The following is a 46210-nucleotide window of genomic DNA, read 5'->3' as shown; positions in this document are numbered from 1 at the left end:
CCCCGCGCCACCCTGCCCCAGCCCAGGTCCGCCTCCAGTCCCGGAGGCGCCTCGGCGGCCCGCAGCAGCACCAGCGAGCCTCCATAGGACCCGGGCACGAAGGCCCGAGCGGCCCGCCGGTTTCGCGCGAACACGCGCCACAGCCCGCGCAGCTCCTCGCACGCCTCCTCCTCGAGGCCCGGGATGACGGGGGCCGGCCCCTCCAGTAGGGAGCGCAGCTCCACCGCGTCCACCTGCTGGAGCACTTCGGCCGCGCGCGGGTGCACGCCCGACAGCTTCGACAGGTGGTCCGCGAACTCGAGCACGCCCTGCCACTCCTCCTCGGCCGGGCCCTCGTCCTGGCTGCTCGCGTCGATGACGACCAGCATCCCCACCTGCTCGCCCAGGACCTCCAGCTGCCGCGCCATCTCGTACGCGACGCGTCCGCCCAGCGACCAGCCACCCAGCAGGTACGGCCCTTCCGGCTGCACCTCGCGCACGGACTCCAGGTAGCGGGTGGCCATCTCCTCCACCGTCTCGCCGCCTCCGCTCGCCGGCACCTGCAACCCGTAGACGGGCTGCTCCGGCGGCAGGCGCCGCGCCAGCTCCAGATAGCCGAGCACGCTGCCACCCACCGGGTGCACGCAGAAGAAGGGACGGGCCTCGCCGCCCTTGCGCAGCGTCACCAGCGGCGAGTCCGACGACGTGCCCGCCTCGATGCGCGCCGCCAGTCCTTCCAGCGTCGGTGCCTCGAAGAGGTCGATGACCGCGAGCTGGACTTCGAACAGCGCCCGCACGCGCGCCACCACCTGCGTGGCCAGCAGGGAGTGGCCTCCCAGGTCGAAGAAGTCATCGTGCACGCCCACGCGCGGCACGTTGAGCAGCTCCCGCCAGAGCACCGCCAGCCGTTCCTCCGTCTGCGTGCGCGGGGCGGTGTAGGACGTCTCCGTCCGCACGCGCGACGGCGCAGGGAGCGCCTTGCGGTCCACCTTGCCGTTGGACGTCAGCGGCAGCGCTTCCAGCACCACGAAGGCCGACGGCACCATGTAGTCCGGCAGCCGGGCCGCCAGGTGGTCGCGCAGCCCCGCTTCCTCCAGGGTGACGCCCGGCTTCGCCACCGCGTACGCCACCAGCTGCTTTCCGCCGGCCTCGTCGCGCGCCACCACCACGCACTCGCCCACGCCGGCTTGCTGCGCCAGCACCGCCTCCACCTCACCCAGCTCCACGCGGTAGCCGCGAATCTTGAGCTGGTGGTCCACGCGGCCGAGGAACTCGATGCGGCCATCCTCCAGCCACCGCACCCGGTCTCCGGTGCGGTACAGCCTGGCGCCGGCCACGCCGCTGAAGCCGTCCGGCAGGAAGCGCTCCGCCGTCAGGTCCGGCCGGCCCAGGTAGCCGCGGCCCACGCTCTCGCCGCCGACGAACAGCTCGCCCGGCACGCCCGGAGGCACCGGCTGGCCATACCCGTCCAGCACGTACACCCGCACGTTGCCAAGGGGCTTGCCCAGCGGCACCGTCTGCGCCCCGGGCACGCGCACGCCGCGCTCCACCTTCTGCGCGAGCACGCCCACCGTCGTCTCCGTGGGGCCGTAGTGGTTGAACACCTCGCACTCCGGCGCGAGCGCGTGCACCCGCTCCACCAGGGCCCACTCCGACTTGTCGCCGCCCAGCACCAGCCGCTTGCGAGGCAGCAGCGCCTGGGCGGCCTCGTCCGCCAGCAGCGCCTCCAGGTGCGTCGGGACGATCTTCAAGCCCTCCACCTGGTGCTCGCGCCCATACGCCGTCATCAGCGCCGAGTCGGAGACGGTCCGCCGGTCCACCAGGTGCACCGCCCCGCCCGCGCAGAGCGTGGGGAAGAGCGCGGTGTGCCCCAGGTCCGCCGCCAGCGTGGACACCGACGCGAAGCTCATCTCTCGCGGCAGGTCCAGCCTGCGGCTCACGCCCGCCACGTAGCAGGCGAGCTGGCCGTGTTCGATGCACACGCCCTTGGGCTGCCCCGTGCTTCCCGATGTGTAGATGACGTAGGCCACGTTGCCCGGCACCGCGCCGCTGTCCGGCGCCTCCTCCGGCTGGGACTCCAAGAGCCCGTCCCCGGCGTCCAGGCTGACCAGGAACTCACCCTGCGACGGCAGCTCGTTGGCCAGCGCCTCCTCGGTGACGATGACCTGCACCCGCGCGTCGTTGAGGACGTGCCGCACGCGCTCGCTCATGTGCGCGTGCGCCGGGTCCAGGGCCACGTAGGCGCCGCCGGCCTTGAGGATGCCCAGCATGCCCACCAGCGCGTGCGCCCGCCGCTCCACGAACAGGCCCACCCGCGTCTCCGGCCCCACGCCCAGCGCCTTCAGCCAGTGCGCCAGCTGGTTGGCCTTGAGCTCCAGCTCCGCGTAGGTGAGCCGCTCGTCGCCAGCCACCACCGCCACCGCGTCCGGCACCCGCGCCGCCTGCTCGGAGATGAGTTCGTGGATGCACCGCCGCTCGTACGGCGCCGCGGTGTCGTTCCAATCCACCAGCACGCGCTTGCGCTCCTCCTCGGACAGCAGGGGGAGCTGGGACAGCCGCAGGGCGCCGCCCTTCTGGGCCACCACGCCCTCCAGCAGCCGCTGGAAGCGCCGCGCCAGGAGCGCGATGGTCGGCTCGTCGAAGAGGTCCATGCTGTACATCCAGGTGATGACCAGCCCGTCGGGCCGGGGGTTCACCAGCACCGTCAGGTCCAGCTTCGCGGTGGCCGGGTCGCCACCCTCCGCGCTCACCTTGAGCCCGGGCAGCTCCAGCGCCGACACGGGCATGTTCTGGAGCACGAACTTCACCTGGAACAGCGGCGCGTGCGCCGTGGTGCGGTCCGGGTTGATGGCGCGCACCACCTCCTCGAAGGGAAGGTCCTGGTGCGCGTACGCGTCCATCGACACCTGCTTCGCCTGCGCCAGCAGTTCAGTGAAGGTCGGGTCCCCCTCCATCCGCAGGCGCAGCACGAGCTGGTTGATGAAGAAGCCGATGAGCGACTCCGTCTCCGCGTGGTTGCGGTTGGCCACGTCCGTGCCCACCACCAGGTCGGTCTGCCCGCTGTAGCGGTGCAGCAGGGACTGGAAGCCCGCCATCAGGACCATGAAGAGGGTGGCGCCCTCGCGCTGGCCCAGCGCCTCCAGGTTGCCGGCGAGGCGCGCGTCCATCATCGACACGTGCGTCCCGCCCCGGTAGCTGCGCACCGCGGGCCGCGGACGGTCCGCCGGAAGCTCCAGCGAGGAGGGCGCGCCCTCCAGCTGCTTCCGCCAGTAGCCGAGCTGCGTCTCCAGGGTTTCTTCCCGCAGCCACTGCCGCTGCCACGCCGCGTAGTCCGCGTACTGCAGCGTCAGCTCCGGCAGGGGCGAGGGCTGGCCGTCGCGGTAGGCCCCGTAGAGCGACACCACCTCGCGCACCAGCACGCCCATGGACCAGCCGTCCGAGACGATGTGGTGCATCGTCAGGAGCAGCAGGTGCGACTCCTCGCTCAGCCACAGCAGCGTGGCGCGTACCAGCGGGCCGCGCGCCAGGTCGAACGGCCGGCGCGCCTCCTCCTCCTGGAGCCGCTGCGCCTGCGCGTCGCGCTGCGCTTCCGGAAGCTCGCGCAGGTCCATCCGGGACAGCGGCGGCATCGCCTGGGGCCACACCACCTGGGCCGGACCGTCCTCGCCGTCGTGGAACGTGGTGCGCAGGGACTCATGGCGGCGCACCACCTCCTGGAAGGCGCGATCCAGCGCGTCGGCGTTCAGCGCGCCCTCGACCCGGACCGCGATGGGGATGTTGTAGAAGGGCATCCCCGGCTCCAGCTGATCCAGGAACCAGAGCCGCTGCTGCGCGAAGGACATGGGCATGCGCTCCCGCCGCGGCATGGGCCGCAGGGGGAAGGCGTCCGCCCCGCTCGCGTGTCCGGCGAGGGCGTCCACGCGCGCGGCCTGCTCGGCCAGGGTGCGGGCCTCGAAGACGACGCGCAGGGGCAGCTCCACCTGGAAGCCGTTGCGGATGCGCGACAGCAGCTGGGTGGCCACCAGCGAGTGGCCGCCCAGGTCGAAGAAGCTGTCGTGCACGCTGACGCGCTCCACGCCGAGCAGCTCGCTCCAGATGGCGGCGAGCCGCCGCTCCGTGTCGGTGGACGGACCGACGAAGTCCTCCTCGGCGCGCAGCGTCTCCGGCACCGGCAGCGCCTGCTTGTCCACCTTGCCGCTGGAGCTCAGCGGCAGCGTGGGCAGCGCGACGAACGCGGAGGGGACCATGTACTCGGGCAGCCGCGCCTGGAGGAAGCTCCGCAGCTCGGCCGCGGTGAGCGCGTCCTCCCCGACGTGGTAGGCCACCATCCGCATCAGGCCCGGCGAGTCCTCGCGCACCAGCACCACTGCTTCGCGCACCCCGGGGTGCTTGAGCAGCACGGCCTCCACTTCGCCCAGCTCCACGCGGTAGCCGCGCAGCTTCACCTGGTTGTCGAGCCGTCCCAGGAACTCGATGGAGCCCTCGGGCAGCCAGCGCACCAGGTCACCGGTGCGGTACAGCCGGGCGCCGGGGGCACCGCGGAACGGATCCGGCACGAAGCGGTCCGCCGTCAGCTCGGGACGGCCGAGGTAGCCGCGGCCCACGCCCGCGCCGCCGATGTACAGCTCGCCGGGCAGCCCCGTGGGGACGGGCTCCAGGTGCGCATCCAGCACGTACACCTGGGCGTTGGTGATGGGCTGGCCGATGGTGGGACGGGCCGCGTCCACGTCCGCGCTGAAGGTGGCGCAGATGGTGGTCTCCGTGGGGCCGTAGGCGTTGAGGAACCGCCGGCCGGGCTTCCAGCGCGCCACCACTTCCGGCGTGCAGGCCTCGCCCGCCGCGGCCACCACCTTCAGGGCCGGCAGCTCGTCGGGCGACAGCTGGGCCAGCACCGACGGGGTGAGCGTCACGGAGGTGATGGCCTGCTCGGCGAGCAGCGTCTTCAGGGACGTGCCGGGCATCAGGTCATCCCGGCGCGCCAGGGTCAGCCGGGCGCCGGACACCAGCGTCGGGAAGATTTCCCAGACGGACGCGTCGAAGCCGGAGGAGAAGAACTGCAGCACCCGCTTCCCGGGGCCCAGCTCCAGGGCCTCGATGCAGGCCAGGGTGGTGTTGGTCAGCCCGCGGTGCTCCAGCAGCACGCCCTTGGGGGTGCCCGTGGAGCCGGAGGTGAAGATGACATAGGCGAGATGGCTGTCCTTGGCGCCTCCCTCCAGGTCATGGTCCGGGTAGCGCTCCACGCGATCCCAATCCAGGTCCAGGCACAGGGTGTGGGCGGCACGGTGGCTGAGCTGATCCGCCAGCGACTCCTGCGTCAGCAGCAGCGGCGTGCGGGCCTCGTCGGCGATGAGCTCGAGCCGGTCCTCGGGCAGGGCGGGATCCAGCGGGACGTAGGCGGCGCCGGACTTGAGGATGCCGAGCACGCCCACCAGCAGCTCCAGCGAGCGGTCGACGTAGAGACCCACGAGGACGTCGGGCAGCACGCCGCGCGCGCGCAGGTAGCGTGCGAGCTGGTTCGCGCGACCGTTGAGCTCCGCGTAGGTGAGCTCCTGGCCGTCGAAGGTGACGGCGATGGCGTCCGGGGTGCGGCGCACCTGGGCCTCGAAGAGGCGGTGGACGGGCTCGGCCGCGACGGGACGGGCGGTGTCGTTCCACGCGCGCAGTAGCTGATGCCGCTCGGCCGGAGCGAGCATCGGCAGCGTGGCCAGGGGCCGCGTGGGCGACTCCACCAGCGCCTCCACGAGCGCCCGCAGGTGGCTGCTCATGCGGGCGATGGTGGCCGGTTCGAACAGGTCGGTGGCGTACGAGATGGCGCCGGAGAAGCCGTCGGGCGAGTCGACGAGCGACAGCGTCAGGTCGAACTGGGTGGTGGAGTCCTCCAGCGCCAGCGGCCGCAGGGTGAGGCCCGGCAGGACGTGGGCCAGGGACTCCTCGGGGTTGAGGACGAACCACGCCTGGAACAGCGGATTGCGGCTGAGGTCGCGCTCGGGACGCAGCTCGTCCACGAGCCGCTCGAAGGGCACGTCCTGGTGGGCGTGGGCGCCGAGCGTCACCTCGCGCACGCGGGCGAGCAGCTCCTGGAACGTGAGCGGGCCCGGCATGCGGGTGCGCAGCACCAGGGTGTTGATGAAGAAGCCGATGACGCCCTCCAGCTCGAGCTGGCCACGGCCGGCGCCGGGCGAGCCCACGCTGATGTCGTCCTGGCCCGAGTAGCGGTACAGCAGGGCCTGGAAGGCGGCGAGCATCACCATGAAGGGCGTGGCTCCCTCGCGCTGACCGAGTGCCTTGAGCCGTTCCACCAGCTCGCGCGGCAGCGACACCGGGTGGCTGGCGCCACGGGAGGACTGCGCGGCCGGGCGGGGCTTGTCCGTGGGCAGCTCCAGGGCGGGAGGAGCGCCGTCGAGCTGGGCCCTCCACCACGCGAGCTGCGACTCCAGGGCCTCGCCCTGGAGCCACGCGCGCTGCCACACCGCGTAGTCGGCGTACTGCATGGACAGCGGAGGCAGCGGGGCCTCGTGGCCCCGGCGATGGGCGTCGTACAGCGCGGTGAGGTCGCGGACGAGGACCTGCGTGGACCAGCCGTCGAAGACGATGTGGTGCACGGTGAGCACCAGCACGTGGGTGTGCTCACCCAGCCGCAGCAGGAGGGTGCGCAGCAGCGGGCTCCGGCCCAGGTCGAAGGGCCGCTGGGCCTCCCGCGTGGCCTGGCGCAGGGCCTCGGCCTCGCGCTCGGCGTCGGGGATGGGGCGCAGGTCGACGAGCTCCAGGACCGGCTCCACCTCCGAGGCGATGACCTGCCAGACCTGCCCGGCCTCTCCCCGGAAGGAGGTGCGCAGGGATTCGTGGCGCTGCTGCAGCGCGTGGAGCGCGTGCCGCAGGGCGGCCACGTCGAGCGCCCCTTCCAGTTGGAAGACGGCCGGGATGTTGTAGCGCGAGCCGCCCGGAGCGAGCTGCTCCAGGAACCACAGCCGCTGCTGGGCGAAGGACAGGGGCAGCGGGCCCGAGCGATCCGCGCGGACCAGCGGTGGCGCCTGCGTCGTCGGCGCCATCGCGCTGCGCTGGAGGAGCGAGGCCAGCTCCGCCACCGTGGGCGCATCGAAGAGGGCCTTGAGGGGCAACTCCACCTTCAGTGCCTCTCGGATGCGTGAGATGGCACGGGTGGCGAGGAGTGAGTGCCCGCCCAGCTCGAAGAAGCTGTCGTGCACGCCCACGCGCTCCGCGCCCAGCACCTGCGTCCACACGTCCGCCAGCGACTTCTCCGCGTCCGTGCGCGGCGCCACGTACTCGCGCGCCCGTTCCAGCAGCGCGCCGTCCGGCTCCGGCAGGGCCTTGCGATCCACCTTGCCGTTGGACGTCAGCGGCAGCGCCTCCAGCGTCACGAACGCCGACGGCACCATGTACTCGGGCAGTCGGGCACCGAGCGCCTGGCGCAGGGGGCTCACGTCGAGGGGCTCGGGGCCATGGCCGACGACGTAGGCGACGAGGCGCTTGTCGCCCGCGCCCTGGCCCTTGGCCACCACCACTGCTTCCTTCACCGCCGGGTGCGCTCGCAGCGCTCCTTCCACTTCACCCAGCTCGATGCGGAAGCCCCTCACCTTCACCTGCGTGTCCGCACGACCCAGGAACTCCAGCGTCCCGTCCGCGCGCCACCGCGCCAGGTCTCCCGTCCGGTACATCCGCTCTCCGGCCACGCCACCGTGCGCGTCCGGAATGAAGCGCTCCGCCGTCAGCTCCGCGCTTCCCAGGTAGCCTCGTGCCACGCCCTCTCCGGCTGCGTACAGCTCTCCGGCCACTCCCACCGGTACCGGATTCAGCGCCGCGTCCAGCACGTACACGCGCGTGTTGCCAATCGGATGGCCGATGGCCACCACCTCACCCACCTGGCTGCCTTCCGTCATCCGGTGGCAGCTGGTGAAGAGCGTGTTCTCCGTCGGGCCGTAGCACGCCGTCACCGGCACCTTCAGCTCCTCCACCACCCGACGCACGTGCGGCGCGGACACCACGTCTCCGCCCGTCAGCAACTGCTTGAGGCCGCGCAGCACCTCCACGTCCGCGTCCACCACCTGCGCAAAGAGGCCCGCCGTCAGGTGCAGTGTCGTGACGCCCTTCCCCTTCACCACCCGCTTCAACTCCTCCACGTCTCCCACCGGCCCCGGCGGGTACACCACCAGCCGCGCCCCATTCAGCAGGCTGCCCCATACCTCCAGCGTCGAAGCGTCAAACGACACCGGGGCAATCAGCAGCAGCGTCTCTTCAGGCCCCAGGTGCGCGTACTTCGTCCCCTTCACCGTGCGCAGCACGCCCCGCTGCTCCGTGCACACGCCCTTCGGCTTGCCCGTGCTGCCTGAGGTGAAGTCGATGTACGCCAGGTTGCGTCCACCCACTCCACTCCTCGGCGCGTGCTTCGGCTGCTGCGCCAGTTGCGCCTGCACTTCCTCCAGCAGCACGCACTCCACGCCCTGCACCGGCAGCTTCTCCGCCAGCGCTCGCCGCGTCACAACCACCCGCGGCTTCACCTCGCCCACCATCTGCTCCAGCCGCGCCTGGGGGTAGTCCGCTTCCAAAGGCACGTACGCGCCTCCGGACTTCGCGATGCCCACCAGCGCCACCACCAACTCCACCGAGCGCTCCAGGCACAGCCCCACCCGCTCCTCGGCTCCCACTCCCTTGCTTCTCAGCAAGTGCGCCAGCTGGTTGGCTCGCTCATCCAACTGCCGGTACGTCAGCTTCTCTTCTCCGCACTCCACCGCCACCGCGTCCGGCCGCTGCGCCACCTGACGCTCGAACTCCTCCGCGATGCTGCTTTCGCGCGCGTACTCCTGCTCCGTCGCGTTCCACCCCTTCAGCACCTGCTGACGCTCCGCATCCGTCAGCAGCGTCACCTCGGAGAGCTGCTTGCCGGCGCTCGCCACCAGCTCCAGCAGCGCCACCTTCCACTGCTTCAGCAGCGCATCCATCCCGCGCTGCTCGAAGCGCGGGGTCTCGTAGACCAGCTTCAGACGTAGCTGGGAGCCGGGCATCGCGGACAACGTGAGCGCGTAGTTCGTCCGCTCCTTCGAGCGGACATCCCGCACGTCCCAACGGCTCGCACGGCCCTTCAGCGACTCATCGACAGGGTAGTTCTCGAAGATCAACAAGCTGTCGAAGAGCTGCTGGCCGCGAGGCACGTTGCTCCAGCCCTGCACCTGCACCAGCGGGCTCTGCTCGAACTGCTGCTGCTCGGCCTGCTGCTTCTGGAGCCCCTTCAGCCACTCCGCCACTCCGCCGTCACCGGGCAACTGCACCCGGACCGGGAGGGTGTTGATGAAGAGGCCGACCATGCCTTCGACACCGTCGAGTTCGGCCGGGCGGCCCGCCACCGTGGCGCCGAAAACGACTTCGCCTTCGCCCGCGTGGCGTCCCAGCACCAGCGCCCATGCGCCCTGTGCCAGCGTGTTCACTGTCACCTGCTGCCGCTGCGCGAAGCCCTGCACCGCCGACGTCTCCTCCTCCGTCAGCTGCAGCGTCACCTCGTCCTGGTTGCTCGTGCCGCCCTTCGCCCCACGTGCTTCCAGCGGCAGCCGCGTCGGCGCGCTCACGCCCTTCAGCGCCTCACGCCAGTACGCCTCCGCCTTCTTCGTGTCCTGCTTCCCGAGCCACCCGAGGTACTCGCGGTACGCAGGGCGCGTCCTGCCCCGCACGTCGCCACCCGTGACGAGCGCCTCGTACGTCGTGAAGACTTCCTCCAGCACCAGACCGAGGCTCCACCCGTCCAGCAGCAGGTGGTGGTGGCTCCACACGCACCTCCAGCCGTCTTCGCCCAGCTTCATCACCGCCATGCGCATCAGCGGCGCCTGGCCCAGCTCGAAGCCCTGGCGGCTGTCCGCCTTCAGGTACTCGTCCAGCGCGTGCTGCTGCGCTTCGCGGCCCAGGCTGCTCCAGTCACGCTCTTCCCACGGCAACTGCACCGTGCGCTGCACCACCTGCAGCGGCTCCTCCAGACCCTCCCAGAGGAAGCGCGTGCGCAGGATGGACAGCCGCTCCACCACCGTCTGCCACGCCTGCTTCAGTGCCTCCACCTTCAGCCCGCCGCGCACCTCCCACGCGAGCTGCTCCACGTACACACCGCTGCCGCCTTCCAGCAACGAGTGGAAGAGCAGGCCCTGCTGCAACGGAGAGAGTGGATAGACGTCCTCCACGCCCTCGCCCCGGCCCAGCACCTTCTCCAACTGCTGGGGGCTCGCCTTCACCAGCGGGAAGTCCACCGCCGTCCACAGCCCTGCTTCGGGCTCCGTCCGCTGCCGCAGCAACTGACGCAACTCCTGGGCGTAGTGCCGCGCCAACTCCTCGACGCTCTCGCGGCGGTGCAGCTCCCGGCCGTAGTCGATGGCCACTTCCAACCGGCCGCCCACCACCAACCCGTTGACGCCCAGCACGTGCGCGCGCTTCTCACCCTTCGCCTGCGCCTCGCCCGACTTTTCCTTCGCCGGCGCGAAGTACTTCGACTGCGCCGCCGTCGCATCTACCTGTCCCAGGTAGTTGAAGACGACTTCCGCCTTCGGCAGTGCGCGCAGCTTCCGCCTCGACTCTTCCGCGCCCAGGTACTTCAGCAGCCCGAAGCCCAGGCCCTTGCCGGGCACCCGCCGCACCGACTCCTTCACCGCGCGCACCCATGCGCCCGCGCCCTCCGCCTTCGGCGCTTCCACCACCACCGGGTACACGCTGGTGAACCAGCCCACCGTGCGCGACACCTCCAGCCCCACTTCCTCCTCGCGCCCGTGGCCTTCCAGCTCCACCCGTACCCGCTCCAGCCCTCTCCACTTCTTCAGCGCCGCCGCCAGTCCCGCCAGCAGCACCTCGTCCACTCGCGCCCGGTACGCACCAGGCACCTCGCGCAGCAGCGCCGCCGTCTCCTCGCGGCTCAACTCCAGACGGACTTCTCCCTCCAAGCCCGTCTCATTGCGGCCACCTGCCTCGTCCACCGGCAGTGACGGCACCTCTGCGGCGCCCTGGGCTTCCCAGTACGCCACCTCCCCTTCCACCTGCCCCGCGTACTCCTTCAGCCTCTTGGCCCACTGCTGGTACGAGGCGCTCTTCGGCCCCAACTCCACCTGCTCGCACGCCCGCTCCACGTCCTCCACCATCACCCGCCACGACACCCCATCCACCACCAGGTGGTGCACCACCACCAGCAGCCGCCGGCCCTTCTCTCCCAGCTCGAAGAGCACCGCCTTCACCAGCGGGCCCTTCTCCAAGTCCAGGCTGCCCTGCACCTGCGTCGCCACCTGCTCCAGCTCCGTGGCCACGTCCTGCGCCCCGCGCAGGTCCACCTGCTCCAGCTTCAGCGCGCCCGCTTCTTCCACGCTCGCGTTGCGCTGCTTCCACTCGCCGTCCACTCGCTCGAAGCGCATCCGCAGCGCGTCGTGGTGCTTCACCACCGCGCCCAGCGCCTTCTCCAGCACCGCCGCGTCCAGCGCGCGCGAGACCTCCAGCAGCAGCGACTGGTTGCTGTGGCTCGGCTTCATCCAGGCCTCTTCCAGGAAGCTCTTCTGGATGGCGGTCAGCTCCACCGGGCCTTCGACAGGTCCCTGATCCGCCACCGCCTGCGCGGCCTTCACCACCTGCGCCAGCTCTTCCACCGTCTGCTTCTGGAAGAGCTGCTTCGGCGTCACCTCCAGGCCCGCCCTTCTCACGCGGGACACCACCTGCAGGCTCAGGATGGAGTCACCGCCCAGCTCGAAGAAGTTGTCCTGCACGCCCACGCGATTCAGGCCGAGCACCTGCGCCCAGACCTCCGCCAGCGTCTTCTCCATCTCCGTGCGCGGCGCCACGTACTGACGCGCCAGCTCCGGACGAATGCCTTCCGGCTCGGGCAGGGCCTTGCGGTCCACCTTGCCGTTCGACGTCAGCGGCAGCGTCTCCAGCGCCACGAACGCCGAGGGCACCATGTACTCGGGCAGCCGGGTCTTGAGCGCCTGACGCAGCTCGTTCGTGTCCACCGCCGCCGGGCCGTGGCCCACGACATAGGCGACGAGGCGCTTGTCACCCGCGCCCTGGCCCCTGGCCATCACCACCGCGTCCTTCACCGCCGGGTGCGCTCGCAGCGCCCCTTCCACTTCGCCCAGCTCGATGCGGAAGCCACGCACCTTCACCTGCGTGTCCGCGCGGCCCACGAACTCCAGGCTGCCGTCCTCGCGCCAGCGCGCGACGTCACCCGTGCGGTACAGCCGGGCACCCGGCTCGCCGCCGAACGCGTCCGGCACGAAGCGCTCCGCCGTCAGCTCCGGACGGCCGGGATAGCCCCGAGCCACACCGACGCCTCCCAGGTACAGCTCGCCCGCGACGCCCAGGGCGACCAGGCCGCCGCGCGCGTCGAGCACATAGGTCCGCACGTTGGCCAGCGGCCGGCCAATGGACGGCGTGCGGCCGTCGGCCACGCAATCCGTGAGCGTGGCCACCACGGTGGCTTCCGTGGGCCCGTACGAGTTGACGAAGCGCCGGCCGGGGGCCCAGCGCGTCACCACCTCGGCCGGGAGCGCTTCACCGCCCGAGATGACGGTGCGAAGCGCGGGCAGCCCCTCGGACGGCGTGACGGCGAGCGCCGCCGGCGTGAGGCTGAGCACCGTGATGTTCGCGTCCCGCAGCAACGAGGACAGCGTGTCGCCCGGCAACAGCCGCTCCGCGGGCGCCAGCACCAGCGTGGCCCCCGAGGTCAGCGTGGTGAAGATCTCCTCCACCGAGAGGTCGAAGCTCAGGTTGGCGAACTGCAGCACGCGGCTGCCCGGCCCGATGCCGTACGCCACCGCCTCGTGGGTCACGAGGTTGGCCACACTCCGGTGCTCGATGGCGGTGCCCTTGGGGGTCCCGGTGCTGCCGGAGGTGTAGATGATGTACGCGAGGTTGCCGGGGCCCGCACCGCGGGGGACGCGCTCCCCGCTCTCGCGCAGGAGCGCTTCACGCGCCTCGTCCAGGCAGAGCGTGCGAGCCGAGGTCTCCGGCAGGCGTTCCCGCAGTGAGCCCTGGGTGAGCAGAACCTCGGCGCCGCTATCGCTCAGCATGAAGGCGAGCCGCTCGCGAGGCAGCATCGGATCCAGGGGCAGGTAGGCCCCGCCCGCCTTGAGGACGCCGAGCAGCGCCACCGCCACATCCAGCGAGCGCTCCAGGCACAGTCCGACCCGGACCTCCGGGCCCACGCCCAGCCGGTGCAGCGCCCGCGCGAGTTGGTTGGCTCGCACGTCCAGCTCCCGGTAGGTCAGCCGCTGTCCCTCGAACTCCACCGCCACCGCGTCCGGCGCCCGGTCTACCTGCGCCTCGAACAGAGAGGCGACGGTGGTGGCTTCCGGGAAGGCCACGCGGGTGCCGCTCCACGTCTCCAGTACCTGCTGACGCTCCGCCTGCGTCAGCAGCGATACGTCCGCCAACCGCTTGCCGGCGCTGGCCACCAGCCCCAGCAGCGCCACCTTCCACTGCTTCAGCAGCGCGTCCATGCCGCGTGCCTCGAAGCGCGACACGTCATAGGCGAGCATCAGCCGCAGCTGCCTGTCAGGAATCACCGACAGCGTGAGCGCGTAGTTCGTCCGCTCCTTCACGCGGACGTCTCCGACCTCCCAGCGATTGGCACGGCCCTTCAACGACGAATCAATGGGGTAGTTCTCGAAGACGAGCAGGCTCTCGAACAGGGCCTGTCCGCGCGGCACCTCGCTCCAGCCCTGCACGCGCACCAGCGGGCTCTGCTCATACTGCCGCTGCTCCGCCTGCTGCTCCTGCTGGGCCTTGAGCCACGACTCCACCCACTCGCCGCCACCGAGCTTCACCCGGACCGGGAGGGTGTTGATGAAGAGGCCGACCATGCCTTCGACACCGTCGAGCTCGGCCGGGCGGCCCGCCACCGTGGCGCCGAAGACGACTTCGCCTTCGCCCGCATGCCGTCCCAGCACCAATGCCCAGGCGCCCTGCGCCAGCGTGTTCACCGTCAGCTGCTGCCGCTGCGCGAAGCCCTGCACCGCCGACGTCTCCTCCTCCGTCAGCTGCAGCACCAGCTCATCCTGGGCATGGGAGCCATCCTTCGCCCCACGCGCTTCCAGCGGCAGCCGCGTCGGCGCGCTCACGCCCTTCAGCGCCTCACGCCAGTACGCCTCCGCCTTCTTCGTGTCCTGCTTCGCAAGCCATGCGATGTACTCGCGATACGCCGCCCGCACCTGACCGCGGAGCTCGCCACCCGTGACGAGCGCCTCGTACGTCGTGAAGACCTCGTCCAGCACCAGACCGAGGCTCCACCCGTCCAGCAGCAGGTGGTGGTGGCTCCACACGCACCGCCACCCCTCCTCGCCCAGCTTCATCACCGCCATGCGCATCAGCGGCGCCTGGCCCAGCTCGAAGCCCTGGCGGGCGTCTTCCTTCAGGTACTCGTCCAGCGCGTGCTGCTGCGCCTCGCGACCCAGGCTGCTCCAGTCACGCTCTTCCCACGGCAACTGCACCGTGCGTTGCACCACCTGCAGCGGCTCCTCCAGCCCTTCCCAGAGGAAGCGCGTGCGCAGGATGGACAGCCGCTCCACCACCGTCTGCCACGCCTGCTTCAGCGCCTCCACCTTCAGCCCGCCGCGCACCTCCCACGCGAGCTGCTCCACGTACACACCGCTGCCGCCTTCCAGCAGCGAGTGGAAGAGCAAACCCTGCTGCAACGGAGAGAGCGGATAGACGTCCTCCACGCCCTCGCCCCGGCCCAGCACCTTCTCCAACTGCGGAGGGCTCGCCTTCACCAGCGGGAAGTCCACCGCCGTCCACACCCCGGCGTCCGGTTCCCGCAACTCGTTCAGCAGCTTCTTCAGCTGCCGCTCGTACTCCCGGGCCAGCTCCTCGACGCTCTCGCGGCGGTGCAGCTCCCGGCCGTATTCAATGGCCACTTCCAATCGGCCGCCCACCACCAACCCGTTGACGCCCAGCACGTGCGCGCGCTTCTCGCCCTTCGCGTGCGCCTCGCCCGCACGCTCCTTCGCTTGCGCGAAGTACTTCGACTGCGCGGCCGCCGCGTCCAACTGACCCAGGTAGTTGAAGACGACTTCCGCCTTCGGCAGTGCCGCCAGCGTCCGCCGCGACTCTTCCGCGCCCAGGTACTTCAGCAGCCCGAAGCCCAGGCCCTTGCCGGGCACCCGCCGCACCGACTCCTTCACCGCCCTCACCCACGCGCCCGCGCCTTCCGCCTTCGGCGCTTCCACCACCACCGGGTACACGCTGGTGAACCAACCCACCGTGCGCGACACCTCCAGCCCCACTTCCTCTTCGCGCCCGTGGCCTTCCAGCTCCACCCGTACCCGCTCCAACCCTCTCCACTTCTTCAGCGCCGCCGCCAGGCCCGCCAGCAGCACCTCATCCACTCGCGCCCGGTACGCCCCGGGTACCTCGCGCAGCAGCGCCGCCGTCTCCTCGCGGCTCAACTCCAGACGGACTTCTCCCTCCAAGCCCGTCTCATTCTTCCCGCCCGCTTCGTCCACCGGCAGCGACGGCACCTGCGCGGCGCCCTGGGATTCCCAGTACGCCACCTCCCCTTCCACCTGCCCCGCGTACTCCTTCAGCCTCCTCGCCCACTGCTGGTACGAGGCGCTCTTCGGACCCAGCTCCACCGCCTCGCCCCTCGCCACCTGCTCGCACGCCCGCTCCACGTCCTCCACCACCACCCGCCACGACACCCCATCCACCACCAGGTGGTGCACCACCACCAGCAGCCGCCGGCCCTTCTCTCCCAGCTCGAAGAGCACCGCCTTCACCAGCGGGCCCTTCTCCAGCTCCAGGCTGCCCTGCACCTGCGTCGCCACCTGCTCCAGTTGCGCGGCTATGTCCTGCGCCCCGCGCAGGTCCACCTGCTCCAGCTTCAGCGCGCCGGCTTCTTCCACGCTCGCGTTGTGCTGCTTCCACGCGCCGCCCACCCGCTCGAAGCGCATTCGCAGCGCGTCGTGGTGCTTCACCACCTCGTTCAGCGCCTTCTCCAGCACCGCGGCTTCGACTTCTCCCGCGACGTCCAGCAACAGCGACTGGTTGAAGTGGTGCGCCTGATTGCGCTCCTGCGCGAAGAAGGCCTGCTGCACGGGCGTCAGCTCCACCGCGCCTTCCACCGGCTTCTGCTCTCCGGCCTCCAGGGCGACCTTCGCGACCTGCGCCAGTTCCTCCACCGTCTGCTTCTGGAAGAGCTGCCTCGGAGAGATCTCCAGACCGGCCCTCCGAGCCCGAGCCACCACCTGCAGGCTCAGGATGGAGTCACCGCCCAGCTCGAAGAAGTTGTCCTGCACACCCACGCGATTCAGGCCAAGCACCTGCGCCCAGACCTCCGCCAGCGTCGTCTCCACCTCCGTGCGCGGCGCCACATACTGACGCGCGAGCTCCGGGCGGACGCTCTCCGGCTCGGGCAGGGCCTTGCGATCCACCTTGCCGTTCGACGTCAGCGGCAGCGTCTCCAGCGCCACGAACGCCGAGGGCACCATGTACTCGGGGAGCTTCGCCTTGACGTGCTCCCGCAGCCCGGAGACTCCAGGCCACCCTTCCGCCTTCGGCACCACGTAGGCGATGAGGCGCTTGTCGCCCGCGCCCTGGCCCTTGGCCACCACCACCGCTTCCTTCACCGCAGGGTGCGCTCGCAGCGCTCCTTCCACTTCGCCCAGCTCGATTCGGAAGCCTCTCACCTTCACCTGCGTGTCCGCTCGGCCCAGGAACTCCAGCGTCCCGTCCGCACGCCACCGCGCCAGGTCTCCCGTCCGGTACATCCGCTCTCCGGACAGGCCTCCGTGCACGTCCGGTACGAAGCGCTCCGCCGTCAGCTCCGCGCTTCCCAGGTAGCCTCGCGCCACGCCCTCGCCGGCCGCGTACAGCTCTCCGGCCACGCCCACCGGCACCGGGTTCAGCGCCGCGTCCAGCACGTACACGCGCGTGTTGCCAATCGGATGGCCGATGGCCACCACTTCGCCCACCTGGCTGCCTTCCGTCATCCGGTGGCAGCTGGTGAAGAGCGTGTTCTCCGTCGGGCCGTAGCACGCCGTCACCGGCACCTTCAGCTCCTCCACCACCCGACGCACATGCGGCGCCGACACCACGTCTCCGCCCGTCAGCAACTGCTTGAGGCCGCGCAGCACCTCCACGTCCGCGTCCACCACCTGCGCGAAGAGGCCCGCCGTCAGGTGCAGCGTCGTCACGCCCTTCCCCTTCACCACCCGCTTCAACTCTTCCACGTCTCCCACCGGCCCCGGCGGGTACACCACCAGCCGCGCCCCATTCAGCAGGCTGCCCCATACCTCCAGCGTCGAGGCGTCAAACGACACCGGGGCAATCAGCAGCAGCGTCTCTTCAGGCCCCAGCTGCGCGTACTTCGTCCCCTTCACCGTGCGCAGCACGCCCCGCTGCTCCGTGCACACGCCTTTGGGCTTGCCCGTGCTTCCCGACGTGAAGTCGATGTACGCCAGGTTGCGTCCACCCACTCCACTCTTCGGCGCGTGCTTCGGCTGCTGTGCCAGTTGCGTCTGCACTTCCTCCAGCAGCACGCACTCCACGCCCTGCACCGGCAGCTTCTCCGCCAGCGCTCGCCGCGTCACCACCACCCGCGGCTTCACCTCGCCCACCATCTGCTCCAGCCGCGCCTGGGGGTAGTCCGCTTCCAAAGGCACGTACGCGCCTCCGGACTTCGCGATGCCCACCAGCGCCACCACCAACTCCACCGAGCGCTCCAGGCACAGCCCCACCCGCTCCTCGGCTCCGACTCCCTTACTCCTCAGCAAGTGCGCCAGCTGGTTCGCCTTCTCATCCAGCTGCCCGTACGTCAGCTTCTCCTCCCCGCACTCCACCGCCACTGCGTCCGGCCGCTGCGCCACCTGACGCGAGAACTCCTCCGCGATGCTGCTTTCGCGCGCGTACTCCTGCTCCGTCGCGTTCCAGCCCTTCAGCACCTGCTGACGCTCCGCCTCCGTCAGCAGCGTCACCTCGGAGAGCGAACGCTCGGGGTGGGCCGCGGCGGACTCCAGCAGCACGCGCAGGTGCCCCAACATCCGCTGCGCCGTGGCCGCATCGAACAGGTCCGTGCTGTAGACCAGCACGGCGCGCAGTCCCTCGGGCTCTTCCTTGAAGAGCAGCTCGAGGTCGAACTTCGCGACCTGATCCGCCTGCGGCATCGGCGTCAGCGTGAGCCCCGGGAGCTCCAGCCGAGGAGGCTTCGCCTGCTCCAGGTTCATCATCACCTGGAAGAGCGGTGAGTAGCTCAGGTTGCGGGCGGGCTTCAGGTCCTCCACGAGCTTCTCGAAGGGCACGTCCTGGTGCGCGTACGCGCCCACGGTCGAGGCCTTCACGCGGCCCAGCAGCTCCTGGAAGCTCGCCTCGGGGGAGATCCGGGTGCGCACCACCAGCGTGTTGACGAAGAAGCCGATGAGCCCTTCCAGCTCGGACTGATGCCGGCCGGAGATGGGCGTTCCGACGCAGATGTCCTCCTGCCCCGAGTAGCGCGACAACAGGGTCTGCCACGCGGTCAGCAGCACCATGAAGGGCGACATCGCCTGCGCCTGCCCCAGCGCCTTCAACTGCTCGTACAGGGCGCGCGGCAGCAGGGACTCGCGGCTCGCGCCCCGGAAGCTCTGCACCGAGGGACGCGGCCTGTCCGTCGGCAGCTCCAGCACCGGAGTCACGTCGGCGAGCTGCTCGCGCCACCACTTGAGCTGATTCTCCAGCACCGGCCCCTGGAGCCACTCCCGCTGCCACAGCGCGTAGTCGGCGTACTGCACCGGCGCCTCGGGCAGCCGCGGGGCCTCAGCGCGTGACAAGGCCCCGTACAGCAGCCCCATCTCCCGCACCAACACGTCCATGGACCAGCCGTCCGAGACGATGTGGTGCATCGTCAGGAGCAGCACGTGCTCGTGCTTGCCCAGCCGCAGCAGCGTGGCCCGCAGCAGCGGACCGCGGGTGAGGTCGAAGGGCTTCTGCTGTTCCTCTCGCGTCAGCCGCAGCGCCTCCTGCTCGCGCGTGGACTCGGGCAGCGACGTCAGGTCATGCAGGGCCACCGGGCACGGGCGCGGCGGCGAGATGACCTGGACCGCATGGCCCTCCTCGTCGCGGAAGATGGTCCGCAGCGACTCGTGACGACGGAGCAGCTCCGCGAAGCACTGCTCCAGCGCGGCCACGTCGAGCGAGCCCTCGAGCTTCACGGCCGCCGGCATGTTGTACGTGGGCGTGCCCGGCTCCATCCGGTCCAGGAACCAGAGGCGCTGCTGGGCGAAGGACAGCGGCGCCGAGTCACCCGTGCGCGGGCGCGCGGTGATGGCCGGACGGGCCGACTGGGTGTCCTTCTTGCGGAGTTGACGGAGCAGCTGGGCCTGCTTCTCGGGCGAGAGGGCTGCGATACGCTTGTTGATGTCGCTCATGGGGATGTCATTCCTCGCCTGAAGCCAGTTGCCCTGATGCAAGCAGGGCGTCGATGTCGTCGCTGGTGTCCTGCTCCAGCAGGGCCAGCAGTTGCTCCAGCTCCGCCTGATCCGCCTGGGTGGACTGGGCCTGCACCAGGTGGACGGAGAGCCGGGCGATGCTCGGGTTCTCGAAAAGCGCACTCAGCGGCAGCTCGACTCCGAGCTCGCTGCGAATGCGGGAAATGGTTCGGGTCGCGAGCAGGGAGTGGCCTCCCAGCTCGAAGAAATCGTCGTGGATGCCGACGCGCGCCACACCGAGGATCTCGGCGAGGATGAGCGCCAGCTTCTGCTCCACGTCACTGCGTGGCTCGACATAGGGGTGCTCGGACGCGGGCCGTGCCCCGGAGACATCGGGCAGGGCCTTGCGGTCCACCTTGCCGTTGGACGTCAGCGGCAGCGCCTCCAGCGGCACGAACGCCGACGGCACCATGTACTCGGGCAGTCGGCTCTTGAGTGCGCGACGCAGCTCACCCACGTCGAGCGAATCGGGGCCATGGCCGACGACGTAGGCGACGAGACGCTTGTCGCCCGCGCCCTGGCCCTTGGCCACCACCACCGCTTCCTTCACCGCCGGGTGCGCTCGCAGCGCTCCTTCCACTTCGCCCAACTCGATGCGGAAGCCACGCACCTTCACCTGCGTGTCCGCTCGGCCCAGGAACTCCAGCGTCCCGTCCGCACGCCACCGCGCCAGGTCTCCCGTCCGGTACATCCGCTCCCCGGCCACGCCTCCGTGCACGTCCGGGATGAAGCGCTCCGCCGTCAGCTCCGCGCTTCCCAGGTAGCCGCGCGCCACGCCCTCTCCGGCTGCGTACAGCTCTCCGGCCACTCCCACCGGCACCGGACTCAGCGCCGCGTCCAGCACGTACACGCGCGTGTTACCAATCGGCTGGCCGATGGCCACCACCTCACCCACCTGACTGCCTTCCGTCATCCGGTGGCAACTGGTGAAGAGCGTGTTCTCCGTCGGGCCGTAGCACGCCGTCACCGGCACCTTCAGCTCTTCCACCACCCGACGCACGTGCGGCGCCGACACCACGTCTCCGCCCGTCAGCAACTGCTTGAGGCCGCGCAGCACTTCCACATCCGCGTCCACCACCTGCGCGAAGAGGCCCGCCGTCAGGTGCAGCGTCGTGACGCCCTTCCCCTTCACTACCCGCTTCAACTCCTCCACGTCTCCCACCGGGCCCGGCGGGTACACCACCAGCCGCGCCCCATTCAGCAGGCTGCCCCATACCTCCAGCGTCGAGGCGTCAAACGACACCGGCGCAATCAGCAGCAGCGTCTCTTCAGGGCCCAGGTGCGCGTACTTCGTCCCCTTCACCGTGCGCAGCACGCCCCGCTGCTCCGTGCACACGCCCTTCGGCTTGCCCGTGCTTCCAGAGGTGAAGTCGATGTACGCCAGGTTGCGTCCACCCACTCCACTCCTCGGCGCGTGCTTCGGCTGCTGCGCAAGCGTCTCCGCCATTTCCTCCAGCAGCACGCACTCCACGCCCTGCACCGGCAGCTTCTCCGCCAGCGCCCGCCGCGTCACCACCACTCGCGGCCTCACCTCCGACACCATCTGCTCCAGCCGCGCCTGGGGGTAGTCCGCTTCCAGCGGCACGTACGCGCCTCCGGACTTCGCGATGCCCACCAGCGCCACCACCAGCTCCACCGAGCGCTCCAGGCACAGCCCCACCCGCTCCTCGGCTCCGACTCCCTTGCTCCTCAGCAAGTGCGCCAGTTGGTTGGCTCGCTCATCGAGCTGCCGATACGTCAGCTTCTCTTCTCCGCACTCCACCGCCACCGCGTCCGGCCGCTGCGCCACCTGACGCTCGAATTCCTCCGCGATGCTGCTTTCGCGCGCGTACTCCTGCGCCGTCGCGTTCCATCCCTTCAGCACCTGCTGACGTTCCGTCTCCGTCAGCAGTGGCGCCGCTTCCAGCCGCTTGCTGGCGCTCGTCACCAATCCGAGCAGCGCCACCTTCCACTGGCTCAGCAGCGCATCCATCCCGCGCTGCTCGAAGCGGGAGGTTTCGTAGGCCAGCCTCAAGCGCAGCTTGGAACCCGGGATCACCGACAGCGTGAGGGGATAGTTCGTCCGCTCCCCGAGCCACACGTCCCGGACGTCCAGTTGGGCCGTCCTGCGCTTGAGGGAGTCATCGATGGGGTAGTTCTCGAAGACGAGCAGGCTCTCGAAGAGCGGCTGCCTGCGCGGCACGTCGGTCCAGCCCTGCACCTGCACCAGCGCGCTGTGCTCGAACTGCCGCTGCTCGGCCTGCTGCTTCTGGAGCCCCTTCAGCCACTCCGCCACCACCTCGTCCCCTGGCAGCTTCACCCGGACCGGGAGCGTGTTGATGAAGAGGCCGACCATGCCTTCGACGCCGTCCAGTTCGGTCGGACGGCCCGCCACTGTGGCGCCGAAGACGACTTCGCCTTCGCCCGCGTGCCGTCCCAGCACCAGCGCCCATGCGCCCTGCGCCAGGGTGTTCACCGTCACCTGCTGCCGCTGCGCGAAGCCCTGCACCGCCGACGATTCTTCCTCCGTCAGCTGCACATGCAGTTCCTGCTGGCCCTTGATGCTCTTCGAGCCACGCGCTTCCAGTGGCAGCCGCGTCGACGCGCTCACGCCCTTCAGCGCCTCACGCCAGTACGCCTCCGCCGTCTTCGTGTCCTGCTTCCCGAGCCACTCGATGTACTCGCGGTAGGCGGAGCGAGCGCTGCTTCGCGCCTGCGCGCCCGTCACCAGCGACTCGTAGGTGGCGAACAGCTCCTCCAGCACCAGGCCGAGGCTCCAGCCGTCCAGCAACAGGTGGTGGTGGCTCCAGACGAAGCGCCAGCCGTCTTCGCCCAGCTTCATCACCGCCATGCGCATCAGCGGCGACTGGCCCAGCTCGAAGCCCCGGCGGCTGTCCGCCTTCAGGTACTCGTCCAGCGAGCTCCGCTGCTGTTCGCGCCCGAGGCTGCTCCAGTCACGCTCCTCCCACGGCAGCTGCACCGTGCGCTGCACCACCTGCAGCGGATCCTCCAGCCCTTCCCAGAGGAAGCGCGTGCGCAGGATGGACAGCCGCTCCACCACCGTCTCCCACGCCTTCCTGAACGCCGAGACGTCGAGTCCGCCGCGCACCTCCCAGGTGAGCTGCTCGACGTAGACACCACTGCCCGCCTCCAGCAGCGAGTGGAAGAGCAGGCCCTGCTGCAACGGGGAGAGCGGATAGACGTCCTCCACGCCCTCGCCCCGGCCCAGCACCTTCTCCAACTGCGGAGGGCTCGCCTTCACCAGCGGGAAGTCCACCGGCGTCCACAGTCCCGCTTCGGACTCTGTCCGCTGCCGCAGCAGCTGACGCAACTCCTGGGCGTAGTGCCGCGCCAGTTCCTCCACGCTCTCGCGCCGGTGCAGCTCCCGGCCGTAGTCGATAGCCACTTCCAGCCGGCCGCCTACCACCAGACCGTTGACGCCCAGCACGTGCGCGCGCTTCTCGCCCTTCGCCTGCGCCTCGCCCGCCTTCTCCTTCGCCGGCGCGAAGTACTTCGACTGCGCCGCCGTCGCGTCCACCTGCCCCAGGTAGTTGAAGACGACTTCCGCCTTTGGCAGCGCGCGCAGCTTCTTCTGACTCTCGTCACTGCCCAGGTACTTCAGCAGCCCGAAGCCCAAACCCTTGCCGGGCACCCGCCGCACCAACTCCTTCACCGCCCTCACCCACGCGCCCGCGCCCTCCGCCTTCGGCGCCTCCACCACCACCGGGTACACGCTGGTGAACCAACCCACCGTGCGCGACACCTCCAGCCCCACTTCCTCCTCGCGCCCGTGGCCTTCCAGCTCCACCCTCACCCGCTCCAGCCCTCTCCACTTCTTCAGCGCCGCCACCAGTCCCGCCAGCAGCACCTCGTCCACTCGCGCACGGTACGCCCCGGGCACCTCGCGCAGCAGCGCCGCCGTCTCCTCACGGCTCAACTCCAGACGGACTTCTCCCTCCAGGCCCGTCTCATTGCGGCCACCTGCCTCGTCCACCGGCAGCGACGACACCTGCGCGGCGCCCTGGGCTTCCCAGTACGCCACCTCTCCTTCCACCTGCCCCGCGTACTCCTTCAGCCTCCTCGCCCACTGCTGGTACGAGGCGCTCTTCGGACCAAGCTCCACCTGCTCACACGCCCGCTCTACGTCCTCCACCACCACCCGCCACGACACGCCATCCACCACCAGGTGGTGCACCACCACCAGCAGCCGCCGGCCCTTCTCTCCCAGCTCGAAGAGCACCGCCTTCACCAGCGGGCCCTTCTCCAGCTCCAGGCTGCCCTGCACCCGCGTCGCCACCTGCTCCAGCTCCGTGGCCACGTCCTGCGCCCCGCGCAGGTCCACCTGCTCCAGCTTCAGCGCGCCCGCTTCTTCCACGCTCGCATTGCGCTGCTTCCACTCACCGTCCACCCGCTCGAAGCGCATCCGCAGCGCGTCGTGGTGCTTCACCACCTCGTTCAGCGCCTTCTCCAGCACCGCCGCGTCCAGCGCGCGCGAGACCTCCAGCAGCAGCGACTGGTTGAAGTGGTGCGGCTGACGCTGCTCCTGCTCGAAGAACGCCTGCTGCACAGGCGTCAGCTCCACCGGGCCTTCCACCGGGCCCTGCGCGGCCACCACCTGCGCGGCCTTCACCACCTGCGCCAGCGCCTCCACCGTCTGCTTCTGGAAGAGCTGCTTCGGCGTCACCTCCAGGCCCGTCCTCTTCGCGCGGGACACCACCTGCAGGCTCAGGATGGAGTCACCGCCCAGCTCGAAGAAGTTGTCCTGCACGCCCACTCGGTCCAGCCCCAGCACCTGGGCCCAGACCTCCGCCAGCGTCTTCTCCACCTCCGTGCGCGGCGCCACGTACTGACGCGCCAGCTCCGGGCGGACGCCTTCCGGCTCGGGCAGGGTCTTGCGATCCACCTTGCCGTTCGACGTCAGCGGCAGCGCCTCCAGGGGCACGAAGATCGCGGGGACCATGTACTCCGGCACCCGGCTCTGGAGCGCGCGGCGCAGCTCCCCTACATCCAGAAGCTCGGGGCCATGACCGACGACGTAGGCGACGAGGCGCTTGTCACCCGCGCCCTGGCCCTTGGCCACCACCACCGCTTCCTTCACCGCCGGGTGCGCTCGCAGCGCTCCTTCCACTTCGCCCAACTCGATGCGGAAGCCACGCACCTTCACCTGCGTGTCCGCTCGGCCCAGGAACTCCAGCGTCCCGTCCGCGCGCCACCGCGCCAGGTCTCCCGTCCGGTACATCCGCTCTCCGGCCAGGCCTGAGTGCAGGTCCGGCACGAAGCGCTCCGCCGTCAGCTCCGCGCTTCCCAGGTAGCCTCGTGCCACGCCCTCTCCGGCCGCGTACAGCTCGCCGGCCACTCCCACCGGTACCGGATTCAGCGCCGCGTCCAGCACGTACACGCGCGTGTTGCCAATCGGCTGCCCGATGGCTACCACTTCGCCCACCTGACTGGCTTCCGTCATCCGGTGGCAGCTGGTGAAGAGCGTGTTCTCCGTCGGGCCGTAGCACGCCGTCACCGGCACCTTCAGCTCTTCCACCACCCGGCGCACGTGCGGCGCCGACACCACGTCTCCGCCCGTCAGCAACTGCTTGAGGCCCCGCAGCACGTCCACGTCCGCGTCCACCACCTGCGCGAAGAGTCCCGCAGTCAGGTGCAACGTCGTGACGCCCTTCCCCTTCACCACCCGCTTCAACTCCTCCACGTCTCCCACCGGGCCCGGCGGGTACACCACCAGCCTTGCCCCATTCAGCAGGCTGCCCCACACCTCCAGCGTCGAAGCGTCAAACGACACCGGCGCAATCAGCAGCAGCGTCTCTTCAGGCCCCAGGTGCGCGTACTTCGTCCCCTTCACCGTGCGCAGCACGCCCCGCTGCTCCGTGCACACGCCCTTCGGCTTGCCCGTGCTTCCCGAGGTGAAGTCGATGTACCCCAGGTTGCGTCCACCCACTCCACTCCTCGGCGCGTGCTTCGGCTGCTGCGCCAGCTTCTCCGCCACTTCCTCCAGCAGCACGCACTCCACGCCCTGCACCGGCAGCTTCTCCGCCAGCGCTCGCCGCGTCACCACCACCCGCGGCTTCACCTCCGACACCATCTGCTCCAGCCGCGCCTGGGGGTAGTCCGCTTCCAGCGGCACATAAGCGCCTCCGGACTTCGCGATGCCCACCAGCGCCACCACCAACTCCACCGAGCGCTCCAGGCACAACCCCACCCGTTCCTCGGCTCCAACCCCCTTGCTTCTCAGCAAGTGCGCCAGCTGGTTGGCTCGCTCATCCAGCTGCCGGTACGTCAGCTTCTCTTCTCCGCACTCCACCGCCACCGCGTCCGGCCGCTGCGCCACCTGACGCTCGAACTCCTCCGCGATGCTGCTTTCGCGCGCGTACTCCTGCTCCGTCGCGTTCCATCCCTTCAGCACCTGCTGACGCTCCGCCTCCGTCAGCAGCGTCACCTCGGACAGCTTGCGCTCCGGCGCCGCGACCGCAGCCTCCAGCAGCACGTGCAGGTGCCCCAACATCCGCTGCACCGTCGCCGCCTCGAACAGGTCCGTGCTGTATTCCAGCGTCCCCTGGAATCCCTCCGCCGTGTCCGCGAGGGAGAGCGTGAAGTCGAAGCGGGAGGTGCCGACATCCACGTCGCGCAGGCGCGCGCTCAGCCCGGGCAGGTTCAGCTCGGCCTGAAGGTCCTGCTGGAGGATGAGCATCACCTGGAACAGCGGCGAGTACCCCAGCCGCCGCTCGGGCTGGAGCGCCTGCACCAGCCGCTCGAAGGGCACCTGCTGGTGCGCGAACGCGCCCAGGGTCGTCTCGCGCACCTGTCCCAGCAGTGTCCGGAAGGACGCCTCGGCCTCCAGCTTCGTGCGCAGCACCAGCGTGTTGATGAACACGCCGATCAGCTCCTCCACCTCCGCGCCGTGGCGCCCCGCCACCGGCGTGCCCACGCTCACGTCCTGCTGTCCCGAGTACCGCGACAGCAGCACCTGGAGCCCCGCCAGCAGCACCATGAAAGGCGTGACGCCCTCCGCACGGGCCAGCGACTTCAGCGCGCCGGAGAGTTCCCGGGGCAACTGGACCGGCAGCAGCGCGCCGCGGAAGCCCTGCACCGCCGTGCGGGGTCTGTCGGTGGGAAGGTCCAGCACGGGAGGCGCCCCCGCCAGGTGCTCGCGCCACCAGGCCACCTGCGCGTCCAGCACCTCGCCCCGGAGCCACTCCCGCTGCCACAGCGCATGGTCCGCGTACTGCACCGGGAGCAGTGGCAGCACGGGGGCACGTCCCTCGACGAGGGCCCCATAGGCCTGCACCGCCTCGCGCACCAGCACCCGCAGCGACCAGCCATCCGAGATGATGTGGTGGAGCGTCAGCAGCAGCACGTGCTCATGCGCCCCGAGCCGCAGCAGCGTGGCGCGCATCAACGGCCCGCGCGTGAGCTCGAACGGACGACGGGCCTCCTCACGGGAGCGCCGCAGGGCCTCGTCCTCGAGCGCGGCCGCATCCCCGCCCTGGACCTCCACCACCTCCAACAGCGGGCCGGCCGGCACGGGCGAGATGACCTGGACGGGTCCTCCCTCCTGCTCGCGGAAGCGCGTCCGAAGGGCCTCGTGACGCCGGAGCACCTCGCGGAGCGCTTCTTCGAGGGCGGCCACGTCGAGGGCGCCGTCGAGCCACACGGCGCCGGGGACGTTGTACGCCGGGTTGCCCGGCTCCATCTGGTCCAGGAACCACAGCCGCTGCTGCGCGAACGACAGCGGCGCCGTCTCGCCGCGAGCCACGGGCCGCACGGGGGGCAGCGCCGAAGCCAGCCCGCCTCCCGCCGCGGCCTGGAGGCGCTCCGCCAGGCCAGCCACTGTCGGGGCCGAGAACACGTCCCGCAGCGGCACCTCCACGCCGAACGACGCGCGCACCGCGGCCACCAGCCGGGCCGCCAGCAGCGAGTGCCCGCCCAGCTCGAAGAAGTCATCGTGGAGGCCCACCCGCTCCACTTGCAGCAGGCGCGCCCAGAGTCCCGCCACCCGCTCCTCGATGGGCGTGCGCGGCGCGACGAAGGCCTCGCGGCGCGGCTCCAGCCCCCGGCCCTCCGGCGCGGGCAGCGCCTTGCGGTCCACCTTGCCGTTGGGCGTCAGCGGCAGCGCAGCAAGCACCACGAAGGCCGAGGGCACCATGTACTCCGGCAGCCCGCGCCGCAGGTGCTCGCGCAGCGAGCTGACGTCCAGCGTGTGTCCCGGGCGGGGCACGGCATACGCCACCAGCCTCCGGTCCCCGGGCGCCTCCTCGCGGGCGGACACCACCGCGGCCTGGACGCCAGGGTGCCGCGCGAGGACGGCCTCCACCTCGCCCAATTCGATGCGGAAGCCGCGCACCTTCACCTGGAAGTCCACGCGGCCGAGGAACTCCAGCGTCCCGTCCGCCTTCCACCGCGCCAGGTCTCCCGTCCGGTACAGCCGCGCCCCCGGCCTCCCGCTGAACGGATCCGGAATGAAGCGCTCCGCCGACAGCTCCGGGCGGCCGCGGTAGCCGCGCACCACGCCCTCGCCGCCGATGTACAGCTCTCCCGCCACGCCTCCCGGTACCGGGCGCAGGTGCGCGTCCAGCACGTACAGCTCCGTGTTGGCCAGGGGCCGGCCAATCGGCACCGGCGACTCCGCCGCCCCCACCGTGTGCGTGGAGGACCAGACGGTGGTCTCCGTCGGGCCATACATGTTGAGCAGCCGCCGGGGCAGCCGCCTCGCCAGCGATGCCGCCAGCGCCGGAGGAAGGGCCTCACCGCCCACCATCAGGCAGCGCAGCGTGCCCAGCACCTCCTCGGCTCCGGGCTCCAGCAGCAGCGCCCGCGCCAGCGACGGCGTGCCCTGCAGGTGCGTCACCGCGTGCTGGCGCACCTCCGCCAGCACCGAGGCCGCGCCCACCTCGTCCCCGTGCACCACCACCTGGAACCCGCGCGCCAGCGTCCACAACAGCTCCAGCACGGAGATGTCGAAGGAGACGCTGGTGACGGCCAGCCACACCGGCCGGGGCCCCACCGGCACGCGCTCGTCCATGCCGGCGAAGAAGTTGGCCACGTTGCGCTGCACCACCTGCACGCCCTTGGGGCGCCCCGTGCTGCCCGACGTGTACAGCACGTACCCCAGGTGCTCCGGGCCCGCGCCGTCGCCGGGCCCGTGCTCGGACGCCTCGCCGCGCGCATCCGGCGCGTCCACCAGGACCGGGCGCACTCCGTCCGCGCCCAGCGTCCCGGCCAGCGACGCCTGCGTCAGCAGCAGGCGCGCCCCCGAGTCCTCCAGCATGTACGCCAGCCGCTCCGCCGGGTAGTTGGGGTCCAGCGGCAGGTATGCGCCTCCCGCCTTGAGGATGCCCAGCATCCCCACCACCAGCTCCACCGAGCGGCGCACGCACAGGCCCACGACGACCTCGGGCCCCACGCCCTCCGCGCGCAGCCGCGACGCCAGCGCGTTCGCCCGGCGGTGCAGCGCGCGGTATGTGAGGCGCTCCGTGCCGCACACCAGCGCCACCGCGTCCGGCGTGCGCGCCGCCTGCGCCTCCAGCAGCGCCGCGAGCCCTGCCTCCTCGTAGGGCCGGCGCGTGGCGTTCCACTCCCCCAGCACCCGCCGCCGCTCATCCTCCGACAGCAGCGACAGCTGGGAAACCGCCCGCGAGGGCTCCGCCACGGCGCCCGTCAGCAGCGTCTCCAGGTTCGACACCAGCCGCGCGGCGGTGGAGGCCTGGAAGAGGTCGGTGCTGTACTCCAGCGTCCCTTCCAGCGCGCCCTGGACCTGGTGCAGCGACAGCGTCAGGTCGTACTGCGCCGTGCCGGTGTCCACGTCCTCCAGGCGCGCCTCCACGCCGGGCAGCGCGGGCGACACCGCCGAGGCCGGCTGCAGGATGAGCATGGCCTGGAAGAGCGGCGCGTGGCTGCGCGAGCGCGCCGGCTGCAGGGCCTGCACCAGCAGCTCGAAGGGCACGTCCTGGTGCGCATAGGCGCCCAGGGTCACCTCACGCACGCGCGCCAGCAGATCCCGGAAGGACTTCTGTCCCTCCACCCGCGTGCGCAGCACGAGCGTGTTGATGCACACGCCCACCATCCCCTCCAGCTCCGCGTGCGTCCGGCCCGCCACCGGCGTGCCCACGCACACGTCCTCCTGACCGGAGTACCGGTGCAACACCGCCTGGAAGGCGGCCAGCAACACCATGAAGGGCGTCACACCCTCCCGCACGGCCAACTCGCGCACGGCCCGGGTGAGCTCCGCGGACAGACGCACGGGCCGCTTCGCGCCCCGGTAGGACTGCACGGGCGGCCGGGGCGCGTCCCCCAGCAGCTCCAGCACCTGCGGCGCGCCCGCGAGCTGCTTGCGCCACCACGCGAGCTGGGACTCCAGCACGTCGCCCTTCAGCCACTCCCGATGCCAGACCGTGTAGTCCACGTACCGCACGGGGAGCGCCGGCAGCGCGGCGTCCCGGCCCTCGCGAAGCGCGGCGTAGAGCGCGCCCACCTCGCGCACGAGCACGCCCAGGGACCAGCCGTCAGCCACGAGGTGGTGCACCACCAGCAGCAGCACGTGCTCCCGCTCCCCGGTGCGCAACAGGAGCGCACGCAGCAGCGGGCCGTGCGTCAGATCAAAAGGGCGGCACGCCTCCTCCCGCAGGCGCCGGTGCATCTCCGCCTCGCGCCGGGCCGCGGGCACGTCCGTCAGGTCCTCCACCCGCGGCGTCACGTCCAGGTGGGCGAGGACGCGCTGCACAGGCACGCCGTCCCGTTCGTCCACCGTGGTGCGCAGGGCTTCGTGGCGCCGCACCAGCGCACCGAGGGCCCCCGACAGGGCCGCCACGTCCAGCTCGCCGGTGAGACGCACGGCCGCGGGGATGTGATGCAGCGGGCTGCCCGGCTCCAGCTGGTGGAGGAACCACAGGCGCTGCTGCGCGAAGGACAGCGGCACCGCGTCCTCGCTCGACGTCCGGGTGGGCGCGCCCCGGTGGGTCCCCTCCTGCTTCGCGCAGATGCGGCGGGCCAGCTCGGACAGGCTGGGGCCCTGCAGGAGCACCTCCATGGGCAGCGCCACGCCCAGGCCGGTCTCCACGTCGTTCGCGAGTTCGACGGCGGCCAGCGAGTCCAACCCGTGGCGGGTGATGGGCTCGTCGAGCCGGAGCGACTCGGGGCGCAGCTGCAGCCGCGCCGCCAGCCGCGAGACCAGCCACGCCTCCACCGCCTCCCGCCGGCTCGGAGCGCCGGCCCCGCCCTCGGCGCGCGCCGTCCCGCCGCCCGACCCGGAGGACGGTGGCGAGGACGGCCCGGACGACGACCCACTCGACGGACCACCGGAAGCACCGCCACCGGAAGGACCGCCCTCCGGGGGACCCTCCTCCTCCCAGGCCAGCACGACGCGCAGCGAACCCTCCAGATAGGCCGCGCGGGTGGCGCGGCGCTGCACCTTGCCGCTGGACGTCTTCGACAGACTGCCCGGCTCGATGAGCACCACCGCGTGGGGCCGCACCTCGTGCCCCTCGGCCAGCCGCTGACGGATGGCGCCCAGGGCGACCTCGCCCGCCTCGAACTGCTGGCGCAGGTTCGCGTAGCGGCGCAGGTCCACCTCCTGGACCAGGACGAGCCGCTCCTGGCCGCCCACCTCCACGGCGAAGGCCGCGCCACAGCCGGGCCGCAGCGCCGGGTGGCTCGACTCCGCGGTCAGCTCCAGGTCCTGCGGGTAGTGATTGCGCCCGCGCAGGATGATGAGGTCCTTCATTCGGCCGGTGACGAAGAGCTCACCGTCCGCGTCGAGGAAGCCCAGGTCACCGGTGCGCAGGAAGGGACCACGCCCGTCCGCCAGCCGCCCCTGGAAGGACGCCTCGGACTCCTCGGGCCGCCGCCAGTACCCGCGCGCGACGCTCTGTCCCGACACCCAGACCTCCCCCACCACGCCCGGGGGACACGGCTCGCGCAGCTCCGGGTGCACCACCCGCAGCTCCTGATCCTCCAGGGACTTGCCGCAGCCCACCAGCGTGCGCGCCTCCGTGCTCGCGGACGGGGACTCGGCCCGGCCCAGCTCCAGCGCCTTGCGGTCCAGCGTGCGCAGCACCGGCACGTGGCCCTTCGTCGCGCCGGAGGCGATGAGCGTCCCTTCCGCCAGCCCGTAGCACGTGTAGAACGCCTCCCGGCGGAAGCCGCTCGGCCCGAACGCCTCCGCGAAGCGATCCAATGCCTCCGCGCGGATGGGCTCCGCGCCGCAGAACGCCACCTCCCAGCGGCTCAGGTCCAGCTGGCGCCGCTGCTCCTCCGACACCTTCCGCACGCACAGGTCGAAGGCGAAGTTGGGCCCTCCGCTGATGGTGCCCCGGGTGCGCGACAGCGCCTCCAGCCACCGGAAGGGGTTCTTGAGGAACGTCATCGGCGACATCAGCGTGCACGCGAAGCCGGCGTACAGCGGCTGGAGGATGCCGCCGATGAGCCCCATGTCGTGGTACGGCGGCAGCCAGATGACTCCCGCGCTGTCGGCGCGCACCTGGAAGGCCCCGGAGATGAGCCTCAGGTTGTGCAACAGGTTGCCGTGGCTCAGCATCACCCCGCGAGGCGTGCCCGTGGAGCCGGAGGTGTACTGGAGGAACGCCAGCGACTCCGGATCCGCCTGCGTGCCCCGCCAGCCTGCCTCCCCGCCTTCCGGCAGTTCGTCCGTGGCCACCCAGCGCAGCGCCGCCAGGTCCGGCGCGAACTCGAAGAGGGCCTCCTTCATCGACAGAACGAAGGACGTGGTGAGCACCACCGTCGCCTGCGCGTCCTGGATGATGGCCCTCAGCCGCGGCAGCGTCCGCTCCAGCCGCATCGGATCCGGCGGGTAGGCCGGCACCGCCACCACCCCCGCGTACAGACACCCGAAGAAGCCCGCCACGTACTCCAGCCCCGGCGGATACAGCAGCACCGCGCGCTCACCGGCGGGCGTGGACTCCTGGAGCGCCACCGCGATACGCCGCGCCCGCGCATCCAGCCCGCGATACGTCAGCTCCGCGTCCGGGCCGTCTTCTTCCAGGAAGGTGTAGAGGCGCTCGTCGGGCTTCGTCTCCGCCCGCCCCAACAACAACTCCACCAACGTGCCGCCACGCGGGGTAAGCCCTGCACCCATACCAAGCCTCAGAGATGTATGTTTCCCGGCTGCACCGCAGTTTTTACAGAGAGCCCACAATGCACGGAATGCAATTATGGCTGGGCTGACACCTATACAATTTCACTGATTGTGGCAAACTGCCCCAGCGCACGCAGTGACCCGCAGCCGACCCAGGTCGTGACCCGAGGGAGCCGCCGGACCGTGCGCGCTCACCAGGGCGTGCGCCACCAAGGATTGAAGGATGTCTCAGCCCGCATTGTTCCTGAAACAAAACGTCGTCACCGAGCCGCTCTACAACCAGTGGTACGCGTGGTGGTTCCTGGCCTCGCCCATGACGGCGCCGCTGTTCGTGGCGAACCTCCATGTGAAGATCATGGAGTCCTTCGTGGCCAACCCGGCCATCCACGTGGCGGCGCTGAAGAGCCCGGCGCTGCGCGGCGGCCCCTACCTCAACCTCGGCGTGGACCGGGTGGGCGACGTGAAGGCGCTGCTGGAGCGCACGCTGAAGGACGAGGCGCTGTCGCTCCAGTACGCGAAGGCCATGCTGGAGCTGGACAAGCTGCTGGCCACCGCGGAGGGATATTCGCTGGAGGACCTGTACCCGCGCGTGCCGGACCTGCTGCGCGGCTACGTGGAGCTGACGTACGACCTGAACAACCGGGCCTCGCCGCGCTTCTTCGAGGCGCTGCTCTACCGCAGCCCCTTCCACCGCGAGTCCTCGCAGAGCCTGTCCATGCGGCTCATCCACGGGGACGAGCGCCCGTACGTCTTCAGCACGCCGCGCCTGGACACCGCGGACGGCAGCCTCCAGGTGAAGGTGCCCTACCGGCACGAGGCCCTTGACCGGCTCTTCGCCATGAGCCGCACCCCGGCGCCGGTGGCGCCCGTGCGCGAGGCGCTGGGCATCGCGGAGAAGGACGCGGACACCTTCGCCGCCTTCTTCACGGAAGAGCCCCCGCGTCCGGCGCCCCGGTACGACGGGGACGGGGTGCGCGTGCGCTACTTCGGCCACGCGTGCGCGCTCATCGAGTCACGCCACGTCAGCATCCTCACGGACCCGGTCGTCAGCTACGACTTCCCCACGGACCTGCCGCGCTACACCTTCGCGGACCTGCCGGAGAAGATCGACTACGTCCTCATCACCCACGGCCACGCGGACCACCTGATGTTCGAGCCGCTGCTGCAGCTGCGGCACCGCATCGGCACCCTCGTCGTGCCGGCCGCCGGCGGTGGCAGCCTGGCGGACCCGTCGCTCAAGCTGATGCTCAAGCAGGCGGGCTTCCAGAACGTGGTGGCGCTGGCGGAGCTGGAGTCCCTGCCGCTCCCCAACGGCGAGCTCATCGGGCTGCCCTTCATCGGCGAGCACGGCGACCTGGACATCCAGGCCAAGCTGGCCCACCTCGTCAAGCTGGAGGGCAAGTCCCTGCTGATGGCGGCGGACTCCAACGCGCTGGAGCCCCACCTGTACGAGCACATCCACCGCGAGGTGGGCGACATCGACATGATGTGGCTGGGCATGGAGTCCGAGGGCGGGCCCCTGAGCTGGATGTACGGCCCGCTGCTGCCCGCGCCGATGCAGCGCAAGATGGACCAGTCGCGCAGGCTCAACGGCTCCAACGCCGTGCGCGCCATCGAAATCGTCCAGCGGCTCAAGCCCGGACAGGTCCACATCTACGCCATGGGCCGCGAGCCGTGGCTGGGACACGTCATGGTGATGGGCTACCACGAGAACTCCCCGCAGCTCGTCGAGTCCCGGAAGCTGCTCGCGTACTGCGCGGAGAAGGGCATTCCGGCGGGCATGCCCTACGGACAGGCCGAGTACTTCCTCCGCTAACCCGGCCCCGCCCGGGGTGACCCGGGCCGTGGCGCCTCCCCCGAGGTCCCCCATGCAGACCCCCACGACTCCCGCGCGGCAGGGTGACCGGGCCACCTTCCTCATGGTCACACCGGGCGGCAAGGGCCAGATGAAGGGCCACCTGACGCGCGTGCTCGACCTGGCCCAGAGCCTGGTCGCTCGCGGGCACCGGGTGCTCGTGTTCACCGAGGAGGCCGTCCCCGCCGAGGTGGAGGCCTCAGGGGCGGAGCTGGTGCCGGTCGGCGACTACCGGGGCATCATGGACCGGATGGAGGCCGCCCGCGAGACGCTTCCCGGTTGGATGCGCGTCTCGCTGCTGCTGCGCAGGGCCTACTGGTTCGCGTGCTACCGCCGCGCGGTGCTGGGCAGCGCGGAGGACTACTGCCACCAGCTGGAGCCCCTGCTGCGCCGTGAGCAGGTGGACTGCGTGGTGTACGACTACTTCGCCTTCGGCGCGGGGTACGCGGCGGAGCGCCTGGGCATTCCCGCCATCAGCACCGGCAACCTGGGGAGCGTCATCGACGCGGACGGGCTGCCGGTGCTGCTGCGCACCGCGCCCCCGGGCCGGCTCGCGCGGCGAATGCCCCGGCTGACACACGCCCTGGTGGAGGCGTTCCTGCCCCTGCGGCGCACGCGGGCGAAGCTCGGCCTGCCGCCGCGCGCCGCGAAGCACGCCGAGCTGTTCCAGACCATGGGCTCCAGCGAGCTCCACCTCGCCATGGTGCCGGAGAACATCCTGGCGGGAGTCCCCCGGCGGGGCGAGCAGCTCTACGCGGGCACCATCGCCTTCGACGGGGCGACCGCGGAGAACTCCGCGACGTTCGGCCCCATCGCGCCCGGCACCGTGCTGGTCAGCACCACCAGCGTGGGCCAGGACGGAGGGCTGATGCGCCGGGTGCTGAAGGCCCTGGACCCCACGGGGATGCCGGTCCTGGCCACCACGGCCGGCGCCCGCGACGTGCCCGACAACCTGGGCCCCCACATCCGCACCGAAGCCTTCTTGCCCCACGAGCAGGTCTTCCCCCACGTCGCGGCGCTGGTGACGCACGGGGGCTGGGGCGCGGTGGGCCGGGCCCTGCGGCACGGCGTGCCCATGCTCATCATCCCCCTGTTCGCCGACCAGCCGCTCAACGCGGAGCTGCTGGAGAAGCAGGGACTCGCCTACCAGTTGTCGCTGCGCGAGGCCACGCCGGAGGCCATCCGCGAACGCGTCCAGGCCCTGCTGAAGGACCAGGTGCTCCACGCGCGCGTCCAGAAGCTCTCCGAGGAGCTGAAGGCCATGCGCAAGGACAGCGTGGCCATCGACACCCTCGAGCGGCTCGCGCTCGAAACCCGCGGCCGCAGGCAGGCCCAGGCGGCCTGACGCCGCCCGCGTCCCCCGCCCCCACCGCTTCCGGTGACTCCGGCACCCGGCCAGAAACGCCCACCGCGCCTCCTCGTCCGACCGACCCATGCCCCCTGCCGCGTCCTCCGTCACTCCGCGCCGCATCCTGAGCCTTGCCCGTCCCGAGGCGCGCAGGCTCTCCGCGGGCGTCTTCTTCCTGTTCATCGGCAGCGGGCTGTCCCTGCTCTTCCCGCAGGCCATCCGCCTCATCATCGACGAGGCGCTCGGCGCCCGGGACCAGGCCCTCATCGACCGGGCCACGCTCTGGATGACGGTCATCTTCGCGGTCACGGCCGTGGCGAACGCGCTGCGCTACTACTTCTTCACCAGCGCGGGCGAAAACGTCGTGCAGGCGCTGCGCGAGCGGCTCTTCTCCCACCTCGTGTCCCAGGAGGTGGCCTTCTTCGACAACAGCAAGACGGGCGAGCTGGTCACCCGGCTGGGCGCCGACACGGCGGTGCTCCAGCAGTCGGTGAGCGGCAACATCGCCATGGCGCTGCGCAGCGGGGCGCAGGTGCTGGGCGGCGTCGCGCTGCTCTTCTACACCTCGCCCACGCTCACGCTCCTGATGCTCACCGTGGTGCCTCCGGTGGTGGTGGTGGCCATGGTGTATGGCCGGCGCATGCGGTTGACCTCCCGGCGCGTGAACGACGAGCACGCCGCGTCCAACGCGGTGGCCGAGGAGATCTTCGTCGGCATCCGCACCGTGCGCTCCTTCGCGGCCGAGCGTCACGAGGGGGGACGCTACAGCGTCGCCCTGGCGAAGGCGCTCGCTCTGGCCCGCCGGCGCACCCAGCTGTCCGCCTTCTTCATCGGCGGCAGCACCTTCGGTGGCTTCATCGCCGGGTCCCTCGTGCTGTGGTACGGCAGCCGGCTGATGCTGAGGGGCGACCTGTCCATTGGAAGCCTCACCTCCTTCCTCGTCTACACCACGCTGGTCTCCATGTCGGTGAGCGGGCTGACGGACCTGTGGGCGGACTTCATGCGGGCCTCCGGCTCCGCCGAGCGCGTCTTCGACTTGCTGGATCGCAAGCCCGGCATGCCCATCTCCGGCGGTGAGCGCATCGACCCCCTCCAGGGCCACGTCGAGTTCCAGTCCGTGCGCTTCGCCTACCCGACGCGGCTGGACGCGCCCGTGCTGAAGGACCTCAACCTGGCCATCCAGCCCGGCGAGGTGGTGGCCATCGTCGGCCCCTCGGGCGCGGGCAAGTCCACCATCGCCGGGCTGCTGGCGCGCATGTATGACCCGCAGGGAGGGAGTCTCCTCCTGGACGGGCGGGACCTGCGCACGGTGGACCCGGAGTGGCTGCGTCAGCAGATTGGCGTGGTGGCGCAGGAGCCCATGCTCTTCTCCGGCTCCATCTTCGACAACATCCGCTACGGGCGGCTGGACGCCACGGAGGCCGAGGTGGAGGCCGCCGCCCGCGCCGCCAACGCGCACGACTTCGTCTGCCGCTTCCCGGACGGCTACCGCACCTCCGTGGGCGAGCGCGGCGTGCAGCTCTCCGGCGGCCAGAAGCAGCGCGTGGCCATTGCCCGCGCCATCCTCAAGGACCCGCGCCTGCTCGTCCTGGACGAGGCCACCAGCGCACTCGACGCGGAGAGCGAGCACCTGGTGAAGGACGCCCTGGAGCGGCTGATGCGCGGGCGCACCACGCTCATCATCGCCCACCGCCTGTCCACGGTGCTCGGCGCGGACCGCGTGCTGGTGCTGGAAGGCGGGCAGGTGGTCCAGAGCGGCAGCCATGCCTCCCTCATGGAGCAGGAAGGCCTGTACCGCCGCCTGGTGGAGCGGCAGTTCGCGGCCGCCTGAGCCCGCTACAACCTCACCCCACGGAGAGCGCCCGGGCGGGCTGCTGCTCCAGCGCCGAACGGATCAACCTGGCCAGGCGGGAGATTCCCTCTTCAATCTCGGCGGGAGTGAGATAGCTGCAGGAGAGCCGCAGCTCGGTCTCTCCTCCCGAGCCCAGGTAGAAATACCGCATGGGCGTCCAGATGACCTGGTGGTGCTTCGCGGACCGCTCGAGCAGGGCTTCATCGGCCTCGATGGGAAGCTTCATCACCAGGAAGAAGCCGCCCTCGGGAACGTTCCACGTCACGCCGCGCGCCCAGGCCTCGCTCCTCGGGAAGTGACGCTCCAGCGCACCGAGGGTGGCGTCCATGTTCTCCTTGTAGAAGCGAATCGCCTCGCGGTTCGCGTCAAGGAGTCCCCCCTCATTCATCACCAGCATCCCGCCGATGATGGCCTGGCTGAGCGCGGGCGTATTCACGGTCAGCATGCTCTTGATCTTCGAGAACTCGTCCGCCAACAGGTGCTGCTTCCCCGTGGCGCCCAGGACGCGCTGGTCCGCCACCGCGTAGCCCACCCGCACGCCAGGGAAGGCGGACTTCGAGAACGAGCCCAGGTAGATGACCTGCTGGTGCTCATCCATGGATTTGAGGGTGGGCTTCCGGGGGCCCTCCCGGAAGAAGAAGCCGTAGGGGTTGTCCTCGATGATGAGAAACCCCGCGCCCCTGGCGATTTCCAGCAGACGCTTGCGTGCCGGCACCGGGAGGCTCTTCCCAGAGGGATTGGCGAAGTCCGCGACGAGGTAGAGCGCTCGGGGCTGTTTGCCTTCCGCCTTGAGCCTGCTCAGCGTGTCTTCAAGCTCCTGCAGATCCAACCCGTCCTCGCGCTCCGTCACGGGGACGATCTCGATTCCCAGGAGCTTGGCCGCGCCGGTAATGCCGATGTAACAAGGCATTCCCACCAGCAACACATCGGTGGGCGCTGAAAACAGCGCGCGCAAGGAGATGAACATCCCCTCCTGGCACCCGACCGTGACGACGATGGACTCCTTCGCGGCCCGGATTCCCTCGTCCTTCTCCAGCATCCGCGCGATCAGGTCGTGGATGTGGCCATTGGTCCGGCCGTATTGAAACAATTGCGTCTTGACCTGCGCCTCGGTCAGCCCGCGTTCCTCGCGCAGATAGCGGCAGTACGCGTCGAGATACACGGTGAGCTTTTCGGCTTCATAGAACTGCTCGTTCGGCCTCCCCGGAGCGAACGAGATCGCCTCTGGAAAGCGGATCGCGATCTCGTTCAGGAAGTTCATGACCTCCAGACTCGGATCCGTCAACGAAGCGTGAAGCGCGTTTTGCAGGAGCATGGCGAGAGCGACCCGGACAGGAGCAAGGCACGCAAACCACCCGTGCCACCGCGAGACGATAAACGACCCCGACCCACGAAAGGTAGGCCCTTGCGGGGAATGCGATTTTGGGGGATTACGAATGGTTGACTTGAACTCCAGCCCTCCTAACGAGGCTGAAGACGGACATGCCCAAGACAGCCAATATCGAGGATCTGCGTCAGCGGGCGCGGCGCCGGATTCCACGCTTCCTCTTCGATTTCGTGGAGGGAGGCGCGGACGACGAGTTCACGGTGCGCGCCAACCGGGAAGCCTTTGGCCGCCATGCGTTCCGGGCTCGCTCGCTGGTGGACGTCAGCACGCGGGACCTCTCCACGACGCTGCTGGGGCAGCGGCTGGAGCTCCCGTTGATCCTCGGGCCGGTGGGCCTCGCGGGTCTGCTCGCGCCGGGCGGGGAGCGCCTCGCGGCTCGGGCTGCCGTGAAGAAGGGGGCCCTCTTCACGCTGAGCACCATGTCGGTGTGCACCATTGAAGAGGTCGCCGCGGCGGTTCCGGCACCGGGGTGGTTTCAGCTCTACATCTGGAAGGATCGTGGAATCACGCGTTCGCTCGTGGAACGGGCGAAGGCCGCGGGCTACACGGCGCTTTGCGTGACGGTGGATGTCCCGGACATGGGCAATCGCGAGCGTGACGTGCGCAATGGCTTCACGGTGCCGCCGCGCCTCACGGTGGCCAATGCCTTTGACCTCCTGCTGCACCTGGGCTGGGTGCTGCGGATGACCCGCTCACCACGGGCCACCTTTGGCAACTTCGAGGACAGCAAGGCGCTGACGCGCCGGGATGCGGTCTCCGTGGCTGCCTATACCTCGCGCCAGTTCGATGCATCCGTCACCTGGGCGGATCTGGAGTGGCTTCGGGAGTTGTGGCCCGGTCCGCTGGTGCTCAAGGGGCTCAGTTGCGCCGAGGATGCCCGGCGCGCCGTGGAGCGCGGAGTCCAGGCCCTCGTCGTCTCCAACCACGGTGGGCGGCAGCTGGATGGCCTGCCTGCCGCTCTCGACGTGTTGCCCGAGATCGTCGACGCCGTGGGTGGGCGCGCGGAGGTCATCCTGGATGGCGGCGTTCGTCGTGGCTCGGATGTGGTGAAGGCAATCGCCCTGGGCGCGCGAGCCTGCATGATTGGCCGGCCCTACCTGTATGGGTTGGCCGCCGATGGCCAGGCCGGCGTGGAACTCGCGCTGGAGCTCTTCCGCAAGGAGATTGACCGTACGCTGACGCTGTTGGGCTGCCCCCGGCTGGATCAGCTGGATGCCTCGTATCTGCGAGGACCTGGCGAGGCTCCACGGCTGTCATTGCCAGCGGGGCGTACGTCCACCGGGTGAGGGCGTGAGCGCCATTCCCGCGTTATCCTGTCATCCATGAGCCAGACCGAGACGCGCGGCGAGGAGAACGGTTTCCAGCAGGCGGCTCGGCTGGAACGAGAGGAACTCCATCGGTGTGTCACCCTCGCCGCAACCCATTTCCAATCGCGTCTCTGGGACGATGAGGAGGGACAGGCCGCGAGGGATTACATCGCCTCGCGCGGAGTCACGCTGGAGAGTGCTCGGGCCTTTGGTCTCGGCTACGCCTCGGCCTCGGGGACGGCGCTGGCGGAGACACTCGCACGCGAGGAACTCCTCGACGCGGGTGAGCGTGCGGGCGTGTTGCGCCATCCGAGGGCGGGCGACCGCCACACGGACTACTTCAAGCGGCGCGTCATGCTCCCGTTCTGCTCCCCGGAAGGACAATCCCTCTCATTCATCGGACGGGACCTCCCTCCCCATCAACGAGTCAAGTACCTGGAGACCCGGAACTCCTCCATCTTCATCCGCAACACGACGCTCTTCGGGCTGACCCACGCCCGCGACGCCATCCGCGGCGAGGGCTCCGCCATCGTCGTCGAGGGAGGCTTCGACTGCATGCTGCTGCACCAGGCCGGCTTCCCCCACAGCGTCGGCCTCATCTCCACCACCCTGAGCACGGCCCGGATCGACTTGCTGCTCGCCGCGGGGGCCCGCGAGCTGGTGGTCATGTTGGATCCAGACCGCGGAGGCTGGCGAGGCATCCAGCAGAACAGCGACCTGTTGCTGCTCTACGTCCCGAGGACTCGCGTGGTGCAGCTCCCCGGCAAGGAGGACCCGGACGAGTTCATCCTCCGCGCCGGAGCCGGGGCCATGCGCCGCCTGCTCTCCGAGGCGCGCCCTCTCACCGACTACCTCCTCGCCATCGCCCTGCCCCAGGGGCGCGGCGCCTCCGCCTCCGAGCGGAAGAAGGCCATTGAAGAGCTCTCCCCCATCTTCCTCCGGCTGCAGGAGGGCCCGGCGCGCACGGCCCTCCTGGAGGCCCTGGCCTCGCACTCCGGGCTCTCAGGCCAGGAGCTGGAGTCGTTGCTGCGTACCCAGGGATGAACCCGGGACCTACCGCACGTCGAACATGCGGAGCTGCACTTCGACGGTCTCGGCGGAGGTGTTCCTCACGTACAGCTCATTGGAGCTGCTCCCCCCGGGATAGAGCTCCACCTCGATTTGCGGGTGGATTGGCCCGCTGTAGGCGAAGTAGATGTCATCCTCGTCTCCCTGAGGGATCTGACGCTTCAGTCCCATCGCGATGAGCGGCGGCTGGGTGAAGAGGGGCACCGCCGCCTCCCACGACTCGTCGGGCTCCAGCGTGAACGTCCACTGGTAGAGCATCGAGGGGTACCGCGCATCGTGGTGGTGGCTCGTGGATGCGAAGGTCGCGTTCGCTTCCGTTCGCGGGTAGTAGCGCGCGTCGTGGTCCGTGGAGGTCGACGCCACGTGGGTGTTGAGGTGGGTGACGAGCTGGGTGAGCTGGCTCCGGACCGTGCCCGCCGTCAGGTTCTTCGGCGCACCGGTGATGGCCGCGCTGCCAATCAGGCCCGAACCATTGGACGCGGAGTTCGCCTTGTTCAACACGGGGATGAGCGAGCTGAGCTGTGATTGCACCGTGGTGCCCGTCACGTCCGCGTGCGCCTCCGTGCCGACGTAGTTCGCCCCCGAGTCCCCCACGGACGGCGACATCAGCCGTGTCAACGAGGGGAACCCCAGCGTCCGCTCCGGCGTGAAGGAGCCCGACGCGATGACGCCCAGCTTCACGTAGCGATGGAGGAGCCCCACGGGCTGCGCGCCGCTCAGGACCTGGTCCCCCGCGGCATCCTGTTCGCGCACGGGCGCCAGCCAGTAGTCCCCGGCGACGAAGGCACGGCTGGTGGTGCCCCCTCCCGTCAGGGTGAGCGCGAGCGCCATGTCCTGGAGCTCCAGGTGCAGCACGCCGCTCTCGATGCGCACATGGCCATGCACGCCCTGCGCATTGGCCGTGGACAGCGGCGCGCCGCGATCCCTCCCGCCGCTGGCGAAGGTCCACACTCCCGTCGTGGTGTTGCGCGTCAGCGTGCACCAGCCGTCCCACCTGCGGACGAACGGGTACGTGGCCGCGTCGGGCACGGAGACCGGGTAGCCCGCCTCCAACCGGCCGCGCGAGGGGAACCCCGCCGGCGGCGTGCCGAGGTGCACGCCCAGGTGGCGCTCCGTCGCGGCGTTGTAGAACTCGTAGAGCCAGTCGTTGCCCTGGTAGTCCTGGGGCACGCCAGGCCCGTTCGCGTAGGCCTCCGCCGCGTTCTCGCTCGACCACTTCAACGTGAGCTCGCTGGGCGCCGTGGGCGAGCCCTTCACGTCATGCACCTCCAGCCGGAAGAGGTAGTTGCCCGTGAACTGGGCGGCGGGCCCCGTGCCCGCCACGCGCTGGGACAGGGTGAGCGGCGCGTTGCCCCGCCCCGGGTTGACGAGCGGGTCCGTGGGTTGCTGGCCCGCGGGGCAGCGCTTGATCTGCAGCATCACCTGCGTGCGTGTGCTCGTGTCCGCGCCGTGCAGCCCCGGATCCTGGAGGTTCGGGTCCTCCAGGAACAGCACCGGCCGCTCCCAGACGTCCGCGTAGAGGCTCTCGCCCACCGCGGGTGCCCCCGGCGCCAATGGGAAGTCCGGCTGGGTGGCGTAGGTGAAGGGCGTCGTGCCGGGCAGCGAGGCCATCAGCCCGTCCGCGTAGACGCTGCCGGGCGTCATCTGCAGCGTGTTGGAGATGAGCAGCTTGCCGGTGGCGGGGCCGCCGCTGCCCACCACGTCCCGCAGCGCGCTGGTGACGCGGTCGTTGATGATGGACACCAACTCGTTCCAGTCCGCGTCGGTGAGCATCCGCCCCTGCTGCTGGTAGACGCCGGAGTAGCCCTTGGAGGAGTCGTGGGAGTCGCGTGAAATCTGGGTCTTCATGATGAGGAACTCCGCTGGAGTCGAAGCGGGAATCAGGTGGAAGGAGGCGTGACGACGGGCAGGGCCAGGCCGAGCCGTTCGTCGGGAACCAGGATGGCGCTCATGCCCGCGGGCAGGGATTCACGGAGCCGGGCGAGCACCGCCTCGTCGCGCAACGCATAGCGACGGTGGCGGTAGGCCCCCAGCTCCCCTCCATCCTCCGCGCCATCGAGCAGCCTCGCGCCGCTGTCGCTCGCGAGCACGCCAGCGCCGGGTGCTCCGAAGACGGTGGCGCGGAAACGGGGCACCTCGCTCGTACACGCGTACGCCTCCGCGGGCTGCCCCTCCACGGTGTACGCCCCCAGCGTGGCCTCTGGCAGCCGGCAGTAGCGGAAGCAGTTGCCCACCCCGGGGCGGGGAGTGACGGAGCCCGCGAAGAGCGAGTCGTTGGCGAAGCACCGCGCCACGTCCATCGAGCCGAGCACCGTCACGCTCAGCAACGTGATCAACGCCGTGCTCTCGAGTGAACCCAGGAGGCTGTCCTCCACCGTCGCGCCGACCACGTCCGGCGTGCCCGCCTCCAGCTGGAGGCGGCCGAAGGCGGATCGGCGGACGACGAGTTCGTTCCCCAGGTTCTTCGTCACCATCCCCGTGACGATGGAGTCCTCGATGACGTGCGCGGTATCGAAGGCGTCGATGTACACGTTGCCCTGGACGACGCAGTTGCGCATCACCAGCGGCCGATTGCCGACGATGACGTCCTCTCCCTCGGGGAGGACGAGGTTCTCGAGGACGTAGTCGCCCGACTCCGGCTCGGGCGTCAGGGGCCCCTGACGGCGTCGGGGCAGCACGCGCGACGGCTCCGGGGGCACTGGCAGCGGACGCGTGTCTCCGAACTCCCAGCCCGGAGGGAAGAACCCCACCCTGGGCAGCGTGAAGACCGCGACGCGCTTGGGGTGGACCTGTCCCTGCCGCGCGGAGGGCCGGCGCAGGTCCGGTGTCCGTCGGGAGACGTCGTCGAAGTGGCCGGGCGCCGCGGGGATGCCGTGCACGTTCTCCTGCAACGGCGGCAGCGACGAACCATCCCCACGCGGCGGCAGCGCCACCTTGCGGGACAGGTACCGCAGGTCCACCGTCGCCGCGGGCAGCGCCGGGTGCCGTCGCGCTGGCGCCCCCGCCGGAAGTGGCAGGGCCCCGAGCGACTCCGGCGGGAGCAACGGCTGTCCCACGCGCGGCGTCACCGCCACCCGCCTCCAGCCCTCCTGGAGGTAGACAGGCTCGGAGGGCTCGTTCCGAGGGTCCTCCGTGTCCCACGCATACTGGCCGACGTCCTGGGCGACCTGGACCACCGACCCGGGCGTGCCCTTGCGCTGGCGCAGCGACACGGCCTGGGACAGCTCACGCCGCTGCTCCGGCTCCGCGGGCGACAGCAGCTTCACGTCCAGGAGCTCCGCCAGATACGGCAGCGTCCAGCCCTGGGCGTCCGGATGGTCCGGGAACGCATCCGCCAACCGCTGGGCCATCACCCCGCGGACCAGGTCCAGCACCTCGCCGCAAGACCCCAGGTAGTCGCGCAGGTCTCCGTTGTCACGCGTGCGGTACACCTCCGGCAGCAGCCCGTAGAGCTGCGCGCCGAGCCCGCTCCCCGTCCCCCCGCTTCCCGAGCTCACAGTGAGTACTCCTTGAAGCGCACGGACAGGTCCTGCCCCTCCGGCGCCAGGTAGACGACGTGCGCGCCGGACGGCGCGTCCTTGCGCTGCAGCCCCGGCACACCGGCCATCACACAGATGGAACTCTCCACACCCGTCACGGCCTCCACCACCTTGTAGACGTCACTGAGGTACAGCGCCTGTCCCAGCCCCCGGTGCCGCAGCGACAGCGCGTCCAGCAGCGCCGCCCGCACCGCCTGCACCACCGCGTCCGGGTTGAAGGCCCGCGTGTCCACCTCCACCTCCACGTCGAGCGTCACCGGCTCGCTGAGGTAGCGGGAGAGCGACACCTCCACGCCCGGCAGCGCGTGGGCGCGCAGGAAGTCCGCCAGGGACTGCTTCAGGGGCCCCAGCTCCCCACCGTCCGAGGGCACCACCACCACCTCCACCAGCTCCATGCGGGAGCCGGGGTTGCGCTTGAGCAGCGCGCGCGCCTGCCAGACGCTGCTGTGGCCCATGGCGAGGCTGGCGAAGTCCTCCGTCGACACCGCGCGCTCCAGCGTCAGCACCGTGGCGGGCGCGGTGCGGCGCAGCGCCTCCACGTCCTGCATGTCGTTGCCCCCCGAAGCGGGCAGCGGCTGCTCCACCGCCTCCACCAGCGCATGAGGCCGGCTCGGCTTCGCGAGGCTGCCCGCGGGCAGGTTGCCTCGCAGCCCCGAGCCCGCGCGGAAGCCCACCCGCACGTTGTTCGCGCCCGTCGGCAGCCGCCGGCCGTTGCGCCCATCACCGAAGACGACCGCCAGCTCCCCTTCGCGAACCAGGCGCACCGTGTAGTGCGGGTCCGTGGGGCCCGACTCGCGCAGGCTCTCCACCGCCTGCCAGCGGCGGCCCGCCACCTTCACCTCCAGGTCCGCGCGCACGCCCGACGCGCGCGTGGAATCCGCGACGAACGAGAGGCCTCGCTCTTTCAGCACGAACGCCTGCCCGGTCTGGGTGGCGTCTCCGCTGCCCAGCACCTCCTCGGGCTTGCGCTCTCCGTGCCCCACCAGGACGACGTTCGCGTGGAGGATGAGGTTGTCCACCGTGCTGCCGGGAGGCAGCGGATCCACCAGCGCGACGAAGCCCTCTCCGGTGCCCTGCACTCGCGTGAGCAGCGACGGCGCCGTGCCGCCCTCCTGCCGCACCACCACGGCGCGGCCGAACGTCAGGCCTCGTGGCACCGTTTCCAACGGCACCTGCGTGCCAGACAGCGGCGTGGCGTTCTCGTCCCAACCCACCAGCCGCGCCACCTCCTGGAAGCGGCCGTACACACGCGTCTCCGCGCGGGGAAACTCTCCCCCACCCCGGCCCTGCCAGCCGTCCACGGGGACGAGCTCCGTGCGCCCCAGCTCTGCGTTGTTCGCCACCGAGGCCAGCCGCCCCCACGAGGCCTGCAC

General features: G+C 70.6%; 11 protein-coding genes. 5 read left to right on the top strand and 6 right to left on the bottom strand.

All coding sequences use genetic code 11. From position 1 onward, the window contains the following. Both D7Y11_RS13465 and D7Y11_RS13460 read right to left on the bottom strand, forming a co-directional pair. Nucleotides 1-19346, bottom strand: a 19346-nt coding sequence (locus D7Y11_RS13465) for a non-ribosomal peptide synthetase (protein ID WP_148139204.1), incomplete at its 3' end; no start/stop codon positions are given. A 7-nt stretch (nucleotides 19347-19353) separates the two neighbouring features. Then, nucleotides 19354-32481, bottom strand: coding sequence for a non-ribosomal peptide synthetase (locus D7Y11_RS13460; RefSeq protein WP_126933891.1), 13128 nt, complete (start codon nucleotides 32479-32481; stop codon nucleotides 19354-19356). A gap of 223 nt (nucleotides 32482-32704) precedes the next feature. Between D7Y11_RS13460 and D7Y11_RS13455 the strand changes: the two genes are divergently transcribed. From D7Y11_RS13455 to D7Y11_RS13445, 3 genes are all read left to right on the top strand, one after another. After that, a complete protein-coding gene (locus tag D7Y11_RS13455; RefSeq protein ID WP_121752889.1) occupies nucleotides 32705-34297 on the top strand; it encodes an MBL fold metallo-hydrolase in 1593 nt (530 codons plus the stop codon). A 52-nt stretch (nucleotides 34298-34349) separates the two neighbouring features. Continuing rightward, nucleotides 34350-35681, top strand: coding sequence for a glycosyltransferase (locus tag D7Y11_RS13450; protein WP_121752890.1), 1332 nt, complete (start codon nucleotides 34350-34352; stop codon nucleotides 35679-35681). Nucleotides 35682-35769: 88 nt separating this feature from the next. Then, nucleotides 35770-37515 (top strand): ABC transporter ATP-binding protein, encoded by a 1746-nt coding sequence (locus D7Y11_RS13445; protein ID WP_121752891.1) that lies wholly within the window; start codon nucleotides 35770-35772, stop codon nucleotides 37513-37515. A gap of 13 nt (nucleotides 37516-37528) precedes the next feature. Here D7Y11_RS13445 and D7Y11_RS13440 read toward each other — a convergent pair whose 3' ends face one another. Further along, entirely contained in the window at nucleotides 37529-38797 is a 1269-nt protein-coding gene (locus tag D7Y11_RS13440; RefSeq protein WP_199733947.1) for a PLP-dependent aminotransferase family protein, read from the bottom strand. A 221-nt stretch (nucleotides 38798-39018) separates the two neighbouring features. Between D7Y11_RS13440 and D7Y11_RS13435 the strand changes: the two genes are divergently transcribed. Together D7Y11_RS13435 and D7Y11_RS13430 are read left to right on the top strand one after the other, a co-directional pair. Beyond that, nucleotides 39019-40209, top strand: a complete 1191-nt coding sequence (locus D7Y11_RS13435) for an alpha-hydroxy acid oxidase (RefSeq protein ID WP_120580745.1) — start codon at nucleotides 39019-39021, stop codon at nucleotides 40207-40209. 36 nt (nucleotides 40210-40245) lie between these two features. Further along, nucleotides 40246-41274 (top strand): toprim domain-containing protein, encoded by a 1029-nt coding sequence (locus D7Y11_RS13430; RefSeq protein WP_120580744.1) that lies wholly within the window; start codon nucleotides 40246-40248, stop codon nucleotides 41272-41274. Nucleotides 41275-41283: 9 nt separating this feature from the next. On the opposite strand, the gene D7Y11_RS13425 is transcribed toward D7Y11_RS13430, so the two are convergent. The 3 genes from D7Y11_RS13425 to D7Y11_RS43280 form a co-directional block, all read right to left on the bottom strand. Then, nucleotides 41284-43146 (bottom strand): DUF6519 domain-containing protein, encoded by a 1863-nt coding sequence (locus tag D7Y11_RS13425; protein ID WP_126933890.1) that lies wholly within the window; start codon nucleotides 43144-43146, stop codon nucleotides 41284-41286. Nucleotides 43147-43178: 32 nt separating this feature from the next. Beyond that, nucleotides 43179-44795, bottom strand: a complete 1617-nt coding sequence (locus D7Y11_RS13420; RefSeq protein WP_120580742.1) for a phage tail protein — start codon at nucleotides 44793-44795, stop codon at nucleotides 43179-43181. Continuing rightward, nucleotides 44792-46210: hypothetical protein (locus tag D7Y11_RS43280; protein WP_199753729.1), on the bottom strand; the 1419-nt coding region annotated here is incomplete at its 5' end. The genes D7Y11_RS13420 and D7Y11_RS43280, both read right to left, overlap by 4 nt.

This window comes from Corallococcus sp. AB018, from assembly GCF_003986945.1.
GTDB lineage: Bacteria > Myxococcota > Myxococcia > Myxococcales > Myxococcaceae > Corallococcus > Corallococcus exiguus.
Note: the sequence above shows the minus strand (reverse complement) of the source record. Positions and strands in the feature narration are given on the sequence as shown.

Excerpts from the sequence above, each read along its gene's own strand:
- D7Y11_RS13460 (WP_126933891.1), bottom strand. The coding sequence starts at position 32,481 with ATGGGTGCAGGGCTTACCCCGCGTGGCGGCACGTTGGTGGAGTTGTTG.
- D7Y11_RS13455 (WP_121752889.1), top strand. The coding sequence starts at position 32,705 with ATGTCTCAGCCCGCATTGTTCCTGAAACAAAACGTCGTCACCGAGCCG.
- D7Y11_RS13450 (WP_121752890.1), top strand. The coding sequence starts at position 34,350 with ATGCAGACCCCCACGACTCCCGCGCGGCAGGGTGACCGGGCCACCTTC.
- D7Y11_RS13445 (WP_121752891.1), top strand. The coding sequence starts at position 35,770 with ATGCCCCCTGCCGCGTCCTCCGTCACTCCGCGCCGCATCCTGAGCCTT.
- D7Y11_RS13440 (WP_199733947.1), bottom strand. The coding sequence starts at position 38,797 with ATGAACTTCCTGAACGAGATCGCGATCCGCTTTCCAGAGGCGATCTCG.
- D7Y11_RS13435 (WP_120580745.1), top strand. The coding sequence starts at position 39,019 with ATGCCCAAGACAGCCAATATCGAGGATCTGCGTCAGCGGGCGCGGCGC.
- D7Y11_RS13430 (WP_120580744.1), top strand. The coding sequence starts at position 40,246 with ATGAGCCAGACCGAGACGCGCGGCGAGGAGAACGGTTTCCAGCAGGCG.
- D7Y11_RS13425 (WP_126933890.1), bottom strand. The coding sequence starts at position 43,146 with ATGAAGACCCAGATTTCACGCGACTCCCACGACTCCTCCAAGGGCTAC.